Origin of the sequence: Acrocarpospora phusangensis, from assembly GCF_016862995.1 — a bacterium.
GTDB lineage: Bacteria > Actinomycetota > Actinomycetes > Streptosporangiales > Streptosporangiaceae > Acrocarpospora > Acrocarpospora phusangensis.
In genome coordinates, this window is record NZ_BOOA01000007.1 from 56,438 (window position 1) to 114,108 (window position 57,671).

49 protein-coding genes (2 of these 49 running past the window's edge) are annotated in these 57,671 nt (G+C 71.4%); 41 read left to right on the forward strand and 8 right to left on the reverse strand.

Annotated elements, in window-relative coordinates; genetic code table 11:
- The 3 genes from Aph01nite_RS06025 to Aph01nite_RS06035 form a co-directional block, all read left to right on the forward strand.
- On the forward strand, positions 1 to 388 hold the 3' end of the coding sequence (locus tag Aph01nite_RS06025) for an exonuclease SbcCD subunit D (protein ID WP_204039741.1). Its footprint begins 764 nt before the window's first position; only the last 388 of its 1,152 coding nucleotides appear in the window; the start codon falls outside the window, past its left edge; it ends in the stop codon at positions 386 to 388.
- Positions 388 to 3,141 (forward strand): AAA family ATPase, encoded by a 2,754-nt coding sequence (locus Aph01nite_RS06030; RefSeq protein ID WP_204039742.1) that lies wholly within the window; start codon positions 388 to 390, stop codon positions 3,139 to 3,141. The genes Aph01nite_RS06025 and Aph01nite_RS06030 overlap by 1 nt, the downstream gene beginning before the upstream one ends.
- Positions 3,142 to 3,558: 417 nt before the next feature.
- Positions 3,559 to 4,539, forward strand: a complete 981-nt coding sequence (locus Aph01nite_RS06035) for a hypothetical protein (protein WP_204039743.1) — start codon at positions 3,559 to 3,561, stop codon at positions 4,537 to 4,539.
- Here Aph01nite_RS06035 and Aph01nite_RS06040 read toward each other — a convergent pair.
- The 3 genes from Aph01nite_RS06040 to Aph01nite_RS06050 form a co-directional block, all read right to left on the reverse strand.
- Complete coding sequence (locus tag Aph01nite_RS06040) at positions 4,503 to 6,731, reverse strand: hypothetical protein (protein ID WP_204039744.1); 2,229 nt, start codon at positions 6,729 to 6,731, stop codon at positions 4,503 to 4,505. The genes Aph01nite_RS06035 and Aph01nite_RS06040 overlap by 37 nt on opposite strands.
- A gap of 236 nt (positions 6,732 to 6,967) precedes the next feature.
- Entirely contained in the window at positions 6,968 to 8,506 is a 1,539-nt protein-coding gene (locus Aph01nite_RS06045; RefSeq protein WP_239161423.1) for a glycoside hydrolase family 10-like protein, read from the reverse strand.
- Positions 8,507 to 8,683: 177 nt separating this feature from the next.
- Complete coding sequence (locus Aph01nite_RS06050) at positions 8,684 to 10,801, reverse strand: elongation factor G-like protein EF-G2 (protein WP_204039745.1); 2,118 nt, start codon at positions 10,799 to 10,801, stop codon at positions 8,684 to 8,686.
- A 214-nt stretch (positions 10,802 to 11,015) separates the two neighbouring features.
- Between Aph01nite_RS06050 and pgsA the strand changes: the two genes are divergently transcribed.
- The 17 genes from pgsA (at position 11,016) to Aph01nite_RS06135 (ending at position 27,862) form a co-directional block, all read left to right on the forward strand.
- Entirely contained in the window at positions 11,016 to 11,624 is a 609-nt protein-coding gene (pgsA, locus tag Aph01nite_RS06055) for a phosphatidylinositol phosphate synthase (protein ID WP_204039746.1), read from the forward strand.
- Positions 11,611 to 12,537, forward strand: coding sequence for a phosphatidylinositol mannoside acyltransferase (locus tag Aph01nite_RS06060; RefSeq protein WP_204039747.1), 927 nt, complete (start codon positions 11,611 to 11,613; stop codon positions 12,535 to 12,537). The genes pgsA and Aph01nite_RS06060 overlap by 14 nt, the downstream gene beginning before the upstream one ends.
- Positions 12,534 to 13,664, forward strand: a complete 1,131-nt coding sequence (locus Aph01nite_RS06065; RefSeq protein WP_204039748.1) for a glycosyltransferase family 4 protein — start codon at positions 12,534 to 12,536, stop codon at positions 13,662 to 13,664. The genes Aph01nite_RS06060 and Aph01nite_RS06065 overlap by 4 nt, the downstream gene beginning before the upstream one ends.
- Positions 13,661 to 14,188 carry a hypothetical protein gene (locus tag Aph01nite_RS06070; RefSeq protein WP_204039749.1) on the forward strand — a complete coding sequence of 176 codons (528 nt, stop codon included), beginning with the start codon at positions 13,661 to 13,663 and terminating at the stop codon, positions 14,186 to 14,188. Before Aph01nite_RS06065 ends, Aph01nite_RS06070 begins: the two co-directional genes overlap by 4 nt.
- A gap of 90 nt (positions 14,189 to 14,278) precedes the next feature.
- Positions 14,279 to 15,283 (forward strand): DUF3048 domain-containing protein, encoded by a 1,005-nt coding sequence (locus Aph01nite_RS06075; RefSeq protein WP_204039750.1) that lies wholly within the window; start codon positions 14,279 to 14,281, stop codon positions 15,281 to 15,283.
- A gap of 112 nt (positions 15,284 to 15,395) precedes the next feature.
- Complete coding sequence (gene pdxS, locus Aph01nite_RS06080) at positions 15,396 to 16,298, forward strand: pyridoxal 5'-phosphate synthase lyase subunit PdxS (RefSeq protein ID WP_275418625.1); 903 nt, start codon at positions 15,396 to 15,398, stop codon at positions 16,296 to 16,298.
- A 16-nt stretch (positions 16,299 to 16,314) separates the two neighbouring features.
- Positions 16,315 to 16,899, forward strand: coding sequence for a pyridoxal 5'-phosphate synthase glutaminase subunit PdxT (pdxT, locus tag Aph01nite_RS06085; protein WP_204039854.1), 585 nt, complete (start codon positions 16,315 to 16,317; stop codon positions 16,897 to 16,899).
- 3 nt (positions 16,900 to 16,902) lie between these two features.
- Positions 16,903 to 17,682, forward strand: a complete 780-nt coding sequence (locus tag Aph01nite_RS06090) for a YebC/PmpR family DNA-binding transcriptional regulator (protein WP_204039751.1) — start codon at positions 16,903 to 16,905, stop codon at positions 17,680 to 17,682.
- A gap of 156 nt (positions 17,683 to 17,838) precedes the next feature.
- On the forward strand, positions 17,839 to 18,990 hold the full coding sequence (locus Aph01nite_RS06095) for a GNAT family N-acetyltransferase (RefSeq protein WP_204039752.1): 1,152 nt from the start codon (positions 17,839 to 17,841) through the stop codon (positions 18,988 to 18,990).
- 79 nt (positions 18,991 to 19,069) lie between these two features.
- Positions 19,070 to 19,594, forward strand: a complete 525-nt coding sequence (ruvC, locus tag Aph01nite_RS06100) for a crossover junction endodeoxyribonuclease RuvC (RefSeq protein WP_204039753.1) — start codon at positions 19,070 to 19,072, stop codon at positions 19,592 to 19,594.
- Positions 19,591 to 20,208: a Holliday junction branch migration protein RuvA gene (ruvA, locus tag Aph01nite_RS06105; RefSeq protein WP_204039754.1), complete on the forward strand. Its 618-nt coding sequence runs from the start codon at positions 19,591 to 19,593 to the stop codon at positions 20,206 to 20,208. Before ruvC ends, ruvA begins: the two co-directional genes overlap by 4 nt.
- A 34-nt stretch (positions 20,209 to 20,242) precedes the next feature.
- Positions 20,243 to 21,274: a Holliday junction branch migration DNA helicase RuvB gene (gene ruvB / locus Aph01nite_RS06110; RefSeq protein ID WP_204039755.1), complete on the forward strand. Its 1,032-nt coding sequence runs from the start codon at positions 20,243 to 20,245 to the stop codon at positions 21,272 to 21,274.
- A gap of 328 nt (positions 21,275 to 21,602) precedes the next feature.
- Positions 21,603 to 21,968, forward strand: coding sequence for a preprotein translocase subunit YajC (gene yajC / locus Aph01nite_RS06115; RefSeq protein WP_204039756.1), 366 nt, complete (start codon positions 21,603 to 21,605; stop codon positions 21,966 to 21,968).
- A gap of 41 nt (positions 21,969 to 22,009) precedes the next feature.
- Positions 22,010 to 23,731 carry a protein translocase subunit SecD gene (gene secD, locus Aph01nite_RS06120; RefSeq protein WP_307836762.1) on the forward strand — a complete coding sequence of 574 codons (1,722 nt, stop codon included), beginning with the start codon at positions 22,010 to 22,012 and terminating at the stop codon, positions 23,729 to 23,731.
- The gene (gene secF, locus Aph01nite_RS06125) at positions 23,731 to 24,759 is read left to right on the forward strand and encodes a protein translocase subunit SecF (RefSeq protein ID WP_204039757.1); all 1,029 of its coding nucleotides are present in this window, start codon (positions 23,731 to 23,733) and stop codon (positions 24,757 to 24,759) included. Before secD ends, secF begins: the two co-directional genes overlap by 1 nt.
- Before the next feature lie 105 nt (positions 24,760 to 24,864).
- Entirely contained in the window at positions 24,865 to 25,371 is a 507-nt protein-coding gene (locus Aph01nite_RS06130) for an adenine phosphoribosyltransferase (RefSeq protein ID WP_204039758.1), read from the forward strand.
- Positions 25,372 to 25,681: 310 nt separating this feature from the next.
- Positions 25,682 to 27,862: a RelA/SpoT family protein gene (locus Aph01nite_RS06135; protein WP_204039759.1), complete on the forward strand. Its 2,181-nt coding sequence runs from the start codon at positions 25,682 to 25,684 to the stop codon at positions 27,860 to 27,862.
- Positions 27,863 to 27,933: 71 nt separating this feature from the next.
- On the opposite strand, the gene Aph01nite_RS06140 is transcribed toward Aph01nite_RS06135, so the two are convergent.
- Both Aph01nite_RS06140 and Aph01nite_RS06145 read right to left on the reverse strand, forming a co-directional pair.
- Positions 27,934 to 29,172, reverse strand: coding sequence for a DUF349 domain-containing protein (locus Aph01nite_RS06140; protein ID WP_239161424.1), 1,239 nt, complete (start codon positions 29,170 to 29,172; stop codon positions 27,934 to 27,936).
- A 44-nt stretch (positions 29,173 to 29,216) separates the two neighbouring features.
- Entirely contained in the window at positions 29,217 to 30,044 is an 828-nt protein-coding gene (locus tag Aph01nite_RS06145; protein ID WP_204039760.1) for a peptidylprolyl isomerase, read from the reverse strand.
- Between the two features lie 145 nt (positions 30,045 to 30,189).
- Here Aph01nite_RS06145 and Aph01nite_RS06150 point away from each other — a divergent pair, with 145 nt between their 5' ends.
- The 4 genes from Aph01nite_RS06150 to Aph01nite_RS06165 all read left to right on the forward strand — a co-directional run bounded on the left by Aph01nite_RS06150 (position 30,190) and on the right by Aph01nite_RS06165 (position 36,343).
- Positions 30,190 to 30,879: an MBL fold metallo-hydrolase gene (locus Aph01nite_RS06150; RefSeq protein WP_204039761.1), complete on the forward strand. Its 690-nt coding sequence runs from the start codon at positions 30,190 to 30,192 to the stop codon at positions 30,877 to 30,879.
- Positions 30,880 to 32,136 (forward strand): histidine--tRNA ligase, encoded by a 1,257-nt coding sequence (gene hisS, locus Aph01nite_RS06155; protein ID WP_204039762.1) that lies wholly within the window; start codon positions 30,880 to 30,882, stop codon positions 32,134 to 32,136.
- The gene (gene aspS, locus Aph01nite_RS06160; RefSeq protein ID WP_204039763.1) at positions 32,133 to 33,872 is read left to right on the forward strand and encodes an aspartate--tRNA ligase; all 1,740 of its coding nucleotides are present in this window, start codon (positions 32,133 to 32,135) and stop codon (positions 33,870 to 33,872) included. Before hisS ends, aspS begins: the two co-directional genes overlap by 4 nt.
- A 362-nt stretch (positions 33,873 to 34,234) precedes the next feature.
- Complete coding sequence (locus tag Aph01nite_RS06165; RefSeq protein WP_204039764.1) at positions 34,235 to 36,343, forward strand: prolyl oligopeptidase family serine peptidase; 2,109 nt, start codon at positions 34,235 to 34,237, stop codon at positions 36,341 to 36,343.
- Here the strand turns inward: Aph01nite_RS06165 and Aph01nite_RS06170 are convergent.
- Together Aph01nite_RS06170 and Aph01nite_RS06175 are read right to left on the reverse strand one after the other, a co-directional pair.
- Positions 36,331 to 37,140, reverse strand: coding sequence for an SAM-dependent methyltransferase (locus Aph01nite_RS06170; RefSeq protein ID WP_239161425.1), 810 nt, complete (start codon positions 37,138 to 37,140; stop codon positions 36,331 to 36,333). The genes Aph01nite_RS06165 and Aph01nite_RS06170 overlap by 13 nt on opposite strands.
- Before the next feature lie 185 nt (positions 37,141 to 37,325).
- Positions 37,326 to 38,201 (reverse strand): peptidylprolyl isomerase, encoded by an 876-nt coding sequence (locus Aph01nite_RS06175; protein ID WP_239161426.1) that lies wholly within the window; start codon positions 38,199 to 38,201, stop codon positions 37,326 to 37,328.
- A 171-nt stretch (positions 38,202 to 38,372) separates the two neighbouring features.
- Between Aph01nite_RS06175 and Aph01nite_RS06180 the strand changes: the two genes are divergently transcribed.
- Positions 38,373 to 41,591 carry a S41 family peptidase gene (locus Aph01nite_RS06180; RefSeq protein WP_204039765.1) on the forward strand — a complete coding sequence of 1,073 codons (3,219 nt, stop codon included), beginning with the start codon at positions 38,373 to 38,375 and terminating at the stop codon, positions 41,589 to 41,591.
- Here Aph01nite_RS06180 and Aph01nite_RS06185 read toward each other — a convergent pair.
- Positions 41,588 to 43,675 (reverse strand): MMPL family transporter, encoded by a 2,088-nt coding sequence (locus Aph01nite_RS06185; protein ID WP_204039766.1) that lies wholly within the window; start codon positions 43,673 to 43,675, stop codon positions 41,588 to 41,590. The two genes, Aph01nite_RS06180 and Aph01nite_RS06185, sit on opposite strands and share 4 nt — an antisense overlap.
- A gap of 146 nt (positions 43,676 to 43,821) precedes the next feature.
- On the opposite strand from Aph01nite_RS06185, the gene Aph01nite_RS06190 reads away from it, so the two are divergent.
- The 16 genes from Aph01nite_RS06190 to Aph01nite_RS06265 form a co-directional block, all read left to right on the forward strand.
- Positions 43,822 to 44,268 (forward strand): DUF2231 domain-containing protein, encoded by a 447-nt coding sequence (locus Aph01nite_RS06190; RefSeq protein WP_204039767.1) that lies wholly within the window; start codon positions 43,822 to 43,824, stop codon positions 44,266 to 44,268.
- A 74-nt stretch (positions 44,269 to 44,342) separates the two neighbouring features.
- Positions 44,343 to 45,584: a replication-associated recombination protein A gene (locus Aph01nite_RS06195; RefSeq protein WP_204039859.1), complete on the forward strand. Its 1,242-nt coding sequence runs from the start codon at positions 44,343 to 44,345 to the stop codon at positions 45,582 to 45,584.
- 67 nt (positions 45,585 to 45,651) lie between these two features.
- Positions 45,652 to 46,029, forward strand: a complete 378-nt coding sequence (locus Aph01nite_RS06200; RefSeq protein WP_204039768.1) for a DUF948 domain-containing protein — start codon at positions 45,652 to 45,654, stop codon at positions 46,027 to 46,029.
- Positions 46,026 to 46,268: a hypothetical protein gene (locus tag Aph01nite_RS06205; RefSeq protein WP_204039769.1), complete on the forward strand. Its 243-nt coding sequence runs from the start codon at positions 46,026 to 46,028 to the stop codon at positions 46,266 to 46,268. The genes Aph01nite_RS06200 and Aph01nite_RS06205 overlap by 4 nt, the downstream gene beginning before the upstream one ends.
- A gap of 1 nt (position 46,269) precedes the next feature.
- Entirely contained in the window at positions 46,270 to 48,939 is a 2,670-nt protein-coding gene (alaS, locus tag Aph01nite_RS06210) for an alanine--tRNA ligase (protein WP_204039770.1), read from the forward strand.
- Between the two features lie 10 nt (positions 48,940 to 48,949).
- The gene (ruvX, locus tag Aph01nite_RS06215) at positions 48,950 to 49,450 is read left to right on the forward strand and encodes a Holliday junction resolvase RuvX (RefSeq protein WP_239161427.1); all 501 of its coding nucleotides are present in this window, start codon (positions 48,950 to 48,952) and stop codon (positions 49,448 to 49,450) included.
- Positions 49,447 to 50,553: an endolytic transglycosylase MltG gene (gene mltG / locus Aph01nite_RS06220; RefSeq protein WP_204039772.1), complete on the forward strand. Its 1,107-nt coding sequence runs from the start codon at positions 49,447 to 49,449 to the stop codon at positions 50,551 to 50,553. Before ruvX ends, mltG (Aph01nite_RS06220) begins: the two co-directional genes overlap by 4 nt.
- 139 nt (positions 50,554 to 50,692) lie before the next feature.
- Entirely contained in the window at positions 50,693 to 51,847 is a 1,155-nt protein-coding gene (mltG, locus tag Aph01nite_RS06225; protein WP_204039773.1) for an endolytic transglycosylase MltG, read from the forward strand.
- A 21-nt stretch (positions 51,848 to 51,868) separates the two neighbouring features.
- The gene (locus tag Aph01nite_RS06230; RefSeq protein ID WP_204039774.1) at positions 51,869 to 52,672 is read left to right on the forward strand and encodes a shikimate dehydrogenase; all 804 of its coding nucleotides are present in this window, start codon (positions 51,869 to 51,871) and stop codon (positions 52,670 to 52,672) included.
- A gap of 152 nt (positions 52,673 to 52,824) precedes the next feature.
- On the forward strand, positions 52,825 to 53,535 hold the full coding sequence (gene infC, locus Aph01nite_RS06235) for a translation initiation factor IF-3 (RefSeq protein ID WP_204039775.1): 711 nt from the start codon (positions 52,825 to 52,827) through the stop codon (positions 53,533 to 53,535).
- Between the two features lie 116 nt (positions 53,536 to 53,651).
- Positions 53,652 to 53,846: a 50S ribosomal protein L35 gene (gene rpmI / locus Aph01nite_RS06240; RefSeq protein ID WP_204039776.1), complete on the forward strand. Its 195-nt coding sequence runs from the start codon at positions 53,652 to 53,654 to the stop codon at positions 53,844 to 53,846.
- A gap of 21 nt (positions 53,847 to 53,867) precedes the next feature.
- Complete coding sequence (gene rplT / locus Aph01nite_RS06245; protein WP_155346686.1) at positions 53,868 to 54,248, forward strand: 50S ribosomal protein L20; 381 nt, start codon at positions 53,868 to 53,870, stop codon at positions 54,246 to 54,248.
- A gap of 130 nt (positions 54,249 to 54,378) precedes the next feature.
- A complete protein-coding gene (locus tag Aph01nite_RS06250; RefSeq protein ID WP_204039777.1) occupies positions 54,379 to 55,176 on the forward strand; it encodes a TrmH family RNA methyltransferase in 798 nt (265 codons plus the stop codon).
- A 100-nt stretch (positions 55,177 to 55,276) separates the two neighbouring features.
- Positions 55,277 to 56,410, forward strand: coding sequence for a sensor histidine kinase (locus Aph01nite_RS06255; protein WP_204039778.1), 1,134 nt, complete (start codon positions 55,277 to 55,279; stop codon positions 56,408 to 56,410).
- Positions 56,411 to 56,522: 112 nt separating this feature from the next.
- A complete protein-coding gene (pheS, locus tag Aph01nite_RS06260) occupies positions 56,523 to 57,620 on the forward strand; it encodes a phenylalanine--tRNA ligase subunit alpha (protein ID WP_204039779.1) in 1,098 nt (365 codons plus the stop codon).
- Positions 57,620 to 57,671 carry the 5' portion of a phenylalanine--tRNA ligase subunit beta gene (locus Aph01nite_RS06265; RefSeq protein ID WP_204039780.1) on the forward strand. The gene runs 2,498 nt beyond the window's last position, so the window shows 52 of its 2,550 coding nt (coding positions 1-52); the start codon lies at positions 57,620 to 57,622; its stop codon lies beyond the right edge, outside the window. Before pheS ends, Aph01nite_RS06265 begins: the two co-directional genes overlap by 1 nt.

Consider the following 57,671-nt stretch of genomic DNA (forward strand, 5'->3'; position numbering starts at 1 on the left):
CGTGCTGCTGGTCACCGTCGAGCCCGGCAGCCCGGCCGTGGTCCGCGAGGTGGCGATCACGTCGGCCCGGCAGCTGGCCACCGTGACCGGCACGCTCGGCGAGCTGGAGGCGATGGCCGCCGACCTGGCCGGAGCCTGGCTGCGGGTGATCGTGGCCGAGAAGCCCCGGCCCGGGCTGGCCGACATCGTGAGGGAACTGCTGCCCGATGCGCTCCAAGTCGACCTGCACGAGCAGTTCCGGCCCACCCAGGCCAGACGCCGGGACAGTTCCGGCGCGGCCTCACGTGGGCCACGGGACCTGTTCCGCGACTATCTCGGCGCCACCGGACGCGACGATCCCCGGGTCGCGGCCCTCTTCGACCGCCTGCACGACGAGGTGACCAGCTGATGCGCCCGATCCGGCTCTACCTGGAGAACTTCGGCAGCTTCCGCGAACCGGTGGAGGTGGACTTCGCCGACGTCGACTACTTCGCCCTGGTGGGGGCCACCGGCTCCGGCAAGAGCACCGTGATCGACGCCATCTGCTTCGCCCTGTACGGGACCGTCCCCCGCTGGGGCAAGGAGAACGTGGTCGCGTACGCGCTGGCGCCGTCCGCGACGTCGGGCCGGGTGGCTCTGGTCTTCGAGGTGTCCGGGCGTCGGCACGGTGTCGTACGGACCCTGCTGCGGGACGCCAGGAACAGCGTGCGCACGAAGGAGGCCAGGCTCGACGAGCTCGATCCCGCCGTGCCGCCCGCGTCGCCGATGGCCGATCTGCTGGCCGGGGTGCGAAACGCGGTGGCCGAAGGCGAGAACGTCTCGGCCGAGGTGCAGCACATCACCGGGCTCGAATACAAGTTCTTCACCCAGTGCGTGGTGCTCCCGCAGGGCCGCTTCGCCGAGTTCCTCCACGCCCAGCCGCGCGAACGCCAGGACCTCCTGGTCCAGTTGCTGGACGCCGACGTCTACGAGCGCATCCGGCAGCGGGCCGTCCGCGAGGAGGACACGGCACGGCAGCACGCCACCTTCGCCCGCAACGAGCTCGACCGCCTGGCCGGAGCCGACGAAGCGGCCGAACAGGCCGCCGCCGCGCGCTTCGAGGCGCTGAAGGAGCTGGCCGCCCGCCTGGGCGACGACCTGACGGCGCTCACCGCCCACGACGAGACCGTGCGCCGGCTCCAGGAGGAGCAGCAGGCCGCTGCGGGCGCCCTGGCCACGCTGACGCGGCTGTCCATGCCCGCCGACGTCCCCGGCCTGGCCGACGGCCTGCGCGCCGCAGAGGACGCGGTACGCGCGGCGGCGGCCGACGTCGCGGCCCTGGAGGAGCAGGAGCAACAGGCCGAACGCCGCCTCACCGACCTGGGCGACCGGTCGGCGCTGGGCGATCGCGCCAACCTCCTGGAGCACTACCTCCGCGTCGCCGCCCAGGAGGCCCAGGCGCGCGCCGACGCCGACCGCGCCGCGGCGGCCCTCCCCGCGCTCATCGAACGCACCGCGACGGCGGAACGCGCCCTGGCCGACGCCGAGCGGGCCCGCGACCGACTCCGCACCGCGCACGCCGGCGCCGAGGTGGCCCACAGCATCGTCGTCGGCGAGCCCTGCCCGGCTTGCCTGCGCCCCGTGACCGAGCTTCCGCACCACCCCGCCCTCGCGGGCCTGGGGGCCGCCGAGAACGCCGTCAGATCCGCCCGCAAACACGCCGAGGACGCCCGTACCCACCACGGCAAGGCCACCGCCGAAGCCGACCTCCTCACCCGCCACGCCACCACCCTCACCACCGAGGTGTCCGCCCTCCTCCGCCAGGTCGCCGCGGAAGGTACGCGAACGGGAGAATCGGTGCGCGCGGCAGCCGCAAGACCCACGCGTGACGATCACGCGGGGACATCGCCGCAGGACGATTCGTCCCCACCCCAGCGGACCGGCCCGGCGTCAACGACCTCACCTGCGGGGGATACGCGGGCCGGGGAAGCGGCGCGTCCGGCGGTGGAAGGCACCCGAGCCGACCGGACGGAGGGCAGGACCGGAAGGGCGGGGGATACGCGGATCGCGGAAGCGGCGCGCGCGGCGGACGGCGTCCAGATCGACGCGATGGAGGGTGCGCGGATACGGGAGGCGGTGCGGGAGGAACTCGCGGAGATCGGGGGACGGCTACAGGCGTTTGACGTGGCCGGTGGGCAGGTGACGGCCGCGCGGCAGCGGACCCGGCAGGGGAGGGCGGCGCTGGCGGCGGCCGAGCGGACCGCGAGCGGGCTGGGCGGGCGTGCGGACAGGGCGTGGCGGGAGCTGGAGGCGGCCCGGGACACGGTGGCCGTGTTCAGGCCGCCGCCGGTGGAGCGGGCCGATCTGCACCGGGGCTGGTCGGCGCTGCTGGAGTGGCGCGATCAGGCGGCGGGTGCCGAGCGGGAGGCGGGGCGCGCGCGGGAAGAGCGGCTCACCGAGGCGCGGCGGGCCCGGGACGCGGAACGCGAAGGGCTGGTGGCCAGGCTCGCGGAGTACGAGCTGGTGGTGCCGCCGGACTTCACGCCGATGCGGATCGGACAGGCCCTGGCCACCACGGTGGCTCAGGCGGAGAGCCGCCTGGAACGGGTCAGGGAGGCCAGGGAGCGGGCCGAACAGCTCGCCGAACAGGTCGCGGACCGGGAGGAGGAGGCCAGAGTCGCGCACGAGCTGTCCCTGCTGCTGCGGGCCAACCAGTTCGAACGCTGGCTGTGCGCGGAAGCGCTGGAACTCCTCGTCGCCGCCGCCTCCGACACCCTGCGGGCACTCTCCGACGGCCAGTACGAACTCGTCCTGGGCGGCAAAGGCGAGATCGAAGTGGTCGACTACGCCGAAGCCGGCATGCGGCGCAACGCCCGTACCCTCTCCGGCGGCGAGACCTTCCAGGCGGCCCTCGCCCTGGCGCTCGCCCTCTCCGACCAGGTCGCCGGCCTGGCCGCCGCTGCCGCCCGCAGCCTCGACTCCATCTTCCTCGACGAGGGCTTCGGCACCCTCGACCCCGCCACCCTCGACACCGTCGCCGCCACCCTGGAACGCCTAGCCGCCGGCCAGGAACGCATGATCGGCGTCGTCACCCACGTCCCCGCCCTCGCCGACCGCGTCCCGGTACGCTACGAGATCACCCGAGACCAGACCGGCTCCCACGTCCAAAGGACCACCCGATGACCCCCACCCCACCGTCCCCGGCCCGGAAAGCAACCGAATGACCCCCGCCCCGCATCTCTCGGCCCCCTTCCCGAATCCGCCGGGCCCGGCAGTCGCCCAGAGGACCGGAGATGCGAGCGCCACCCTGGATCCGCCTAGCTCGGCCACGTCACGGGGGAGTGCGTCTCTGGGTCCGCTCAGCCGGGCGGTCGTGAGCGCCGCTCTGGATCCGTGTAGGTCGGCCATGTCAGGGGGGAGTGCGTCTCTGGGTCCGCTTAGCCGGGCGGTCGTGAGCGCCGGTCGGGATCTGCGTGGACTGGCTACATTCCGGGGGAGCGCCATCCGGCACCCGCTGAGCCCGGCAGCCGTGCGGAGGGCTGGACGTGCCGGTGATGTCGCGAATATGTGTGGTTCGGCTTTTTTCGCGGGGACTGCTGGATGAGCACAACACTGCGGCGGCCCGGGTTCACTGTCGATCCCTGGGATCCCGGCTACGCGGCGGCGGTCGCGGTCGAGGCGATGGCCGAGCTTGAGGGCAGTTCGGCCGAGCTTGATCTGGAGGTGGAGGTTCCCGCCGATCAGTGGCGGCCGGTCACGCCCGCGCCGGGGACCAGTGTGCCCAAGGTGCTGCTGGTCGCCGACGGGGTGCGCAGGATCGACGCTCGGGTGTGGGTGGACGGCGCGCCGGGGGAGATGCCGGTGGCCGGGATCGCGGCGTCGTACGCTGCGGGGATTGTGCGGTGTGTCCCGGGTGGTGACACGCCCGCGACACTCGCGGCCGTCGAGGTGCGGCGGGCGCTGTTCAGTTCGGCGCCGAGTGCGCCGGAGGCGGTAACCCCGCTGGCTGTCTACGAGGCTGAGCAGAGTGGCGACGGCGGGCTCGACGACCTGTCGCTGGCGTTGCAGCGCCGCCTGACCGAGCTTGAAGTGATCCTCGCGACCAACTACCGCGCCGAATCGGGTGAGGACGATCTGCTGCTCGTGGACGGTCCCCTGCGCGGCCGTACCCACCTGCCCAGAACCGTTGGGTATGTGAAGACGCACCACACCTCGTACCTGCCGAAGCCGCAGGCGGCCGTGGTGCCCGCGCTGACCACCGGCCAGCGCACGCCGGTCTTCCGGATGGGCACCAGCTGGCAGCGCCACGCCTGGTACGTCAAACTCCCCGTCCGGTCCCGGGCGCCCTGGGCGGGTATCGCCCGCTGCGAGGCCGGAGCCGACCTCACCGGCCCCCAGGCCGCCGCCCTCGCCGACGCGATCACCCTCGTCCTGCCCTCCATGGCCGGGGTCGACTACAAAGATCCCCGCGCCCCGCAGAACCTGGTCCCGATCGGCGGCCTGGAGAAACTACTCCGCCACCGCCTCGGCGACCCCGCCCTCCTCTACCGAGCCCTACGCGCGGCAGCCGCCGGATCCTGATCCGCCGGGCCGCCCTCATCGTCAACCGACTCGTGGCCGGGGTCCTGGTCGGAGTCGTGGCTCGAGTCGGGGCCGAGTGGTTGGCCGGGGTCGAGTTGGAGGGCGCGGATGCCGGCGCTGAGGACCAGGGGGACGGCCAGGGCGAGGGCCATGGAGAGGACGGCGGCGCCCGAGTCGTTGACGAGCATGCCCACGACACCGCTGACCAGCGCTCCCAGCAGGCCCGCCTTGAGCATGGGCGCCCGTTCGAAGGCCACCGGCAGGACTCCGGCCGTGGCCGCTCCCGGGCGGAACAGGGCGAAGACGAGGAAGCCGAAGGCGGCCAGGACGACCGGCATCAGGTTGGGGCTGAGCAGGGTGTGGAGCATCGCCTCCAGTTTGCGGGTGATCACCGGGAGGAAGGTGCCGTCGATGACCTGGCCGACGAAGCGGCCGAGATGGGTCTGGGAGGCGGGCGGGCGGCGGTAGTCGAGGTACGCGATGGCCATCACGACGACGCCCCCGGCCACGCAGAAGGCGGCCAGCTTGAGGATCGAGACCCGCCGGCCGGCGACGATCAGGGTGGCCACCGCGATGCCGGGCACGAACGCGATCACGCCGCCGAAGTCGCTGCCGACGCCGGGCCAGCCGTCCAGGACCATGGCGAAGACGCCCAGGCTGGCGACCAGGGCGACGGCGGTGCGGCGGCGCCCGCGCCGTACGAGGGAGTCCGCGGCGGCGGTGGCGACGAGCAGGACAGCGGTGGCGAGCAGGGCGAACGGGATGTTGCCGAGGCCGTAGTAGCGGGCGCCGACCACGCCGGTGTAGCCCATCACGCTGTTGAGCTGCAGGGTGGTGCCGGTGAGCAGGTCCCCGAGGAGGACGGCCGCCGTGACGCCGGACACGACGCCGAGCGGCAGCAGGATGTTCTCGGGCGAGCGGGATCGCAGCCGGGGCGCGCCCAGGGCGAGCGACGCGAGGGCCAGGGCGATGAGGACGATGGCGGCGGCCAGGGTGACGGTCGGAGCGCCGGCGTAGGCCCACGGGGTGAGGTTGGCGAGGTAGGTGGCGGCCGGGATGGAGGCGAGCGCGACCGCCGCCACCCGTACTCCGGCCAGGCCCTTGCGGCGGCGGAGCAGGAAGAAGGCGGAGGCGTAGAACAGCACCTGCAGGACGGCCAGGCAGGTGAAGAACACGCCGCCCATGTCGCGGATGGTCTGCCCGGCCACGTCGGCCGTGCGGAGCCGCTCGGCCGCGTCCGCCAGCGCGATCGGCTCCCCGGGGTTCCAGCCCTGCCCGATGGCCGTCGCCGGGACGTCCGAGGCGGGACGACCGGCGGCCAGGAACAGGCTCGTCGTCAGGTCGGGCAGGATCACCATGTCGTCGCGGTGGGTGGAGGCCGCCCCCAGCAGCCGCGTGCCCGCGACCGAGCCCGGCGCCAGCCCCGAGGTCTCCGGGGTGCGCATCATGGCCACCCGCAGGTGCGGCACCAAGCCATGGTCGGACAGCCCGGCCAGGAGCACCGTCGTCTCCGGGCGCAGCCCGTTCAGCACGGCCCCCACCTGGGCGTCGGCCGCCCGCACCGCCGCCCGCCGATCGTCGGCGGACAGCTTCTCCGCCGTCCTGGTCAGCTTCTCGCCATCCAGGTACGGCCGGACCAGCGTGTCCACATCCACCGCGAGCACGTCGCACCGGTTCCAGTCCGAGACCCGGTCCACCGAGGGCTCGTAGAAGGAGACCGCGCCCGTCTCGTCGGACAGGGCCAGCGCCGCGCCGGCCCCCACCGCGAACGTGCACCCGCCCGAACGGGTGATCTGGCCGACCGTGCCCGCTGTGGGCACGCCCGCGACGGAGGCGAACCAGCCGAACTCGCGCAGCGCGGGCCGCGCCCCGGTGGTCTCCGGTTCGGGGGAGAGCCCGCAGCGGGAGCCCACCGCGGAGCGCACGCCCGCCGAGACGGTCAGCCAGCCGTCGTACGGGCAGGTGGTGGTGCCGACGGCGCGAACCGAGAGGGAGCCGACGGCGCTCTGCCCGGCCAGCCGCCACAGATTGGGCGTGTCGGCGGCGCTGACGTCGCGCCACATCAAGCCGGGCACCCCGATGAGCGCGACCCGCGCCTCCTCGGCGCCCTCCGCTCGGGCCGGTGCCGTGAAGAACAGGCCGGACACGATGCCGAACAACATGACGGCCAGCCCGACCAGCGCGCGCCTCACCGAATGACCTCCCCGGACTCATGAACGGCAAGGGGCACCGTAGGGGCTGGGCACCCCCGCCGTCCAGGCGAAGCGCGAGACCACCGACCGCCCCGAGGCCAACGACAGACAGCCGGGACCCGCCGGGACGCGTGAGACCCGCCGAGAACGGGAGGCCGTCGGCGATCACGGACCCGCCAGGCCCCCGCGAGCCTCGGTGAGGCCCGCCGGGAACATGGAGGCGGGCGAGCGTGGCGTTAAGGGAGCGTGATTCTTGTGCTGGTCGCTGCGCTCTCGTTGTGCAGGCGGTCGAGTGCGGTCACGTGGAATACCCCGCCCGTCTTGAACTGGTACGCCGGGCTGCCGCTCGCCGGGACCACCGCGACCAGGTTGCGCCCGTCGGTCGCGCACTGGTCCGGCTGCGCGGTCCGGTACACGGCGTACGCCCGCGCTCCCGGCTGCGCGGCCCACACCAGCTTGCCGCCGGAGGCCCGCAGGCCCGAGGGCGTGGACGGGGTGCCCTTCGGCATGCTCCTGATCAGCGGCAGCAGTGCCGGACGGGCGTAGTGCTCGGCCGACAGCCGGTCCATCACGTCGAGGGGGTTGCGCTTGACCTCCTTGGCGCTGAAGAAGACATCCCCCTTCACCTCCGGATATTTCTGGTTTAGCGTGAGATGCGCCGGCATCTCGCCCGGCTTGGACCAGGCCCCCCCGGACCCCACCTGGTACAGCGCCTGCCCGATGTACAGATCCACGCCCGAGCCCCGGACCGCCTTCGCCCACCACGGCACCAGCGCCTTGTAGTCGGCGATCGCCAGCCCGCGCGGCCAGTAGATCTGCGGGATCAGATAGTCCACCGTCCGCGCCTTGATCCACGCCTTCGCATCCGCATAAATCTGGTCATATGCAGACATGCCGCGCGTGTTCGACCCGGCCGGGTCCTCGGACTTGTTGCGCCAGATCCCGAACGGGCTGATCCCGAACTTCACGTACGGCTTGGTGCCGCGCACCGCCTTCGACACCTGCGCGACGAGCTTGTTGACGTTGTCCCGCCGCCACGCGCCCAGCTTCCTGCCGTCCCCGTAGCGCCGGAAGGCCGCCGAGTCGGCGAACTCCGACCCGCCCCCCGGGTACGGGTAGAAGTAGTCGTCGAAGTGGATCCCGTCCACGTCGTACCGCCGGACCACGTCCGTGATCACGCGGGTGACGTGGTCGCGCACCTGCGGCAGCCCCGGGTTGTAGTACAGCCGCCCCTCGTGCTTGACCGTCCACTCCGGATGCACCCGCGCCGGATGCCCGGCCGGCAGCTTCCCGACCTTGTCGTCGTACGCGGCCCGGTACGGGTTGAACCAGGCGTGGAACTCCAGCCCCCGGCGGTGCGCCTCCTCGATCAGGAACGGCAGCGGGTCCCACCCGGGGTCGCCTCCCGGCGTGCCGGTCAGGAACTGCGACCACGGCTCCAGATCGGACCGGTAGACGGCGTCGGAGGCGGGCCGCACCTGGAGGAAGATCGCGTTGAAGTTGCGCCGGACGGCCGTGTCCAGCAACTTCACGTACTCGCTGCGCTGGCGCGCCGGGCTGAGCCCGGCCTTGGACGGCCAGTCCAGGTTGTGCACGGTGGCGATCCACATGCCCCGCAGCTGGCGCTTGGAGGTCCCCTCGGGGACCGCGCAGCCCGCCGCTGCGGTGGGAACGTTCCCGGCCGCGCCGGTCTCCGGCGTCAGCGCCCAGGCCACCGAGGCCGCGGACGCGACGACGGTCGCGACGGCGAGCACCTGACCCACTTGACGTTTCACTGAGCTCACGAAGCCTCCCGAGAGAACGGCTCCTCAGTGTCGCATCGGCTTGGGGATGCTTTGGCCGGAAAACAGAAATCGATTCGTGATGCGCATGTGACTGAAGACACGTAACGCGAGATGCCCGAGCGCCGCCCGCGTGAAACGGGCGGCGCCCGGGATCCCCTTTATGGACTGCTATTCCGCAGCGCTCGCCACCTTGTCGGCCAGGTGGGAGGGCAGCGGCTCGTACCGCAGGAAGCCGCGGTGGAACGACCCGGTTCCGTGCGACATCGAACGTAGATCTATCGCGTAGCGGGTGATCTCCAGTTCGGGCACCTCGGCCCGGACCAGGGTGCGCCCGGTGCCGACGGCCTCGGTGCCGAGCACCCGCCCGCGCCGGGAGGACAGGTCCGACATGACGGCGCCCACGTACTCGTCGGCGACGAGCACCGAGACCTCGTCCACCGGCTCCAGCAGCAGCGCCGGGACCTTGGCGGCGGCCTCCCGCAGGGCCAGCTGCCCGGCGATCTGGAAGGCCATGTCGGAGGAGTCGACCGAGTGGGCCTTGCCGTCGTACAGGGTGACGCGGATGTCGACCATCGGGTAGCCGGCGACCACGCCGCGGTCCATCTGGGCCCGCACGCCCTTCTCCACCGACGGGATGAACTGGCGCGGCACCACACCGCCGACGATCTTGTCCACGAACTCGAAGCCGCCGCCGGACGGCAGCGGCTCCACCTCGACGTGGCAGACCGCGTACTGCCCGTGCCCGCCGGTCTGCTTCACGTTGCGGCCCATGCCCTGGGCCCGCCCGCCGAACGTCTCGCGCAGCGGCACCCGCAGCTCGATCTTCTCGACCTCGACGCCGTGCCGCTTGGCCAGCCGGTCCAGCAGCACGTCGGCGTGGGCCTCGCCCATGCACCACAGCACCAGCTGCCGGGTCTCGGCGTTGTTCTCCAGCCGCAGCGTCGGGTCCTCGGCCACCAGCCGGGACAGCGCCTGCGACATCTTGTCCTCGTCGGCCTTGGACTTGGCCCGGATCGCCACCGGCAGCAGCGGCTCCGGCATCTCCCAGGGCGTCATCAGCAGCGGCCGGTCCTTGTCCGACAGCGTGTCGCCGGTCTCGGCGTGGGCGAGCTTGGCGACCACGCAGACGTCCCCGGCCACGCACTTGGGCACGGGCCGCTGGGTCTTGCCGAGCGGCGAGGTGAGCGCGCCGATGCGCTCGTCCAGGTCGTGCTCGCGGTCCGGCACGTGCCCGGAGACGTGCACGGTCATGTCCGGGCGGAGCGTGCCGGAGAAGACCCGGACCAGGCTGATCCGTCCCACGTACGGATCGGAGGTGGTCTTCACCACCTCCGCCACCAGCGGCCCGTCGGGGTCGCAGACCGGTACCCTGACCGCCTTGCCGTCCAGCGTGGTGATCTCGGGCAACCGGTGCTCGGGCGGGCAGGGGAAGCCCTGCGTGACCACTTCCAGCAGCTCCAGCAGTCCCACCCCGGGCGCGGTGGCCAGCACCGGGTAGAAGGTGGCGCGCGCGACCGCCTTCTCCAGGTCGTCGATGAGGACCTTGGTGTCGATCTCCTCCCCGGAGAGGTACCGGTCCATGAGGGACTCGTCCTCGCTCTCCTGGATGATCCCCTCGATCAGCTCGCCGCGGTACTGCTCGACCAGCTCCAGCTGGTCGGCATCGGGCTCCCGTTCGGTACGGCTGCCGCCCGAGTAGTCGAAGAACCGCTGCGAGAGCAGCCCGAGCAGCCCGTTCCCGTCCACCGGGAGGTACAGGGGGGCGACCCCGTCGCCGAAGGCGTCCTGGCAGGAGGCGAGCACCTCGTCGAAGTTGGCCCGCTGATGGTCGATCTTGGTGATGACGACCGCGCGCGGCATGCCCACGCTCGCGCACTCGTCCCAGAGCATGCGGGTCAGCCCGTCGATGCCCTCGGCGGCCGAGACCACGAACAGGGCGGCGTCCGCCGCCCGCAGCCCGGCCCGCAGGTCGCCCACGAAGTCGGCGTAGCCCGGCGTGTCCAGCAGGTTGATCTTGATTCCGTTGTGGACCACGGGAGCCAGGGACAGGTTGACCGAGCGCTGCTGCCGCACTTCGACCTCGTCGAAGTCGCTCACCGTGGTGCCGTCCTCGACCCGGCCCGCGCGCTGGATGGTGCCCGTGGCCGCCAGCAGCGCCTCCACCAGGGTCGTCTTGCCCGCTCCGGAGTGGCCGACCAGCACGACATTGCGCACCATGTCCGGCCGATCGGCCGTGGGTGCCCTGCCCGCGGCCCCTGATGTCCCTCCGCTAACTCTTTCCGCCACATCGCCTCCCGGGTCTGAGAAGGTCGCGAGCGATCGTTCCGGCCGTGCCGTGACGCGTGCGCAGCCGGAGCGGCCGCCCCCGGCCGCAGCTTCGCGCCCTTCCGCACCCCCGGTACTTCAGGCGCGTGTAACCCACCCTTTACCGATGTGCCCCAGATCACAAGACCCTACCTGGGATTGTGGGTCTGCCCTTATGCCCTACGATCGGACCGCGATGCTGAACGTCCTACGCCCCGTGATCGCCCGAGTCATGACCCCGCTGGGCCGGGTGCTGGCCAAGCACGGCGTCTCGCCGAACGCGATCACCGCGATCGGGACCGTGGGGACGGTCGCCGCCGCGCTCTGGTTCTACCCGCGCGGGCAGCTGGTCTTGGGCACGCTGGTCATCACCTTCTTCGTCTTCGCCGACATGCTGGACGGCGTGCTCGCCCGGCTCACCGGCAGCGGCTCCACCTGGGGCGCGTTCCTCGACTCGACCCTCGACAGGCTCGGCGACGCCGGCATCTTCTCCGGGCTGATCATCTATTTTGTCCTGTTTGACCAGTTTATCCTCGCGGCCGCCGGGCTCTTCTGCCTGGTTTCCGGGACGCTGGTGTCGTACGCGCGAGCCCGCGCGGAAGGGCTCGGCCTGACCGCCAACGTGGGCATCGCCGAACGCGGCGAGCGGCTGCTGGTCGTGCTGGTGGCGGCCTTCCTGGACGGGCTCGGCGTGCCGTACGTGCTGGCGGCGGCGCTCTGGGTGCTGGCGGTGGCCAGCGCGGTCACGGTCGGCCAGCGGATGGTCAACGTCTACCGACAGGCGGTCGCGCATGACGCTCGCTGACCGGATCGTCGCGGCCTGCTACACGGCGGGCTGGTCCCTGGTCAAGTTCCTCCCCGAACCCGTCGCGGCCAGGCTGTTCCAGGCCATCGCCGACCTGATGTGGCGCCGCAGGGGCAAGCCGGTGCTCCGGCTGGAGTCCAACCTGGCCCGGGTGACCGGCCGGGAGGCGGGCGATCCGTACCTGCGGCAGCTGGCCAGGCAGGGCCTGCGCTCCTACTTCCGCTACTGGAAGGAGGTGTTCCGCCTGCCCGCCATGGACCCGCGCCACGTGGTGGCGGGACACCACGTCATCGGCGAGGAGAACATCTTCGGCGCCCTCGCGGCCGGGCGCGGCGTGGTGATCGCGCTCCCGCACATGGGCAACTGGGACGCCGCCGGCACCTGGCTGATCGGCAGCGGCCACCCCTTCACGACGGTGGCCGAGCGGCTCAAGCCCGAGACGCTGTTCGAGCGGTTCGTCGCCTTCCGCGAGGGACTCGGCATGGAGGTGCTGCCCCTCACCGCCAAGGGCGGCGGCACCGCGCACGCCTTCGGCACCCTGGCCAAGCGGCTGCGCGAGGGCAAGCCGGTGGCGCTGCCCGCCGAGCGCGACCTGACCGCGACCGGCGTGGAGGTCGACTTCTTCGGCGCGCGGACCCGGATGGTGGCCGGGCCCGCCCTGCTGGCCGTCCAGACGGGCGCGGCGCTGGTGCCGGCCATCCTCTGGTTCGAGGGCGACGGCTGGGGCCTGCGGCTGCACGAGGAGATCCCCGTCCCGGCCGAGGGCACCCGGCAGGAGAAGGCGGCCGTGATGACGCAGAGCCTGGCCGGCGTCTTCGAGAAGGGCATCGCCGAGCACCCGGAGGACTGGCACATGCTCCAGCGCCTCTGGCTCGAAGACCTGGAACCCCGGGAATCACGGGAAACCCCGTGAGGATCGGCATCGTCTGTCCCTATCTGTGGGATGTGCCCGGGGGAGTGCAGGCGCACGTCCGGGACCTGGCGGAGGCGCTGATCGAGGACGGGCACCGGGTCTCGGTGATCGCCCCGGCGAGCGACGACGCGCCGCTGCCCGCGTACGTGGTGTCGGCGGGGCGGGCGGTGCCGGTGCCGTACAACGGGTCGGTGGCCCGGCTGACGTTCGGGTTCCTGTCCGCCAACCGGGTGCGGAAGTGGATCAGGGAGGGCCGGTTCGACGTGCTGCACGTCCACGAGCCGGCCGTGCCGTCTATCGGGGTGCTGGCCTGCTGGGTGGCGCGCGGCCCCATCGTGGCCACCTTCCACGCCTCCTACCAGCGCTCCCGGGCCATGTCGGTGGCCGCGCCGATGCTGCAGAGCGCGCTGGAGAAGATCACCGGCAGGATCGCGGTCTCGGACGCGGCCCGCAAGACGCTGGTCGAGCACCTGGGCGGCGACGCCGTGCTGATCCCCAACGGCGTCACCGTCGGCCGCTACGCCGAGGCCGAGCCGCTGCCCGGCTGGGGCCCGGACGGCGGCGTGATCGGATTCCTGGGGCGCATGGACGAGCCGCGCAAGGGCCTGCCGGTGCTGCTGGAGGCCTTCGCGAAGCTGGCCCCGGAACGCCCGGGGCTGCGGCTGATGGTGGCCGGGCCCGGCGACGCCGACGACGTCTACGCGCGCGTGCCCCGGGACCTGCACGACAGGGTCGGCCTGCTCGGCCTGGTCAGCGAGGCCGACAAGGTCCGCGCCTACCACTCGGTGGACATCTTCTGCGCGCCCAACCTGGGCGGCGAGAGCTTCGGCATCGTGCTCACCGAGGCCATGTCGGCGGGCGCGCCCATCCTGGCCAGCGACATCCCCGCGTTCCGGCGGGTGCTCGGCGACGGCCAGGCGGGCGCGCTGTTCGCCACCGGCGACGCGGCCGCCCTGGCCCGCGAGGCGGCCCGGATGCTCGACGACCAGGCGCTGCGGGCCAAGCTCTCGGCCGAGGCCCGGCTCGCGGTCCGCAAGTACGACTGGTCCACGGTCGCCCGCGACGTGCTCCGCGTGTACGAGACCGTGGTCGGGGCGCCCGTCAGCGTGGAGGACGACCCGCTATGACCACCACGGTCATCCTCGTCGTGGGCACCATCGTGCTGCTCACGGCCGTCTACATCTCCTGGCGGGCCGGGCGCCTGGACCGGCTGCACATCCGCCTGGAGACCGCCCAGGCCGCCCTGGACGCGGCGCTGCTGCGCCGCTCGGCGGTCTGCCTGGAGCTGGCGGGCTCCCGGCTGCTGGACCCGGCCACCTCGCTGGTGCTGGCCGCCGCCGCGCACGAGGCCCGCACCGCCGGGCCGGACGAGCGCGAGCACGCCGAGAGCGACCTCTCGCGGACCCTGCGCGCGGTCGTGGACCAGGAGCGCTTCCGGGAGAAGGTGCACGCGCCCGAGCTCCTGGAGGAGCTGGACAGCGCCGTCGCCAAGGTCGTCTACTCGCGGCGCTTCTACAACACCGCCGTCGGCGTCACCCGCGTCGCGCAGCGGCGCTGGCTGGCCCGCACGCTCCGGCTGGCCGGGCACACCGACTATCCGCTCTTCTTCGAGATCGACGACGCGCCCCCCGCCGCGCTGGCGGCCGAATAGCCACGTCCATAGGTGTTCGCCCACTCTGACCGATTTCCCAGCAGGTCCGGGTAAGCTCTTGCCGTTTCATATCGGGAGGAGACTGGTTCGGTGCGGGCAAAAAGGGTCATTGGTGCCGCGCTGGCGTCGGGATTGGCGCTCCTGGCCGCCGCGTGTTCCTCCGCGGAAGACCCGCCCGGCAGCGCGCCGCAGGCGGCCACCGTCAGCGAGTCGCCGGCTCCGCCGCCCGAGCATCCGTTCACCGGCATGCCCACCGCGGCCCGCCGCCCGGTGCTCGCCGTCAAGATCGAGAACACCTCCTCGGGCAAGCCCCAGATCGGCGTGGACAAGGCCGACATCGTCTACGTGGAACAGGTCGAGGGCGGCCTCACCCGGCTGATGGCGATCTTCTCCTCGCGCCTCCCCAAGGAGGTCGGCCCGGTCCGCTCGGCCCGCATCTCCGACCTGCACATCCTGCCGATGTTCGGCAAGCCCGCCCTGGCCTACTCGGGCGTGCAGACCAAGATGATCCCGTTCGTCCAGGAGGCGTCGCTGTTCGACGTCTCCGACAGCGCCGCGCCCGCCGCCTACTTCCGCTACCCGGGCAGGTACGCGCCGTACAACCTGGTGGGCACGCCGAGCAAGCTGCTGCGCAAGGCGACGAAGGCGACGAAGGCCAAGGACATCGGCTTCGTCTTCTCCGACGAGGCGCCCGCCGGGGGCACGCCGAAGAAGAGCTACAGCGTGCGCTACCCGGCCGCCCGGTTCACCTTCGCCTGGAGTGAGGCCAAGAAGCGCTGGCTGATCTGGCAGGACGGCGAGAAGGACATGGCGGCCGGCGGCGGCCAGCTCGGCGCGGCCACCGTCGTCGTGCAGTACACCAAGACCGAGCGCTCCCAGTTCCACGACGTGAACGGCAGCTACACGCCGCTGGTGCACTCCACCGGCAAGGGCACCGGGATCGTGCTGCGGGACGGCCAGGCGTACAAGGTCAACTGGGAGCGGCCCAGCGAGGAGGAGGGCACCACGTTCACGACGGCCGGCGGCGAGCGGATGACCTTCGCCCGCGGCCCGGTCTGGGTGGTCCTGGCGTCCAGGAAGCCGGTCCAGCCGTAGGACAGGTTGTCTAACTTTCCCGGGCAACCTTGACAATGTGGTACGTCCGGGAAGGCGCCACCGCGCGCCTAGGATGGAATTGTCCCGCTTACCAGCAGTGTGAGGTTTCGCCGTGTCTACCCCTGAAATCACCCCGTCCATCGGAACCGCCCGCGTCAAGCGAGGGATGGCCGAGATGCTCAAGGGTGGCGTCATCATGGACGTCGTCACCCCCGAGCAGGCGAAGATCGCCGAGGACGCGGGCGCGGTCGCGGTCATGGCGCTGGAGCGCGTGCCCGCCGACATCCGCGCGCAGGGCGGCGTGTCCCGGATGAGCGACCCCGACATGATCGACGGAATCATCGCCGCGGTGTCCATCCCGGTCATGGCCAAGGCCAGGATCGGGCACTTCGTGGAAGCCCAGGTGCTGATGTCGCTCGGCGTCGACTACATCGACGAGTCCGAGGTGCTGACCCCCGCCGACTACGCCAACCACATCGACAAGTGGCGTTTCACCGTGCCGTTCGTGTGCGGCGCGACCAACCTGGGCGAGGCGCTGCGCCGGATCACCGAGGGCGCGGCCATGATCCGCTCCAAGGGCGAGGCGGGCACCGGCGACGTCTCCAACGCGGTCACCCACATGCGCACCATCCGGGGCGAGATCAAGCGCCTCACCTCGCTGCCCGAGGACGAGCTGTACGTGGCCGCCAAGGAGCTGCAGGCGCCGTACGAGCTGGTGGCCGAGGTGGCCAAGACCGGCAAGCTGCCGGTGGTGCTGTTCACCGCGGGCGGCATCGCCACCCCCGCCGACGCCGCCATGATGATGCAGCTCGGCGCCGAGGGCGTCTTCGTCGGCTCCGGCATCTTCAAGTCCGGCAACCCGGCCGAGCGCGCCGCCGCCATCGTCAAGGCCACCACCTTCCACGACGACCCCGACGTCATCGCCAAGGTCTCCCGCGGCCTCGGCGAGGCCATGGTCGGCATCAACGTCGAGGAGATCCCGGCTCCGCACCGGCTGGCCGAGCGCGGCTGGTGACCTGCCGGTGACCCAACTGCAGAGCGACGTGAAGATCGGCGTTCTCGCCCTCCAAGGCGACGTGCGGGAACATGTGCGCGCCCTGGCCACCGCCGGCGCGGAGGGCGTTCCGGTCCGGCGGCTGGAGGAGCTCCAGGCCGTGGACGCGCTGGTGATCCCGGGCGGCGAGTCCACCACCATCTGGAAGCTCGCCGCCGCCTTCGACCTGCTCGAACCGCTCCGGGCGCGGATCAAGGAGGGCATGCCCGCGTTCGGGTCCTGCGCCGGCATGATCATGCTGGCGGACCGGATCGAGGGCGGGATCGACGGCCAGCAGACCCTCGGCGGCATCGACATGGTGGTGCGCCGCAACGCCTTCGGCCGCCAGGTGGACTCCTTCGAGGCGGACCTGGACTTCGCGGGGCGCGGGCCGTACCGTGCGGTGTTCATCCGGGCCCCGTGGGTGGAGTCGGTGGGAGCGGATGTCGAAGTGCTGGCCCGCGCTGGCGATAGGATCGTCGCGGTCCGCCACGGGCCGCTGCTCGCGACGTCCTTCCATCCGGAGCTCACCGGCGACGCGCGGGTCCATTCGTATTTCGTTGAGATGGTAAGGGAGCTCTAGGCGATGTCCGGCCACTCCAAATGGGCGACGACGAAGCACAAGAAGGCGGCGCTCGACTCCAAGCGCGGCAAGCTCTTCGCCAAGCTCATCAAGAACATCGAGGTAGCGGCCAGGACCGGCGGTCCCGACCCGGAGGGCAACCCGACCCTCTACGACGCCATCACCAAGGCCAAGAAGAGCTCGGTGCCCAACGACAACATCGAGCGCGCCCGCAAGCGCGGCGGCGGCCTCGAGGCCGGCGGCGCCGACTGGCAGACCATCATGTACGAGGGCTACGGCCCCAACGGCGTCGCCGTCCTGATCGAGTGCCTCACCGACAACCGCAACCGGGCCGCCTCCGAGGTCCGGGTCGCGCTGACCCGCAACGGCGGCTCGCTGGCCGACCCCAACTCGGTGTCGTACATGTTCAACCGCAAGGGCGTCGTCATGGTGCCCAAGCTGGTCTCCGAGACCAAGGCCGGCCGGGTCGAGCTGAGCGAGGACCAGGTGCTCGACGCCGTCCTGGACGCGGGCGCCGAAGAGGTCAACGACCTGGGCGAGTCGTTCGAGATCGTCTCCGAGGCGGCCGACCTGGTGCCGGTGCGCCAGGCGCTGCAGGACGCGGGCATCGACTACGACTCGGCGGAGAGCAGCTTCCTGCCGACCATCAGCGTGCCCGTGGACGAGGAGGGCGCGCGCAAGGTGTTCCGCCTGATCGACGCGCTGGAGGACTCCGACGACGTGCAGAACGTCTGGGCGAACGTGGACGTCTCCGACGAGATCCTGGAGAAGCTGGACGCCTGAGAAGGTAATTCAAAAGGAGCCCGGCGCCGTCGAAGCGAGTCACCTGCCTGGGGCGAAGCGATCGACGGGCGAGCTTTTGAATTACCTTCTGAGTCCGGTGAGTTCGGCCTAAATTCGGTCGCTTTCGGATTGTTCGTCGGAATACGGTGGGCGCTTGTGGAGATTCGTGAGCTGACCGAGGCCGAGTTGGACGCCGTGCTCGACAACCGCCGGCGGGCCTTCGGGCCGCTGTCCGACTCGTCGGTGGCCATCTGGCGCAAGCTGGTCCTGCCGTACGTGGCGGAGGGGCGGTATCTGGGGGCCTTCGACGGGCCCCGGCTGGTCGGGACGGCGCGGATCAATCCGTACCGGCAGTGGTGGCACGGGCGGCAGGTGTCGATGGGCGGCGTCGCCAGCGTCACCGTGCTGCCCGAGGACCGCGGCCGGGGCGTCGGGCGGCAGATCATGCTCGAGGTCGTGGAGCGCTGCGCCGACCTCGGGCACGCGGTCTCCGCGCTCTTCCCGGCCACCACGCACCTGTACCGGCGGCTGGGCTGGGAGCACGCGGGAGCCCAGCTGATCGCGGACGTGCCCGCCGAGGCGCTGCGCACGATCACCCCCGGGGAGCCGGTCAAGCTCCGCCGGATGGGCCCCGACGACGCCGCCGAGGTGATCGCGACCCTCGACCGCGTGCACTCGGCCGGACGCGCCTCCGGGCCGATCTGCTTCGACGAGGACGCCTGGCGGCTGTGGCTGGACGACGAGGACGACTTCTACTACCTCGCCGACGACGGCTTCGTGGTCTACCGCTGGTCCGGCGAGGACATCGAGATCGACAACCTGGTGGCCGGGTCGGCGGCCACCGCCCGCGCGCTGTGGGCCCTGGTCGGCAGCCACGCCACCGTCGCCAAGCGGGTCACCGCGCCGGTCGCGCCGGACGACCCGGTCTTCTGGCTGCTCGCCGACCGCAAGCAGGACGCGGTCAAGCAGATCCGCTGGATGTTCCGCCTGATCGACGTCGAGTCGGCCGTGGCCGCCCGCGGCTACCCGGCCGCCGTCACCGCCGACGCCGTCGTCCAGGTCCAGGACCCGCAGCGGCCCGGGAACTCCGGGGGCTGGCGGCTGGAGGTCGCGGGCGGAACCGGCTCGGCCGGCCGTACCGGCTCCGCCGAGGGGCCCGTTCTGGGCATCGGTGGTCTGTCCGCCCTGTACGCGGGGGTCCCCAGCGCCACGCTGCGGCGGGCCGGGCTGATGACCGGGTCGGCGGCGCAGGACGAGACGCTGGACGCGGTGTTCGCGGCCAGGCCGTACATGCTGGACTACTTCTGATCGTGTCCGGCGTGCTTGCGCGGCCCCGGTGGAGTAAAGTCTGCGCCGAACAGGTGTTCGGTGGACTGGGGGTCGGCGGGTGCTCAGGGTGTTGGGGGTCGATCCCGGGCTGACCCGGTGCGGGCTCGGCGCCGTCGAAGGGCGGCCGGGCACGCCGCTCAGCCTGGTGGCCGTCGGCGTGGTGCGCACGCCCGCCGACGACGACATCGGCGCGCGGCTGGTGGCCGTCGAGGCCGGGATCGAACGCTGGCTCGACGAGGTGCGCCCCGACGCGGTCGCGGTCGAGCGCGTCTTCGCCCAGCACAACGTGCGCACCGTGATGGGCACCGCCCAGGCCGCCGCCGTCGCCATCGTCTGCGCGGCCAGGCGCGGCCTGCCGGTCGCGCTGCACACCCCCTCCGAGGTCAAGGCGGCCATCACCGGCAGCGGCACCGCCGACAAGAAGCAGGTCGGCGCCATGGTGACCCGGCTGCTCCGGCTCGACGCCATGCCCAAGCCCGCCGACGCGGCCGACGCCCTCGCCCTCGCCATCTGCCACGTCTGGCGCGGCGCCGCCCAGAACCGGCTCGCCGACGCCCTCGCCCGAGCGAAGGGGAAGCCGTGATCGCCTCCGTCTCCGGCCGGGTCGCCGCCCTCGCCCCGGACTCCGCCGTGATCGAGGTCGGCGGCGTCGGCGTCCTCGTGCACTGCACCCCCGGCACCCTGGGCACCCTGCGCACCGGCGAACAGGCCCGCCTCTCGACCTCCCTCATCGTCCGCGAGGAGTCCCTGACCCTGTACGGCTTCGCCACCGACGACGAGCGCGCCGTCTTCGAGATGCTCCAGACCGCCAGCGGCGTCGGCCCCCGGATCGCCCTGGCCATGCTGGCCGTGCACACCCCGAACGCGCTCCGCCTGGCCGTGGCCGCCGCCGACCTGAAGGCGCTCACCATGGTCCCCGGCATCGGCCAGAAGGGCGCCCAGCGCATCATCCTGGAGCTGAAGGACAAGCTCGGCACCCCCGAGGAGGCGGTGAACGCCGCGCTCAACGGCGGGCGGCTCGCCCCCTGGCGGGAGCAGGTGCACTCCGGCCTGGTCGGGCTGGGCTACTCCGCCAGGGACGCGGACGAGGCGGTGGCCGCCGTCGCCCCCGAGGCCGACCTGGAGACCGCCGCCGGGCGCGCTCCGCAGGTGGCGGTACTGCTCAAGGCGGCCCTTCGATCCCTGAGCGTGCGATGACCCCCGGTGTGAATCTTTCAGGCGGGAGGCGGTTGTGAACTCCGATCGGGAGCTCGTCTCGCCCGACGCGGAAGGCGACGAACGGCTCATCGAGGCCGCGCTCCGGCCCAGGCGGCTGAGCGAGTTCATCGGCCAGGCCCGGGTCAGGGAGCAGCTGTCGCTGGTGCTGCAGAGCGCCCTGCTGCGCGGCCGCCCGCCGGACCACGTGCTGATGAGCGGGCCCCCCGGCCTCGGCAAGACTACCCTGGCGATGATCATCGCGGCCGAGCTGGGCGCGCCGCTGCGGGTCACCTCCGGCCCGGCGCTGGAGCGCGCCGGGGACCTGGCCGCCATCCTCTCCACGCTGAGCGACGGCGAGGTGCTGTTCATCGACGAGATCCACCGGATGGCCCGGCCCGCCGAGGAGATGCTGTACCTCGCGATGGAGGACTTCCGGGTCGACATCGTCGTCGGCAAGGGCCCGGGCGCGACCGCCATCCCGCTCGACATCGCGCCGTTCACGCTGGTCGGCGCCACCACCAGGGCCGGGCTGCTGCCCGCGCCGCTGCGCGACCGGTTCGGCTTCACCGCGCACATGGACTTCTACGAGCGGGCCGAGCTGGAGCAGGTGCTGAGCCGCTCGGCCCGGCTGCTCTCGATGACGCTGCCCGGCGAGGCCGGCGAGGAGATCGCCGGCCGCTCCCGGGGCACCCCGCGCATCGCCAACCGGCTGCTCCGCCGGGTCCGCGACTTCGCCGACGTGCGCGCCGAGGGCCTGATCACCCGGGACATCGCCTCCGCCGCCCTCAACCTCTACGAGGTGGACGCCGAAGGACTGGACCGGCTCGACCGCGCCGTGCTCACCGCGCTGCTGCGCCGGTTCGGCGGCGGTCCCGTCGGCCTGTCCACGCTGGCGGTGGCGGTGGGGGAGGAGCCGGAGACCGTCGAGGTGGTGGCCGAGCCCTTCCTGGTCCGGCAGGGGCTGCTCGCCCGTACTCCCCGGGGGCGGGTGGCGACGGCCGCCGCGTGGGCGCATTTCGGGCTGCCGGTGCCGCCGGGGGCGTTCGGAGGTCTCGATGAGGTCTAGTTTTTACGTCGATGACCGGGCACGGGGGCTCGCTGTGGGCGAAAGGCGTACATGGATGCCATAGGGTGTGCTACGGATCACAGATCGGTTGCAAGGGCGTGAATCCGGAACTTTCCCGCGTGCCTAAACGTGGGTTCGTTGCCGGGCTTCAGAGCGCTCGCCTACACTGCGTGGCTTGGCTGGCTGTGTAGGCTGACGTGCTGAGCGGCGTTCAGTGGCGTTCGGCGGCGCTGGGCGGTGCTGAGCGGCGCTGGGCGGCCCGGGCAGGCGGCAACCTGTGTGACCTCCGGCGCGCTAGGCCGGTCATCTCGTACCGAAGGAGAGCCCCGTGGAAGGGCTTGCGCAGTTCCTCCCGATCATTCTGTTGATCGTGGTGTTCTACTTTCTGCTCATCCGTCCGCAGCGTAAGCGGCAGCAGGAGCAGGTCGCGATGCAGAACTCCCTGTCGGTGGGCTCGCGCGTCATGACGACGACCGGCCTGTTCGCCACGGTGGTGGGCTTCGCGGACGACGACGTCCTGCTGGAGATCGCGCCCGGAGTCGAGACCCGCTGGGTCAAGGCCGCGATCGGCCGGGTGGTCACGCCGGTCGACGACGCCGATGAGACCGACGAAGGGGAAACCGAGGACGACGCCGTGGACGAAGCGGTGGTTGACGCCCCTGAGAAGGGGGATTCGAGTACCAAGAAGTCCTGAGTACCCATTAGATGACCCCTTGACCGAAAGACTGACCACCAGTGGCCCCACCGACAAGTAGCCAGATCAAGCCGGGACGTACGCTCCTGGTGCTGCTGGCCATCATCATCGCCATGGGCGCGGCGACGATCCTGCAGAACGCGTACATTCCGAAGTTCGGCCTGGACCTGGCCGGCGGCACGACGGTGACCCTGACACCGCAGACGCTGGACCAGCAGGCGCCGCCGGAGGAGAGCCTCAACCGGGCCGTCAACATCATCCGTGACCGCGTCAACGGGACCGGCATCTCCGACGCCCAGGTCGCCAAGTCCGGCAGCAACATCCTGATCCAGATTCCCGGGGCGGGTCAGGAGCAGGCGGAGAAGCTGGTGACCACCGCCGAGCTCCGCTTCCGCCAGGTCCTCGCCATCGCGTCCGCCCAGGAGGCGCCGGCGCCGCTGCCCAGCGACGCCCCCAGCGGCTCCCCGGCCGCCACTCCGGCCGGAACGCCCGCAGCCTCGGCCGAGCCGTCCGCGAGCCCGGCCGGCCGGGCTCTCGCCGAGGCGCTCACCGCGCCGTCGCCGAGCGCGTCCGCCCCGGCGGAGCCCAGCGCCTCGGCCAGCCCGGGCGCGGAGCCGTCGCCGCTGGTGACCACCCAGGCGAGCACGCCGCCCACGGACGACCCGCTGGCCGGGCAGGACCTCAGCGGCATCGACCCCGCCGTCATGCAGGAGTTCAGGGACCTGAAGTGCTCGGCCACCGACTTCGGCCAGGGCAAGCAGGACGACCCGGACAAGCAGTACGCCGCCTGTGACACCAACGGCCAGATCAAGTACATCCTGGACAAGGCTGCGGTGAAGGGCACGGAGCTGGCGGGCGCGTCCGCGGCGACCGACCCGACCACCGGCGAGTGGATCGTCCAGGTCGACTTCAAGAGCGCCGGCGCCACCCAGTTCGCCGACGTCACCCGCCGCATCACCACGCTGCCGCAGCCGCGCAACCAGCTGGCCACGGTCCTGGACGGCGCCGTCATCGTCGCGCCGACCATCAACGAGGCGATCCCCGGCGGGCGGGCCCGCATCTCCGGCGGCTTCACCCAGGTGACCGCCACCGAGCTGGCCGACCAGCTCAAGTACGGCGCGCTGCCGCTCAAGTTCATCACCAGCTCGGTGGTGTCGGTGTCCTCGACGCTCGGCGCCGACCAGCTGCGCGGCGGCCTGATCTCGGGCGCCATCGGCCTCGTGATCGTCATGCTCTACCTGCTGCTGTACTACCGCGGCCTCGGCCTCGTCGGCATCGCCAGCCTCGGCGTGGCCACGGTGGTGACCTACCTGTCGGTCACGGTGCTGAGCGAGAACGCGGGCTTCCGCCTCTCGCTGCCGCACATCATCGGCCTGGTGGTCTCGATCGGCATCACCGCCGACTCCTTCATCGTCTTCTTCGAACGCATGCGGGACGAGATGAAGGAGGGCCGCCGCTCGCTGCGGGCCGCGGTCGAGGTGGCCTGGCGGCGGGCCCGCCGGACCATCCTGGTGGCCGACGCGGTCATGTTCATCGCCGCCGTCGTGCTCTACTTCCTGGCGGTCGGCGACGTGGCCGGCTTCGCCTTCGCGATGGGCCTCACCACGGCGATCGACGTCGTGGTGGTGTTCCTGTTCACCAAGCCGCTGATGTCGCTGGTGGCCCGGACCAAGTTCTTCGCCAAGGGACACAAGCTGTCCGGCCTCGACGCCGAACGCATGGCCCGCTCCGAGTCCAGCACCCAGACCATGCAGGAGGCATGATGCCGGGCGTCATCGGCCGCCTCTACCGCGGCGACATCGACATCGACTTCGTCGGCAAGCGCAAGCTCTGGTACGGCTTGTCGCTCTTCCTGCTGGTGTTCTCGATCGCCGGTCTGATCATCAACGGGCTCAACCTGGGCGTGGAGTTCAAGGGCGGCTCGGTCTTCGACTTCGCCCGCACGCCCAACTCCAGCGTGGAGACCGTCCGCGCCACCATGCTGGACACGGGCGTGATCCACCAGGCCATCGTCCAGGAGGCCGGCCCCAACTGGCGGGTGACCACCGAGAGCCTCACCACGGCCGAGGTGACCCAGGTCCAGAAGGCCGTCTCGGCCGAGTTCGGGGTGGCGGAGAAGCAGGTCAGCTCGCAGGTCATCGGCGCCACCTGGGGTGGCGAGGTCTCCGAGAAGGCCGTACTCGGCCTGATCGTCTTCATGGTCGCGATCATGGCGTACCTGACCTTCGCGTTCGAGTGGCAGATGGCCCTGGCGGCCATCGTCGCGCTCCTGCACGACCTGGTGATCACCGCGGGCGTGTACGCGTGGTCGGGCTTCGAGGTGACCCCGGCGACCATGCTGGGCTTCCTCACCATCCTCGGCTACTCGCTCTACGACGCGGTCGTGGTGTTCGACATGATCAAGGAGGTGACGGCGAAGCTGGGCACGTCCGCGAAGATGACGTACACGCAGGCGGCCAACAACGCGCTGAGCCACACCCTGATCCGGTCGCTGAACACCTCGCTGGTCGCGATCCTGCCCGTGGCGGCGATCCTGTTCATCGGCACCACGCTGCTCGGCGCGGGCACGCTGAAGGACCTGTCGCTGGCGCTGTTCGTCGGCATGCTGGTCGGCACGTACTCCTCGATCTGCGTGGCGACGCCGATCCTGGTGTCGCTCAAGGAGCGCGAGCCGCAGTGGCAGGCGCTGGCCCGCCGGGTGGCCCAGCGGGAGGCCGCGGAGGCCAAGCAGGCCACCGCCAAGGCCAAGAAGGAGCCGGTCGGCGCGGCCAAGGACAAGCCCAAGAAGTAGCCGCGAGGCCGCTCGCGGCGGCGTCGCGGAACCACTCGGACACCCCGTGATCCCGTCAGGGACGCGGGGTGTCCGGCGTCTCGGGGCGTGCCCTAAGGTGGGCGGGTGACCGATTGGATCTCGCTGATCAGGGACGTGCCCGACTACCCCAAGCCGGGCATCCTGTTCAAGGACATCACCCCGCTGCTGGCCGACCACGCCGCCTTCACGCAGGTCGTCGACGGGCTGGCGGCCGGCTACGCGTTCGACAAGGTGGTGGGCATCGAGGCGCGCGGCTTCATCCTGGCCGCGCCGGTCGCCATCCGCTGCGCCGCGGGGTTCGTGCCGATCCGCAAGAAGGGCAAACTGCCTGCCGAGACCATCTCCGCGTCCTACGATCTGGAGTACGGCTCCGCCACCGTCGAGGTGCACGCCGACGCGTTCGCCCCCGGCGAGCGGGTGCTGGTGGTGGACGACGTGCTGGCCACCGGCGGCACGGCGGCGGCGGCCGTGGACCTGGTCAGGCGGGCGGGAGCGCAGGTGGTGGCGGTCTCGTTCCTGATGGAGCTGTCCTTCCTGGCCGGCCGGGAGAAGCTGGCCGGCCTCGACGTCCGGTCCCTGGTGACCGTCTGATCCAGAGCCCCTGGGACCACCGATAGACTTGGGGCCTGGACTCGACGCCTAAGGAGTCTGTGTGCCCCGTGATGTGGTCGCCCCCGGCAGCGTGTCCTCCGCCGCGCCCGCGGAGCCCGCGCCCGAGGAGCAGCGCGCCGGGGCCCCGCGCGTCGAGGCTCCACGCGCCGGTTCGCCCGGCGCGGAGGCGCCGCCCGGAAGTGAACCCCGGTCCCGTGACGTTGGAGTAGACGAAGGGGAGAAGTCTGGGGAGAAGCCTGCGCCGGCCGTCCGACGCAGGCTCGCTCGGTTCGGGGGACAGTGGGGGGCGATGAATCCGGTTCTGGAGCCGTTGTTCAAGACGGTGCGGGCCAGCCATCCGAAGGCGGACCTGCGCCTGATCGAGCGCGCCTACGACATGGCCGCCTTCCACCACCGGGACCAGAAGCGCAAGAGCGGCGACCCGTACATCACCCATCCGCTGGCCGTGGCCACCATCCTGGCCGAGCTGGGCACCGACGACGAGACCCTGTGCGCCGCCCTGCTGCACGACACGGTGGAGGACACCGCGTACAGCCTGGACGAGCTGCGCGCCGACTTCGGTGAGAACATCGGGCTGCTGGTCGACGGCGTGACCAAGCTGGACAAGGTCAAGTTCGGGGACGCGGCGCAGGCCGAGACCGTGCGCAAGATGGTCGTGGCGATGTCCCGCGACATCCGGGTGCTGGTGATCAAGCTCGCCGACCGGCTGCACAACATGCGCACGATGCGCTACATGCCCGAGCACAAGCGGCAGCAGAAGTCCCGGGAGACCCTGGAGATCTTCGCGCCGCTGGCGCACCGGCTGGGCATGAACACCATCAAGTGGGAGCTGGAGGACCTCGCGTTCGCCATGCTCTACCCGAAGCGCTACGACGAGATCGCCCGGATGGTGTCGGAGCGGGCCCCCCGCCGCGACCTGTTCCTCCAGGAAGTGATCGAGAACGTCTCCGGCGACCTGCGCGAGTCCAAGATCAAGGCGGCCGTGAAGGGCCGCCCCAAGCACTACTACTCGATCTACCAGAAGATGATCGCCAGGGGCGTGGCCTTCGACGACATCTACGACCTGGTGGGCATCCGCGTCCTGGTGGACACGGTCCGCGACTGCTACGCCGCGCTCGGAACGATCCACGCGCGGTGGAACCCGGTGCCCGGCCGGTTCAAGGACTACATCGCGATGCCCAAGTTCAACATGTACCAGTCGCTGCACACCACGGTGATCGGCCCGGAGGGCAAGCCGGTCGAGCTCCAGATCCGCACCCGCGCCATGCACAACCGCGCGGAGTACGGCGTGGCCGCCCACTGGAAGTACAAGGAGGAGATGACCACCTCCGGCCCGGCCAAGGTCAAAGAGGTCAACGACATGGCCTGGCTGCGCCAGCTCCTGGACTGGCAGAAGGAGACCTCCGACCCGGGCGAGTTCCTGGAGTCGCTCCGCTTCGACCTGTCGGTCTCCGAGGTGTTCGTCTTCACCCCGCGCGGCCAGGTGGTCGCCCTCCCCGACGGCGCCACCCCCGTCGACTTCGCGTACGCGGTGCACACCGAGGTCGGGCACCGCTGCATCGGAGCCAGGGTGAACGGCCGGCTGGTGCCGCTGGAGTCCCGGCTGGGCAACGGCGACACCGTGGAGATCTTCACCTCCAAGTCGCCGGACGCGGGTCCCTCCCGGGACTGGCTGAAGTTCGTCAAGAGCGGCCGGGCCCGCAACAAGATCCGCCAGTGGTTCTCCAAGGAGCGCAGGGAGACCGCGATCGAGGCGGGCAAGGAGGCCATCGGCCGGGCCATGCGCAAGCAGGGCCTGCCGCTCCAGCGGCTGATGTCGGGGGAGGCGCTGCTGGCCCTGGCCAGGGATCTGCGCTACCCGGACGTGTCCGCGCTCTACGCGGCGGTCGGCGAGGGTCACATCGCGGCCCAGAGCGTCGTCCAGAAGCTCGTACAGGCGCTGGGAGGCGTCGAGGGGGCGGAGGAGGACATCGCGGAGGCGGCGGTCGTCACGCGCCTCAAGGGCCGTCCCAGGGCCAACTCCAACGCGGGCGTCATCGTGGCCGGCGACCCGGACGTCTGGGTGCGGCTCTCCCGCTGCTGCACGCCGGTGCCGGGCGACGACATCATCGGCTTCGTCACCCGCGGCCACGGGGTCTCCGTGCACCGGATCGACTGCGCCAACGTGGGCCAGCTCCGCGAGCAGCCGGACCGGCTGGTGGAGGTCTCCTGGTCGCCCGGCGACGACTCGGTCTTCCTGGTGGCCATCCAGGTGGAGGCGCTGGACCGGCCCCGGCTGCTGTCCGACGTCACCAGGACGCTCTCCGACCAGCACGTGAACATCCTGTCCGCGTCGGTCACCACGTCCAGGGACCGGGTCGCGGTGAGCAAGTTCACCTTCGAGATGGGCGACCCCAAGCACCTGGGCCACGTCCTGAAGGCCGTCAGGACCATCCAGGGCGTCTACGACGTCTACCGGGTCACCTCATAGGAAAACCCCCGCCCGGGACGGGCGGGGGCCTTCTCAGCGCCTTTCAGCGGTATTCGCCGGTCAGGAGTAGGTCAGGAGAACTCCGCCAGGGTGCGCTCGGCCTCCTGGAGCCAGGACCTGCGGGCCGCGATGGACTCCTCGGCCTCCTTGGCCGCCTTGCTGCCCGGCTGCGCCTTGGCCAGGCGGTTCTCCAGCTGCTCGATGGACTTCCTGAGCTGGTTCACCGTGTCCTGGGCGCGCGCCCGGGCCTCCGGGTTGGAGCGCTTCCACTGCTCCTCCTCGGCGCGGCGGACGGCCTCGTCCACCTTGCGCAGGCCGCCCTCCAGCCGGTCGCGCTGCTCGCGCGGCACGGGGCCGACGGCCTCCCAGCGCTCCACCAGCACCCGCAGCGCGCTGCGCGCCGCCCGCACGTCGGTGACGGGGAGGATCTTCTCCGCGTCCGCCAGCAGGGCCTCCTTGGCCTCCGCGTTGGCCGCGAAGGACGCGTCACGCTCGGCGAACACCGCGGACCTGGCCTGGAAGAACAGGTCCTGCGCGCCCTTGAACCTGTTCCACAGGTCGTCCTCGGCCTCGCGGGAGGCCCGCCCGGCCGACTTCCACTGCCGCATCAGCTCGCGGTAGGCCGCCGCGGTGGCGTTCCAGTCGGTGGAGGTGGCCAGCGCCTCGGCCTCGGTGACGATGCGCTCCTTCAGCCCGCGCACCTGGTCGCGCTGCTCGTCCAGCGAGGAGAAGTACGCCTTCCGCCGCTTCGCGAACGCCGTCCTGGCCGCCGACAGCCGCTTCCACAGCCCGGCCTCGGTGGCGCGGTCGATGCGCTCGGCCGCCTTCCACTCCTCCACCAGCTGCCGCAGCCGCTCGCCGCCGGACTTCCAGTGGGTGGCGTCCTCGGCGATGCGCTCCGCCTCGGCGACGATCCGCTCCTTGATCTCCTTGGCCTGCGATCTGGCCTGGTCGCGGGCGGCCCTGACCTCCTCGCGGCGCTTGCCGACCAGTTCGGACAGCGCCCCGAGGCGGTCGTTGAGCGAGCCGAGATCGCCGACCGCGTGCGCCTCCGCGACCGCCTCGCGCAGCTTCAGGATGCTCGCCTCGGCCTGCGCGGGCGGCAGATCGGTGCCCCGCACCCGCTGCTCGAGGAGCTGGACCTGCCCGGCCAGCTCGTCGAACTTGCGGTGGAAGTAGGCCAGCGCCTCTTCCGGTTCACCGGCCTGCCAGGACCCGACGGCCCGTTCTCCCTCAGCCGTACGCACGTAGACGGTGCCGTCGTCGTCTACCCGGCCCCACGGGTCGGTGGTCACCGTGTCCTCCCGCACTCGAATCAGCCTCCAGGGCGCAAACGGCCCTTGGTTGTATTACGTCAGCTCTTGCCGGTAATTGTCACGTCTTTGATTTCGACGGCCGTCTTCGGCGGGCCGTCGCCGCCACCGCCCTCGACCCCGTCCTTGGCCACCTTGTCCACCACGTCGAGACCCTTGGTGATGGTCCCGAAGGGGGTGTAGGAGTCGGGCAGGGAGTCGGTCTCGTCGCCGTACACGATGAAGAACTGGCTGCCGTTGGTGCCGGGGCCGCTGTTGGCCATGGCCAGCACGCCGCGCTTGTAGCTGGCGCCTTCCAGGTTCTCGTCGGCGAAGCGGTAGCCGGGGCCGCCGCTGCCGGACGCCGTCGGGTCGCCGCACTGGAGCACCTTGATGCCCTCGGTGGTCAGGCGGTGACACTTGGTGCCGTCGAAGTACTTCTTCGAGGCCAGGAATTCGAACGAGCCCACCGTGCAGGGCGCCTTCGCCCCGTCCAGGGTGGCCTCGATCGTGCCCAGGCTGGTGTTGATGGTCATGGTGGCGGGCTGCGCGGACACCTTCGCGGGCGGCTGGCCGACGTCCTTGGCCGCCTGGCCGTCCGCCAGGTACTCGCAGCTGCCGGAGGCGGGGTCGTACGCCTTCGGGCCCGCCGGCGGCGCGCTGGCCGAGGGCACCGCGGTGTCCGTGGGGCTCGCCGTCGTGGGGTCCTCGCCCCCGCCGCCCAGCAGGGTCGCCGCGGCCACGATGCCGCCGATCACGACGAGGACGCCGACGGTGGTCCCGATGGCGGCGGTCCGCTTGGCGGCGCGCTCTCGCTGGATGCGCGCGGCCTGCTGGCGCTCGTAATGCTCGCGCGCGAGTTGCTTCTGGCGGTCCTTACCGCTGACCACTTCGTCCTCCCGACTGTCCAAGAATGACTATTGAGGTGGGCGAATCGTATCGGCACACAGGTATTAGTTCGCAGCCCGCCGACCCGCACCGGTACCCTTCGGTTACATTCGCTCGCGCAATCCTTGAGACATCGAGGCCGTTCCGTTGCTGATCGCCGCGTTCCCCGCTGGGTCATTTCAGGCAAATTGTTATGTGATCGCGCCCGAGGCCGGCGCCGAGTGCGTCGTCGTCGACCCAGGTCAGGACGCTGTCGGTGAGCTGGACGCGGTGCTGCGCGAACACCGCCTCAAGCCCGTCGCGGTCGTGCTGACGCACGGTCACCTCGACCACGTCTGGTCGGTCGCGCCGGTCTGCGGAGCCCGCGACATCCCTGCATGGATTCATCCGGAGGACCGGGAACTGCTCAGCGACCCGGCCAAGGGTATCTCGGCGCAGGCGAGCCAGCTGTTCGGCGGCCTGGAGCTGACCGAGCCCGGCGACGTGCGCGAGCTGACCGACGGCGCCACCCTGAAACTCGCCGGCCTGGAGCTGACCGTCGACCACCGCCCTGGCCATACCCGGGGTTCGGTGACGTTCCGGTTGCCTCCGGCCGAGGAGATCCCCCCGGTCCTGTTCTCCGGCGACCTGCTGTTCGCCGGTTCCATCGGCCGCACCGACCTGCCGGGCGGCGACCACGCGGTCATGATGCGCAGCCTCGCCGCGACGATGACGCTGCCGGACGAGACCGCCGTGCTGCCCGGCCACGGACCACAGACGACTATCGGCCGCGAGCGGGCCGTCAACCCCTACCTCCAGGAGTTGCCGCCCGCGCGTGGCCCGCACAGGGGAATTTAGATGAGCTTTCAGGCGCCCAAAGGCACCTTCGACTGGATGCCGCCACGTTCCGAGCGGGTCCTCGCCGTCCGCGACGCGCTCGCCGCGCCCGCCCGCAGGGCCGGGTACGGCTACATCGAGACGCCCGCCTTCGAGGACACCGGCCTGTTCTCCCGCGGCGTCGGCGAGTCCACCGACATCGTGACCAAGGAGATGTACACCTTCCTCGACAAGGGCGGGCGCTCCATCACGCTCCGCCCCGAGGGCACCGCCTCGGTGATGCGGGCCGTGATCGAGCACGGCCTGCCCGGCGGGCCGCTGCCCGTCAAACTCTGGTACTCGGGCAGCTACTACCGCTACGAGAAGGCCCAGAAGGGCCGCTACCGGCACTTCTCGCAGGTGGGTGCGGAGGCCATCGGCATCGAGGACCCGGCCGTGGACGCCGAGCTGATCACGCTCGCGGTGGACGGCTACGCCTCGCTCGGCCTGACCGGGGTGCGGCTGCTGCTCAACTCGCTGGGCTGCGCGGAGTGCCGGCCGGCCTACCGGGCCGCGCTGCAGGACTTCCTGCGCGGGCTGGACCTGGACGAGCCGACCCGGCAGCGGATCGAGATCAACCCGCTCCGGGTGCTGGACGACAAGCGGCCCGAGGTGCAGGCGCAGCTGAGCGGCGCGCCGCTGGTCACCGACCACCTGTGCGGGGCCTGCAAGGCCTACCACGAGGAGGTGCGCACGCTGCTGACCGCGGCCGGGGTGGTCTACACCGACGACCCGCGGCTGGTGCGCGGCCTCGACTACTACACCAGGACCACCTTCGAGTTCCTGCACGACGGGCTCGGGTCCCAGTCCGCGGTGGGCGGCGGGGGCCGCTACGACGGGCTGAGCGAGATGATCGGCGGGCCGCCGCTGCCCAGTGTGGGGTGGGCGCTCGGAGTGGACCGCACCGTGCTCGCGATGGAGGCCGAGGGGCTGTTCGAGGCCGAGCCCTCGACCGTGGACGTGTTCGCGGTGCCGCTCGGCGAGGAGGCCAGGCGGGTGGCGTTCGGCCTGGTCGTGGCGTTGCGGCGGGCCGGGCTCTCGGTCGACATGGCGTTCGGGGGGCGCGGGGTGAAGGGCGGGATGAAGGCCGCGGACCGCAGCGGTGCCCGGTTCGCCCTTATCCTCGGGGATCGGGATCTGGCGGCGGGAGCCGTACAGGTCAAAGATCTGACCACTGCTGAGCAGACCGCGGTGCCGCTTGCCGAGGTCGCCGACACCCTGAAAGGGAAACTCTCGTGATCCGCACCCACGAAGCAGGGACGCTTCGTCCGGAGCATGCCGGCCGGCAGGTGACGCTGGCGGGCTGGGTAGCGCGCCGCCGTGACCACGGTGGCGTGGTGTTCATCGACCTGCGCGACGCCTCGGGGTCCGCGCAGGTCGTCTTCCGCGAGGAGGACGACGCCCACGGGCTGCGCTCCGAATACTGCGTGAAGGTCGTCGGCGAGGTGCGGGTCAGGCCGGAGGGCAACGAGAACCCCGACCTTCCGACCGGCGCCATCGAGGTCGTCGCCTCGAAGGTGGAGGTGCTGAGCGAGGCCGCGCCGCTGCCGTTCCCGATCGAGGGCAACTCCGGCGTCTCCGAGGAGGCCCGGCTGCGCTACCGCTACCTGGACATCCGCCGCCAGCAGGTCGGCGACGCGCTGCGCACCCGCTCCAAGGCCACCTACCTGGTGCACGAGGTCATGCGGGAGCGCGACTTCGTCTACGTGGAGACCCCCAACCTGACCCGCTCCACGCCGGAGGGCGCCCGCGACTTCCTGGTCCCGGTGCGGCTCCAGCCCGGCAGCTGGTACGCGCTGCCCCAGTCGCCCCAGCTGTTCAAGCAGCTGCTCATGGTCGGCGGCCTGGAGCGCTACTACCAGCTCACCAAGTGCTTCAGGGACGAGGACCTGCGCGCCGACCGGCAGCCGGAGTTCACCCAGATCGACATCGAGATGTCGTTCGTGGACCAGGACGACGTGATGGAGCTGGGCGAGGCCATCATGTCCCGGGTCTGGCAGGAGACCGTCGGCTACACGATGCCGCGCCCGCTGCCCCGCATGACCTACGCCGAGGCCATGGCGCGGTACGGCTCAGACAAGCCCGACCTGCGTTTCGGCTGCGAGCTGACCGACCTCACCGAGTACTTCGCCAAGACCACGTTCCGGGTCTTCCAGGCCGAGCACGTGGGCGCGGTCGTGATGCCCGGCGGGGCCTCCCAGACCCGCAAGGAGCTGGACGGCTGGCAGGAGTGGGCCAAGTCGCGCGGCGCGCGGGGCCTGGCGTACGTGCTGGTCCAGGAGGACGGGTTCGGCGGCCCGGTGGCCAAGAACCTGTCGGAGGAGGAGATCTCCGGCCTGTCCGCGGCCACCGGCGCCAAGGTCGGCGACGCGATCTTCTTCGCGGCCGGGACCGCCCGCGCCGCCCGCGACCTGCTGGGCGCGGCCCGCCTGGAGATCGGCCGCCGCTGCGGGCTGATCGACGAGTCCCAGTGGTCCTTCCTCTGGGTGGTGGACGCGCCCATGTTCGAGGAGGACGGCGAGGGCGGCTGGACGGCCGTGCACCACCCGTTCACCGGCCCCAAGCCGGAGTGGGCCGACGACTTCCAGGACCACCCAGGCGAGGCGCTCGCCTACGCGTACGACATGGTCTGCAACGGCATGGAGATCGGCGGCGGCTCGATCCGTATCCACCGGGCCGAGATGCAGGAGCGCGTCTTCGGCGTGCTGGGCATCTCCAAGGAGGAGGCCGAGAACAAGTTCGGCTTCCTGCTGGAGGCGTTCAAGTACGGCCCGCCCCCGCACGGCGGCATCGCCTACGGCTGGGACCGGATCTGCATGCTGCTCTCGGGCGGCGACTCGATCCGCGACGTCATCGCCTTCCCGAAGACGGCCTCCGGCTTCGACCCGCTGACCGGGGCGCCCACCCCGATCACGACCGAGCAGCGCAAGGAGGCGGGCGTGGACGCCAAGCCGCGCGCGCAGGAACTCGTCTGACGCACGTTTCCTGGCCCCGGCGACCTCGCACGGTCGCCGGGGCCTTCTTTTGTAAAAAAAGCCTTTGACGTCATTACCCATGCGCGTTCCGGGTCGCCGCGCCTTTCGTTTATCAATCACCGGCACGGGAATCCTGCTGTGGTAATCGCCCATTCCGGGCGAATCGACGGATCCGGGAGGCTGGCATGAATGGACACCTACCGTATCGAGAGACCGGTCCGGCCGCGCGCGTCGGCGGCGTACGTGGCTGGATGGCCGACATTCTTCGTGGCGAGTCATAACTGAATGATCCGGGTGCCGCGGCGCGTACCGGCCGCGGCACCCCGGCTTCCCGCAGGCGGCACGACGTTTCGGGGGCGTTTATGGCGCAATTGTTCTACCCGCCCGCCCGGCGCGGCGACATGGTGGAGAATCTATTCGGATTTCTCGTTTCCGATCCCTACCGGTGGCTGGAAGAGAGCGGCGACGCGTGCGTGCGGGCATGGGCGGAGGCCCAGGATCGTCTCTACCGCGCGCACCGCGCGGGATGGCGGGAGAGGCACGGGTGGGGGTCCCTGGTGGAGCAGGTGGCGTCCTTCGGCGTGTCGGAGCCGCCGATGGCGCGCGGTTCCGTCCTGTTCCTCGCCGAGCAGCTCCGGGGGGACGAGCAGCGGCGCCTGCTCGTCGTGGACGCCGGCGGGAACCGGCGAGTGCTGGTGGATCCGGTGGAGATCGACCCGTCCGGCCGTACCGGGCTGTACGCGTGGTGGCCGTCGCGCGAGGGCGGACGGGTGGCCGTCCAGCTGGAGGTCGCCGAGCAGCCCGGCAGCGACGTCCTGGTGCTGGACGCGCGTACCGGTGAGACGGTGGACGGGCCGTTGCCGCGGGCCCGCAACACGTCGCTGGCCTGGCTGCCCGGCGGGGACGCGTTCTACTACGTCAGCCGCGTGCCCGACGAGGAACTGGACCCCGGCGACACGCGCCTGCACCGGCGGGTGCGGCTGCACCGGGTCGGTACGCCCTGGCAGGCCGACACGGTGGTGTTCGGCGGCGACGACGCCCCGGACCACTACTACGGGCTGACGATCAGCCCCGACGGCCGCCGGCTGGCGATCACCGCGACGGTCGGTCCCGCCTCCCACAACGACGTCCACGTGGCCGATCTCGCCGACCCGGAGACCCCGCGGTTCACGAAGATCGTGGACGGCGGCGCCCTGCGCGCCCATGTCCTCCCGCGCTTCCTCGCGGACGGCGATCTCCTGCTGGTCACCGACCACCAGGCCCCCTGCGGCCGCATCTGTACGGCCCACCCGGACGAAACCGACCCGGCCGCCTGGCGCACCCTGGTACCCGAGGACCCCCAGGCCCCCCTGGACGAGTGCGTGGTCCTGGACGACCCGGCGCTGCCGCGGCCACTCCTGCTGGTGGCACGCACCCGCCACGGCACCTCCGCCCTGACCCTGCACGACCTGGCCGGCGGCCGGCCGCTCGCCGAACTGCCCCTGCCCGGCGCGGGCGTCGTGTCCTCCCTGCGGACGAACCTCCCGTCGGGAACGCACGCCAGGTTCAGCTACTGCGACGCGACCACACCCCCCACGATCTACCGCTACGACGCCACCAGCGGGAACACGGAACAGGAGGCCCGCGCCACCACATCCGGGCACACGCCGGAGATCCGCAGCCACAGCGTCCGCTGCCCCACCCGCGACGGAACCGAGATCACGCTGTTCCTGTTCACCCCCGCCGACGACCGTCAAGAACCCCGCCCCACCCTCATGTACGGCTACGGCAGCTTCGGCATGCCCATGCGCCCGTGGTTCCTCCCCCTGGCGGCCGCCTGGGTCGGCGCCGGCGGCACGTACGCGCTCGCCTGCGTACGCGGCGGCGGCGAAGAGGGCCAGGACTGGCACGACGCCGGTCGGGGACCGCACAAACACCGCGCGGTCGGCGACTTCAACGACGCCGCGGCCTGGCTCGTCGACACCGGCCGGACCACCCCCGGCCAGCTGGCGATCTTCGGCCAGTCCGCCGGCGGGCTCCTGGTCACCGCCGCCGCCACCCAGCGACCGGACCTGTACGCGGCCGTCATCGCCGAAGGCCCGCTGTGCGACATGGTGCGCTACGAGAAATTCGGCCTGGGATGCACATGGACGGATGAATTCGGGACCGCGTCCCATCCCGAGCAACTCCCATGGCTGCTCAAATACTCGCCATATCACAACATCGTGCCCGGAGCCGATTATCCCGCATTCCTTCTCGCCGGCGCGGTGACCGATCTGCAGACCGGAGAGGCGCACGTGACCAAAATGTGCGCGGCCCTTCAACATGCCACCGGAAGCGACCGGCCGGTCCTCATGCGCCGGGAACCCGACAGCGCCCACGCCGCCTTTTCCGCGAGCAGAGAACACGCCCTGACGGCGGACATCCTGGCTTTCGCCGGAAAACACACCGGCCTGTCACCGGCGAAAAGAAACGGTGGTCAGGGCAGGTAGCCGACCGCGCCGAGGAATCCGGCCCTGTCCCAGTCGGGCTCGAGGTCGTACTCGGGACGCCAGGCCTCCACCGGCACCAGGCCGGGCTCCAGAAGCTCCAGGCCGTCGAAGTAGGCGCTGATCTGGCCGGGAGTCCGGGGGGTTAAGTTGCCCGCCTTGGTGGCCTTGTAGGTGCTCGTCACCGAGATCTCGTCGGCCTTGCTGACCCGCCCGGCGTGCCCGTGCGAGATCACCAGGTAGCTGCCGGGCGCCAGTCGCTCCCGCAGCCGGGCCACGATCGAGGCGGCCTCCGCGTCGTCGGCCACGAAGTGCAGCACGGCCAGCAGGAGCAGCGCGACCGGCCGGCCGAAGTCGATCCTGGAGGCCACCTCGGGGTGGTCCAGGATGCCCTCGGGGTCGCGCAGGTCGGCCTGGACGACCGTGGTGAGCGGGTTCTCGGCGAGCAGGGCGCGGCCGTGGGCCAGCACGATCGGGTCGTTGTCCACGTAGACGACGCGGGCGTCGGGGGCGGTCTGCTGGGCGACCTGGTGCACGTTCTCCCGGGTGGGCAGCCCCGAGCCGATGTCGAGGAACTGGCGCACGCCCGCGTCGGCGATGAGCCGTACCGAGCGGGACAGGAAGGCGCGGTTGTCGCGGGTGAAGTCCCGCACGTACGGCATGACCGCCAGCACCTGCTCGGCGGCCTCACGGTCGGCCGCGAAGTTGTCCTTGCCACCCAGGTAGTAGTCGTACATGCGGGCCACGCTGGGCACGTGCGGGTTGATCACCCATGACGGGGCCTCTTCGCGATCGGTCACGTCCTCGCCTTCCGGCGTCGCTCCGCCTCCGGCCGCGGGGGAGGCGGGGGGAAGTCCAGGGGGGCTCGTGACACGCGTGAGGGCCGCGTTTCACGACATTTCGGTGCATGGTACGGCTCGCGGATCATTGGTGCGAACCGTACCAGACACCGGATGTCAGGAAAGGGCCGTAAGGACGGTCAGGGCTAGCGGACGACGATCGTCTTGATCTTCACCGGGATCTTCGGCGCGTTCGAGCCGCCCTCGTCGCTGGTGATGTCGATGCCGTCGGGCGCGGTGTTGACGCCGCCCGCGACGATCTTGTCGACGATGTCCATGCCCTTCACGACCACGCCGAACGGCGTGTACGCCGCGGGCAGCTGGGCGTTCTCGTTGCTGAAGGAGATCGCGAACTGGCTGCCGTTGGAGTTGGCGGCGTCGCCGCCCTGCGCCATGAAGACCACGCCGCGCACGTACTGCGGGCCGAGGTTCTCGTCGGGGAACAGGTAGCCGGGACCGCCGGTGCCGTCCGTCAGGCTCTCGCCGTCACCCTTGGCCTGCGGGTCGCCGCACTGGAGCAGGTCCACGCCGTTGGTCTCGGCCGTGACCAGCCGGTGGCAGACCGTGTTGTCGAAGTACTTCTTGCCCGCCAGGAAGGCGAAGGAGTTCACCGTGCACGGCGTGTACGGCGTCAGCTCGATCACGATGTCGCCGTGGTTGGTGCGCATCGTCATGGTCTTGGCGCGCAGGGAGGCCGCGGTGGGCTTCTTGGGCGGGAAGCCGACGAACTTGGCCGGGCTGCCGGTGTCGTCCTTGCGGTAGTCGCAGGTGACCTTCTTCGGGTCGACCGTGGGGGCGGCGCTCGGCTGGGGGATCTCGGACGGGATCGCCGACGGGACCTCTGACGGCGGCAGCGACGAGGGAGCGCCGGACTCGGCCACCGGCGGCGGCGTCTCGGCGGCGGATCCGCTGCAGGCGGTCAGGGCCGCGAGCGCGATGACCAGCCCGGCGCCGAGGATGGTGCCGCGCTTGGCCTTGCTGTGACGCGCGGCCAGGGGCTTCTGCCGAATGGGGTCGGACACCGCTATACCTTCCGTTTTTCGATAAATGACCAGTTCGATGGGCAACTCTAGCCGCGATTTCGTTCGCTCCGCGTAAGCAGAAGTCCCACCGGCACCACCGGCCACAGGAGTAAGGGCGCCCCATCCGGCACGATCTATGCCATCGCCGGGGGCCCGGTTAGCATTGTGTGGGTGTCGAGTGGGTCATATCTCCGCTTTCCCCACATTCACCGCGACCTTCTGGCCTTCGTCGCCGAAGACGACGTCTGGATCGCTCCGCTGGACGGGGGACGAGCCTGGCGGCTGACCATCGACCGCGTCCGGGCCAGCCACCCGCGGATCTCGCCGGACGGCAGGCACGTGGCCTGGACGAGCTGGCGCGACTCCGATCCCGAGGTGCACGCCGCGCCCGTCGAGGGCGGCCCGGCGTCCCGGCTCACCCACTGGGCCAACTACCGCACCCGGATGCGCGGCTGGGCCGACGAGCGGACCGTGGTCGCCACGGCCGCGCACGACCAGCCGTTCCACTTCTGGACCATGGCGTACACGGTTCCGCTGGCGGGCGGGCCCGGGACGCGGCTGCCGTACGGGCCGGTCTCGGACCTGCACCTGGACGGGGGTCGCGCGCTGCTGCTCACCGGTTCGGCCAGCCACGATCCGGCGCACTGGAAGCGCTACCGGGGTGGCGGGACCGGGCGGCTCTGGCTGGACGGCAAGCGGGTGCCGCTGGCCGCCGAGGGGCAGCTGGCCGCGCCGATGCTGGTCGGGGACCGGCTCGTGTTCCTGTCCGACCACGACGGCACGGGCAACCTCTACTCGTGCGCGCCGGACGGCTCCGACCTGGTCAGGCACACCGAGCACGACGACTTCTACGCCCGCCAGGCCGCCACCGACGGCGAGCGCGTCGTGTACGCCAGGGCCGGCGAGCTGTGGCTGCTGCCGAGCCTGGAGGAGGCGCCCAGGCGGCTGGAGGTGACGCTGGGCGGCGCGGGGCGGGGGCGGCAGCCGTACCCGGCGCACGTGCACGTCCGGGGGCTGGCGTGCGACACGACCGGCAGGGCCAGCGCGGTCGAGGTGGCCGGCACGGTGCACTGGCTGACCCACGAGGACGGGCCGGCCCGCGCGCTGGCGGTCCGGCCGGGCGTGCGCGCCCGCCTGCCGATCGTGCTCGGCGGCCACGAGGCCCCGGAGCCGGCGAAGAGCGAGCCCTCCCAGAACGGTCCCTCCCAGAACGGTAAAGCCGAGCCCGCCCCGGAGACCGAAGAGGACGAGGAGAGCGAGGAGAAGAAGAAGCCGGGCAAGCGGATCAACGGTCCCGCCGCCTGGGTGAGCGACGCCGGGGGAGAGGACGCCATCGAGCTGGCCGAGCCGGGCGGCACGGTCCGGACCATCGCGGGCGGCGCGATCGGCCGGGTGGTGGACATGGAGGGCTCCCCGGACGGCGCCACCATCGCGGTCGCCGACCACGAGGGCCGCCTCCTGCTGGTCCGGGTGGAGACGGGCGAGGTCACCGAGCTCACCCGCACCGCCAACGGCAGCATCAGCGGCATGGGCTTCGACCCGCGCTCGGAGTGGCTGGTCTGGTGCCACCCGGTGGACGGAGACTTCAGCGCGATCCGCATGGCCCGCCTCCCCGAGCCGGGCCAGGAGGCCGCCGAGACCGTCATCGTCGAGGTCACCGACGGCCGCTTCACCGACACCTGGCCCGCGTTCACCGCCGACGGGCGCCACCTGGCCTTCCTGTCCCGGCGCGGCTTCGGCGCCATCTACGACGCGCACAGCTTCGACCTGGCGTTCCCGCTCGGCTCCCGCCCCTACCTGCTGCCCCTCTCGGCGGGCGCGCCGTCCCCGTTCGCCCCCTCCGTGGCCGGGCGGCCGGTGGAGAGCCCCAACGGCGACTCACCGGTCGAGGTGGACACCGACGGGCTGGCGGGCCGGATCGTCGCCCTGCCGGTGCCGGAGGCGCGCTACTACGGCCTGCGGGCGGTCAAGGGCGGCCTCGTCTGGCTGCGCTTCCAGCCGGGCGAAGGGCTCAGCCTGGAGCGTTTCGACCTGGACAAGCGCAAGTGCGAGGAGCTCTCCGACGGCGTCGGCGGGTTCTCGGTCAGCGGCGACGGCGCGAAGATCGTGGTGGTGGACGGGCACGACGTCCGGGTCATCTCGGCCACCGGCAAGAACGGCGACAGCGTCAGCGTGGACCTGTCCAGGATCCGGGTCGAGGTGGATCCGGTGCGGCGGTGGCGGCAGTCGTACGCGGAGGCCGGCCGGATCGTGCGCGACCACTTCTGGGTCGAGGACATGGCCGGCGTGGACTGGCCGGGCGTGCTGGAGCGGTACCGGCCGTGGCTGGACCGGATCGCGGGCGGCGACGACTTCGCCGACCTGCTGGCCGAGGCCGTCGGTGAGCTGGGCGCCTCGCACGCGTACGTGTTCGGCCGGTCCCGGGGCTCGGGCCGCTACGTCGGCATGCTCGGCGCCGACCTGGCCCCCGACACCGACGGCCTGTGGCGGGTCCGCCGGATCTACCCGGCCGAGCTCTCCGACCCGCACGCCCGCTCACCCCTCCAGGGCACCGGTGTACGGCCCGGAGACGCCCTGCTGGCCGTCGACGGCCGCCCGGTGGACCCCCGCAAGGGCCCGGCCGAACTCCTGGTGGACACCGCGGACCGCGCCGTGGAACTGACCGTCGAGTCCGGCGCCGAGACCAAGAGGATCGCCGTGGTCCCGGTCCTGGACGACGTCTACCTGCGCTACCACGCCTGGGTGGGCGAGCGCAGGACCCGGGTCCGCGAGCTCTCCGAGGGCCGCCTCGGCTACCTGCACGTGCCCGACATGGGCCCGTCCGGCTGGGCCCAGCTCCACCGCGACCTGTCCCGCGAGCTGACCATGGCCGCCCTGATCGTGGACGTGCGCGGCAACCGGGGCGGCCACACCTCCCAGCTGGTCGTGGAGAAGCTGTCCCGGCGGATCGTCGGCTGGAACATCTCCCGCCGCTACGAGCCGGAGAGCTACCCCAGGGACGCGCCGCGCGGCCCGGTGGTCGTGCTCTGCGACGAGGAGACCTGCTCCGACGGCGACGTGGTCACCGCCGCCGTGCAGTCGCTCGGCCTTGGCCCGGTGGTCGGCGCCCGCACCTGGGGCGGGGTCATCGGCATCGACCGCTGGCACGTGCTCGGCGACGGCACCGCGATGACCGTGCCCGGGTACGCGTACTGGATCGAGCGCTACGGCTGGGAGCTGGAGAACCGCGGCGCCACCCCCGACGTGGAGGTCCTCATCACCCCCGGCGACTGGGCCCGCGGCTCCGACCCCCAGCTCGACACCGCGGTACGGCTGGCCCTGGAGGCCCTGGCGGCGCGCCCCGCGGGCGGACCGCCGGACCCGGCGACCCGCCCGTTCCGGGGCCGCTAGCCGACGGGCACGCGACCGGGTTCGGGCCGTCCCTCGCGCAGTCCGAACCGGTCGTGCAGGCGGCGCAGCGGCCCGGGCGCCCACCAGTTCCAGCGGCCCAGCAGCGTCATCGTGGCTGGTACGAGCAGGCAGCGGACCAGTGTGGCGTCCACCGCGATGGCGACGGCCAGGGCCAGGCCCATCTCCTTGATGCCCAGCATGCGCCCGGCCGCGAAGCCGCCGAACACCACGACCATGACCAGCGCCGCCGAGGTGATGATCTTGCCGGAGCGCTGCAGGCCGACGGCCACCGCCCGGTCGTTGGGCAGCCCGGCGTCGTGGAACTCCTTGATCCGGGCCAGCAGGAAGACCTCGTAGTCCATGGAGAGCCCGAAGGCGAACATGAACACCAGCACCGGGACCCAGGTCTCCAGCGTCCCCGTGGGCGTGAAGCCCAGCACGTCCGCCAGGTACCCGTCCTGAAATATCAGGACTATGGCGCCGAAGGCCGCGCCGAGCGACAGCGTATTCATGATCAACGCCTTGATCGGCACCAGCACGGAACCGGTCAGCAGGAACAGCATCACGAACGTGCCCAGCGCCACCACCAGGATCGCCCACGGCAGCCGGTCCGCCATCTCCCCGCGGAAGTCCATCACGCCGGCCGCGCTCCCCGCCACGTACAGCGGGAACGCCGGGCGATGCGCCCGCAGCCAGGTGACCGCCTCCTCGGCCCGCTCGTCGCGCCCGTCCCCGGCCGTGTACACCTCCGCCACGGCCACCTGGGGCGCCAGCTGCCGCGCCTCCCCGACGCGCGCGAACCCCCGCAGCGTGTCCAGATAGCCCTGCAGCTCGGCCTGGGACGAGCGGGCCACCAGCTGGATCGGCGGCGCGCCCCCGCCCGGGAAGCGGTCCCGGGTGAGGTCCGCCACCTGGCGGCTCTCGAAGCTCGTCGGCAGCAGGTCCACGCCGCCGTTGTTGAACCGTACGCCCAGGAACGGCAGCGCCGAGACCACCAGCACCAGCCCGGTCACGGCCACGGTCGTCGCCGGCCGCCGCTGCACGGCCCTGGCCAGCCGGGCGAAGCGACCCTCGTCGGCCGAGGCCCGCTGCGGTTTGATCCGGTTCCCGAGCACGCCGAGCAGCGCCGGGGTCAGCGTCAGGGAGGCCAGCGCGGCCACCGCGACCACGCTCACCCCGGCCGCGCCGATCGCGTGGTAGAAGGGCGACTGGAACACGAAGAGCCCGGCCAGCGACACCCCGACGACGACCGCCGAATAGCCGATCGCCCGCCCGGCGGTGGCCGCCGCGTGCTCGATCGCGTCCGCCACGCCGTGCCGGGCGCGTTCCTCCTTGAAGCGGCTGACGTACAGCAGGGCGTAGTCCAGGGACAGGCCCAGGCTGAGGACCGTGGTGACCGGGACGATGTTGGGGTCGAGGTCGCCGAGGGCGGAGAAGCCGTACAGGGTGAGCAGGGCGCCCGCGACCGAGCAGAGCGCGCCCAGCACGGGCACGCCCGCGGCCAGGAAGCCGCCGAAGACCAGCACCATGACCAGCAGCGCGGCCGGGATGGCGATCATCTCGCCGCGCGCGGTGTCCTCCGCGACCTGCCGGTTCACCTCGCGGTTCACCAGCGCGCCGCCGCCCGCCAGCACCCGCAGGCCGGGCGCGGAGATCGCGTGCAGCCGGTCGGCCACCCGGTCCACCGTCTCCGTCGTGCGCTCCGGGGTCAGGTCGTCGGCCAGGTCGACGACGATCATCCCGGCCTTCCCGTCGGTCGCGGTCAGCCCCGGCGAGTCCCACGCCGAGGAGACCCGGTACACGCCGGGGACGCGCTTGAGGTCGGCCACGGCGGCGGAGGCCGGCCCGCGTACGGACTCCACCGGAGGGCCGTCCAGCATGCCGACCACCCGGCTGCCGACGGGGGAGTGCTCGTTCATCAGGGTGGCGCCCCGCACGGATTCGAAGACCGGGGAGGCTCGCTGGGGTTCCAGCCGGTCGAAGACCTGGCTGCCGAAGCCGAAACCCGCGACGAGCAGGCCGGTCCACAAGAGCAGCACCAGGTGGCGGCGGCGGTGGCAGAGGCGACCGAGGGCGGCGAACATACCCTGAGTCTGGGGGCCCGCGAAGGGGCGCCGCATCCGCCGACAGGAGGACAACGCTCCTTCCCTTATCCGATCTTTCCGACTTCTCTGGGAACCTGTTCCGGATCACATCCGTATCAAGGGGAGACATCCAAGGAGCGGCCCCCATGTTCGACGAATTCCTCGGTCTGCCGGCGCACCCCCTGATCGTGCACGCGGCGGTCGTCTTCGCGCCGCTGCTGGCGGCCCTTTCCATCGCGTACGCGCTGGTCCCCCGGCTGCGGCCGCGGCTGGACTGGGCCGTCGCGCTGCTGGCCGTGGTCACCCCGATCACGGTCTTCGCGGCCAAGCAGAGCGGCGAATCCTTCAAGACCCGCCTTTTCCAGGACCAGACCCCCGACCCGGTGGCCGCCCACGAGTCCTTCGCGCTGCCGCTGCTGATCTCCGCCATCGCGCTGGGCGTGCTGTCCCTGCTGCTGGTGTACGCGGCCAACCGGTCCACCCGCCAGTCCACGATCATCCTCGGCGCGCTGACCGTGGTGGCGGCCGCCGTGGTCGGCTACTACGTGGCGCGGTCCGGGCACTCCGGCGCGACCGCCGTGTGGGGCGGCTGAGCTAGGCTCCCCATGTGGAGAGTCTGTTCGATTCGGCGGCGAGGGAGGCCACGCCGGAGCCGCTCGCTGTCCGGATGCGCCCGCGCACCCTCGACGAGGTGATCGGCCAGCGGCACCTGCTGGGCCCCGGCACGCCGCTGCGCCGCCTGGTCGAGAGCGAGGCGCCGATGTCCCTGTTCCTGTGGGGACCGCCCGGCACCGGCAAGACCACCCTGGCGTATGTCGTGTCGAACGTGACCAAACGCAGGTTTGTGGAGATCTCCGCGGTCTCCGCCGGGGTCAAGGACGTCCGGGCCGCCATCGACGCGGCCCGGACCGAGCTCGGCATGACCGGCCGCCAGACCGTGCTGTTCGTGGACGAGGTGCACCGCTTCAACAAGGCCCAGCAGGACGCGCTGCTCCCGGCCGTGGAGAACCGCTGGGTCACCTTCATCGGCGCCACCACCGAGAACCCCTTCTTCTCGGTCATCTCGCCGCTGCTGTCCCGCTCGCTCCTGCTCACCCTGGAGTCCCTCGCCGACGACGACATCGGCGACGTGGTGGACCGCGCCCTGGCCGACCCGCGCGGGCTCGGCGGCGGCGCCGTCCTGCACTCCGACGCCCGCGCCCAGCTGGTCCGGCTGGCCGGCGGCGACGCCCGCCGCTCCCTGACCTACCTGGAGGCCGCCGCGCTGCTGTCCGGCGACATCACCGTCGAGGTGGTGGAGCGGGCCGCCGACAAGGCCGCCGTCCGCTACGACCGGCAGGGCGACCAGCACTACGACGTGGTCAGCGCGTTCATCAAGAGCATGCGCGGCTCCGACGCCGACGCCGCCCTGCACTACCTGGCCCGCATGGTCGAGGCGGGGGAGGACCCGCGCTTCATCGCCCGCCGTATCGTCATCTTCGCCTCCGAGGACGTCGGCATGGCCGACCCCGCCTGCCTGCAGGTCGCGGTCGCCGCCGCCCAGGCCGTGGAGTTCATCGGCCTGCCCGAGGGCCGCATCAACCTGGCCCAGGCCGTCATCCACTGCGCCCTGGCCCCCAAGTCCAACGCCGTCGTCAAGGCCATCGGCGCGGCCTCCGACGACGTACGGCGCGGCGCCATCGGCCAGGTGCCCGGCCACCTGCGCGACGCCCACTACGCCGGCGCGAAGAAACTCGGCCACGGCAGCGGCTACAAGTACCCGCACGACTTCGACCACGGCCTGGTCAAGCAGGAGTACGCGCCGGAGGAACTGCGCGACCGCCGCTACTACGAACCCACCACGCACGGCGCGGAGGCCCCCGTCGCGGAACGCTGGGCCAAAATCCGCGCCTTCCTGCGGGGGGCGTGACAACGCGGCCGGAGGGCAGAGCGCGATAGGGTCTTGCCATTCCAGCCAGGATCATCTAGGAGGCCGCATGCTCACCGCGGGAGAGGTCGCGGGCCTGATCGTCGCCGTGTTCTGGGCCATCCTCGTCGCTTTCCTGGCCTTCGTGCTGGTCAGGCTGGCCCGCCTGCTCACGGAGACCACCAAGATGGTCTCCGAGCTGGGCGAGAAGGTCGGCCCCCTGCTCGAGGACGTCAGCTTCACGATCAACGAGACCAACCGGCAGCTGGTGGCCGTCGAGGCGATCGCCGAGAACATGAAGCACGCCAGTGGCGACATGGCCAAGCTCACCGGCGTGGCCTCCAGCATCGTGGCCACGCCGCTGGTCAAGATCTCCTCGATCGCGCACGGCGTCAAGGCGGCCCTGACGCGCCGCCGCCCGCGCATGATCGGCGGGAGGAAATCGTGATACGCCGGTTGTTCTACATGGCGCTGGGCGCGTACCTGGCCACCTGGGCCCAGCGCAGGCTGCGCGCGCTCAAGCCCGACCACCTCGCGCGGCGCGCCGCCGACCAGGTCAGAGGCTTCGCCGACGACGTGCGCGACCAGGCGTCCCACCGGGAAACCGAGTTGCGCGCCCGGTTTGGGCTGGACACTGTAAGCAGTACACAGACACACCTACCTCCGAACGTAAGGGATGGCCGCTGATATGGAGTCGGCAGAGATCGCCCGCCGCTTCCTGCGCTTCTTCGAAGAGCGCGGGCACACCATCGTGCCCTCGGCCAGCCTCATCGCAGAGGATCCCACTCTGCTGCTGGTCCCCGCGGGCATGGTGCCGTTCAAGCCGTACTTCCTGGGGCAGCGCACGCCGCCGGCCAAGCGCCTGGCCAGCGCCCAGAAGTGCGTGCGCACCCCGGACATCGACGAGGTCGGCAAGACCACCAGGCACGCGACCTTCTTCCAGATGCTCGGCAACTTCTCCTTCGGCGACTACTTCAAGGACGACGCGATCCCGTTCGCCTGGGAGCTGCTCACCAAGCCGGAGTCCGAGGGCGGCTTCGGCTTCGCCGAGGACAAGCTCTGGGTGACCGTCTACCTGGACGACGACGAGGCCGCCGACATCTGGCACAAGAAGGTCGGGGTGCCCCGGGAGCGCATCCAGCGCCGCGGCATCATCGACAACTTCTGGTCCATGGGCGTGCCGGGCCCGTGCGGCCCCTGCTCCGAGATCTACTACGACCGCGGCCCCGAGTACGGGGTGGACGGCGGCCCCATCGCGGACGAGAACCGCTACCTCGAGGTGTGGAACAACGTCTTCATGCAGTTCGAGCGCGGCGCGGGCGGGGCGAAGGAGGACTTCCCGATCCTCGGCGAGCTGCCCAGCAAGAACATCGACACCGGAATGGGCCTGGAGCGCATGGCCGCGATCCTGCAGGGCGTCGACAACATCTACGAGATCGACACCACGTACAAGATCCTCGACCGGGCGGCCGAGCTGACCAAGTCGCGCTACGGCCGCGACCCGCGCGCCGACATCAGCCTGCGGGTCGTCGCCGACCACGTGCGCACCGGCACCATGCTGGTGGCCGACGGCGTGCTGCCCAGCAACGAGGGCCGCGGCTACGTGCTCCGCCGCATCCTGCGCCGCTCGATCCGCAACCTGCGCCTGCTCGGCTCCGGCGAGGACCGCTACATGCACGAGCTGACCGCGGTCGCGATCAACGTGATGGGCGAGCAGTATCCCGAGCTGAAGGCGGACGCGCCGCAGATCCACGGCGTCATCGACGCGGAGGAGGCGTCCTTCCTGGGCACCCTGCGCACCGGCACCGCGATCTTCGACGTGGCGGTGGAGGAGACCAAGCGCAAGGGCGCGGGCACCCTCGCGGGCGAGCAGGCGTTCCAGCTGCACGACACCTACGGCTTCCCGATCGACCTCACCCTGGAGATGGCCGCCGAGCAGGGCCTGAAGGTGGACGAGGAGGGCTTCCGGCGGCTGATGAAGGAGCAGCGCGACCGCGCCAAGGCGGACGCGAAGGCCAAGAAGACCGGCAACGCCGACATCTCCGTCTTCGGGCAGCTGCTGGAGAAGACCGGCAAGGTCGACTTCCTCGGGTACGACCACGTCACCGCCGAGTCCGAGATCGCGGGCATCCTGCTGGACGGCGTCTCCGTGCCGGCCGCGGGCGCGGGCAGCACCGTGGAGATCGTGCTCTCCCGGACCCCGTTCTACGCGGAGGGCGGCGGCCAACTCGCCGACCAGGGCGTGATCAGGACCGACGGCGCCGAGTTCGAGGTGGTGGACGTGCAGACGCCGCTGGCGGGCGTCATCGTGCACCGCGGCAAGGTCAGGACCGGTGAGATCCGGGTCGGCGACCAGGCCCACGCGGAGATCGACGTGGACCGCCGCCGGGCCATCTCGCGCAGCCACACGGCCACCCACCTGGTGCACCGCGGCTTCCGCAACGCGCTCGGCGAGACCGCCGCGCAGGCCGGCTCGGAGAACTCGCCCGGCCGTTTCCGCTTCGACTTCACCGCGGCGGGGGCGGTCCCCGCCAGCGTGCTCCGCGACGTGGAGGACGAGGTCAACGCGATCCTGATCAACGACCTCAAGGTCAACGCCTTCCACACCTCCCAGGCCGAGGCCCGCGCCATGGGCGCGCTCGCCCTGTTCGGCGAGAAGTACGGCGACACCGTGCGCATCGTCGAGGTGGGCGACTACAGCCGCGAGCTCTGCGGCGGCACCCACGTGGCCAGCTCGGGCCAGCTCGGCCTGGTCAAGGTCCTCGGCGAGGCGTCCATCGGCGCGGGCGTGCGCCGGGTGGAGGCCCTGGTCGGGCTGGACGCGTTCCGCTTCCTGGCCCGGGAGAGCGTGCTGGTGGCCCAGCTCAGCGAGCAGCTGAAGGCGCGCAGGGAGGAGCTGCCCGAGCGGGTCGAGGGCATCGTCACCCGGCTGCGCACCGCGGAGAAGGAACTGGAGCGGCTGCGCTCCGCGCAGGTCCTCGCGGTCGCGGGCGACCTGGCCTCCGGCGCGGCGGACGTGTCCGGCGTGGCCGTCGTGACGCACCGCGCGCCTGCTGGAACCACCCCCGATGACCTGCGTAAACTCGCCTTGGACGTGCGCGGCCGGTTCCCGGCTGAACGCGCCGCGGTGGTAGTCGTGGCCGGAGTTCCCTCCGATCGGCCGGTCGTCGTCGCCGCTGTCAACGACGCGGGGCGCGGACGAGGGCTCAGGGCGGGCCAGTTGGTCGGCGTCGCCGCCAAGGCGCTTGGGGGTGGCGGTGGCGGCAAGGACGATGTCGCGCAGGGCGGCGGGGCCCGGCCAGAGGCGATCGGTGACGCGCTGCGCGCCGTCGAGACGGCGATCTCCGCGGCACTCTGATGAAGGTGACATGAGACGAGGCGTCCGGCTCGGGGTGGACGTCGGCTCGGTCCGGATCGGGGTCGCCCGCAGCGACCCCTCCGGCCTGCTGGCCACCCCGGTCGAGACGGTGCGGCGGGGCAAGGGCGACCTGGACAGGCTCGCCGCCCTCGCCGCCGAGCACGAGGTCATGGAGGTCGTGGTGGGCCTGCCCACCACGCTCTCCGGCCGCGAGTCGCACGCCGCCTCGGCCGCGCGCGAGTTCGCGGCCCGCCTGGCCGTCCGGCTCGCGCCGATCGGCATCCGGCTGTACGACGAGCGGCTGACCACGGTCACCGCCACCCAGGGCCTGCGCTCCAGCGGCGTCAAGGCCAGGAACCAGCGCGACGTCATCGACCAGGCCGCCGCCGTGGTCCTGCTCCAGGCCGCCCTGGACAGCGAGCGCGCCACCGGGAGACCGCCGGGCCGTCCCCAGGAACCACCACCCCCCAGCCCTTCTGACGGAGAGACGCGCGGCGGGACAGCCCGGTGACCCCGGCGGAGGGGGACGACAGCCCGTTCCTGCTCACCCGCGACGACCAACGGCCGCCGGAGCGGCGCGACCGCCGGACCAAGGTGATCGTGATCACCGGCGCGGCCGTGGTCGCCGTGGCCGGCATCCTCGGGGCGAGCTCCGTGCTCGTGCCGCTGCTGGCCCCCGACGACTTCGAGGGCTCCGGGACCGGCGCGGTGACCGTGGAGATCAAGCCGGGCCAGAGCGCCTCGCAGATCGCGGAGACCCTCTCCGAGGCGGGGGTGGTCGCCACGGCGCGCTCGTTCGTCCGGGTGGTCCGGCAGCGGGAGAAGGAGAACAGCCTGCGGCCGGGGCGGTACCGGCTCAACCGGGGCATGGCCGCGGGGGCCGCCCTGGACGAGCTGATCAGCGGCAAGGCCCGGCTGGTCAAGAAGGTGGCCGTGCCAGAGGGGCTGCGCGCGGGGGAGGCGCTGTCCAAGCTGGCCACCGGGTCGGGCATCCCGCTGGCGGAGCTGCAGAAGGTCGCCGCCCAGCCGCTGGGCCTGGGCCTGCCGCAGTACGCCAAGGGCCAGGTGGAGGGCTTCCTGTTCCCGGCGACGTACGAGATCGAGCCGGGCACCACGGCGCGGAGCCTGCTCACCGCGATGGTGGCCCGGTACCGGCAGATGGCCGAGCACATGAAGTTCGAGGAGAAGGCGGCCGAGCGCAAGCTGACGCCGCTGGAGGCGCTCACGGTCGCGAGCATCATCCAGGCGGAGGGCGGCCGGGACGAGGACTATCCGAAGATCGCTAGAGTGATCTACAACCGGATGGCCAAGGGCGCCAAGCTGGAGATGGACTCCACCGTGCTCTACGCCCAGGGCCGCCATTCGCTCAAGGTCTCGGAGAGGGACATCCAGGTGGACTCCCCGTACAACACCTACAAGCACACGGGGTTGCCGCCGGGGCCGATCGGGAGTTCGGGGGAGAAGGCGCTCCACGCCGCCCTGAACCCAGCGAAGGGCGATTGGTACTGGTTTGTCACCACCGATCCAGGACGTAGAATCACGAAATTCACTGACAACGAAGGTGAGTTCGTGAAATATCGGGAAGAGCTGAACAGATACCTCGGGGCCGACTAGGCCGACAGGTTCACCGCCCATGACCTCCCGATGTCCTGGGCGGATGAGCCGGCGACCAATCCGACGCCTGCATCCCCCCTCGGTTTCGCTCTCCCGCTTGACGCGGAGCGGGTCGGACCGGGAGATTGGCCTGCGCACTATGAACGATCTCGACATGGACTCACTGCTGGGTGACGCCGAGGACGAGGGACCGCGGCGGCGGTCCCGGGGTCCTTCCCGTCGCCAGCAGACGCGCGGCCGCAAACGCCGCCGCCGCACCCGCCGCAAGGGCGCGGCCGCCTCGCTGATCGCGGTCGTCGTGATCGTCGCCATCCTGGGCGGCGGCGGATACCTGGCCTACAACTGGGTCCGCGGCGTCATGATCCCCAAGGACTACACCGGCCAGGGCAGCGGCGAGGTCACCATCGAGATCGCGCAGGGCGCCTCCGCGGGCGAGGTCGCGCAGACGCTGGAGGAGGAGGGCGTCGTCGCCAGCGCGCGCGCCTTCATCAACGCCGTGGACGCGGCGGGCAAGGGCGCCTCGCTCCAGCCCGGCTCGTACGTGATGCGCAGGCAGATGTCCGCCGCCGCGGCCGTGACCCTGCTCGACCCCGAGCACCGCCTGCGCTCCACCCTCACCATCCCCGAGGGCCACCGGCTGAGCAAGATCTTCACCACCCTGGCCACGGCCACCGGCAAGTCCGTGGACGAGTTCAAGGAGGCCGCCCGCGGCGACCTCGGCCTGCCCGGCTACGCCAAGGGCCGCCTGGAGGGGTACGCGTTCCCGGCCACCTACGAGCTCACCCCGAACATGTCGGCCAGCGCCATCCTCACCCGCATGGTCGACCGCTTCAACGAGACCGCCGCCAAGGACGACCTGGAGGCGGAGGCCAGGAAGCGCGGCTTCACCCCGCACGACATCGTGACCATCGCGAGCATCGTGCAGGCCGAGTCCGGCAGCCAGGAGGACATGCCGAAGGTGGCCCGGGTCATCTACAACCGCCTGGCCATGAACCCGCCGATGAAGCTCCAGATGGACAGCACGCTCATGTACGGCCTCAACAAGTACGGCATCGCCGCCACCGACGAGGAAACCCGGAGCGACTCCAAGTACAACACCTACAAGTTCCCCGGCCTCCCGCCCGGCCCGATCGCCAACCCGGGCGACCACGCCATCCAGGCGGCCCTGCACCCGGCCAAGGGCGACTGGATCTACTTCGTGACGACCGACCCGGCGAAGGGCATCACCAAGTTCACGGCGAGCGAGGACGAGTTCTGGGACCTCCGCGACGAGTTCAACCGGAACAACCAGTAACCGATCAGTGAAGGTGACCCGATGACGCGCGCCGCCGTGCTCGGCCTGCCGGTCAGGCACTCGCTCTCGCCGGTGCTGCACCGGACCGCGTACGAGGCGCTCGGCCTGACCGGCTGGCGGTACGACGCGATCGAGTGCGCCGAGGACGGCCTGGCCGCCTTCATGGCCGGGCTCGGCCCGGAGTGGGCCGGGCTTTCGCTGACCATGCCGCTCAAGCGGGTGGTGTTCCCGCTCCTGGACACGGTCTCTGAGCTGGCCGTGGAGGTGGGCGCGGCGAACACCGTGGTGCTGCGGGACGGCGCCAGGCACGGCGAGAACACCGACGTCTACGGCATCGTCCGGGCACTGGCCGAGGCCGGGGTGACCCGGCCGCGCAGCGCCACCGTGCTGGGCGGCGGGGCGACGGCGGCCTCCGCGCTGGCCGCGCTGCGCTCGCTCGGGCTGGACGAGGCCGCCCTGGTGGTGCGCGACCCGGCCAGGGCGGGGGACACGCTGGCGGTGGCCGAGCGGCTCGGCGTACGGGTGGCGGTGCAGACCTTCGACAAGTTCGACGCCGAGGTGGACCTGCTGATCTCGACGCTGCCCTCGGGGGCGGCGGACGGGTTCGCGGGGGCGGCCATGCGGGCGGGCGCGGTGTTCGACGTGGTGTACTCGCCGTGGCCGACGCATCTGGTCGCGCGGGCGCGTACAGTCATCGGGGGGTTCTCCATGCTGCTGCACCAGGCGGCGCGCCAGGTGGAGCTGATGACGGGCAGCACGATCGCCCCCGTCGAGGAGATGCGCCGGGCCGGCGAGGCCGAGCTGGCCGCGCGCGCCGGGGAATGAACCGTTCCCGGCCGCGGTTATGGTAGTGTTGTAGCTCGATCGGTCTGGCATGCCAGCTGGACGCGCAAGCGGAGGTCCTCCTCCCACCTGATCGGCCGAGAGGCCGACGGGTCAAGGATCACATTGAGAGTTCTCGGACTCAGTGGCCCCGCATGCGTGACGTGTGGGGTCTTTTGTCGTTTCTCCCACACGGTCGAGCACTTAAGCGGAAGTCCCTTGGAGGTCCCATCAGCACCGAGCCCCGCATCAATGATCGTATTCGCGTGCCCGAGGTCCGCCTCGTCGGCCCGAACGGCGAGCAGGTCGGCATCGTGTCCATCCACGACGCGCTCAAGCTGGCCCAGGAAGCCGATCTCGACCTGGTCGAGGTCGCCGCGACCGCTCGTCCGCCCGTGTGCAAGCTCATGGACTACGGCAAGTTCAAGTACGAGTCGGCCATGAAGGCGCGCGAGGCGCGCCGCAACCAGGCACACACGATCATCAAGGAGATCAAGCTCCGGCCGAAGATCGACCCGCACGACTACGAGACCAAGAAGGGTCACGTCGTGCGCTTCCTCAAGGCGGGGGACAAGGTCAAGGTCACGATCATGTTCCGCGGGCGTGAGCAGTCCCGCCCGGAACTGGGCTTCAGACTCCTGCAGCGGCTCGCCGAGGACGTCACGGAGCTGGGCTTCGTGGAGTCCCAGGCCAAGCAGGACGGCCGGAACATGATCATGGTGATCGGGCCGCACAAGAAGAAGGCCGAGGCCAAAGCCGAGAAGGCGGCGGCCAGGGCACAGCGCGGCGATGAGCCCGCGGGTGACAACCCCCCCGCGGAGACCGCCGCGGGCGTCGCGACGCGCGAGTCGCAGCCGCAGCAGTAACACGCTGTGCAGTCGGGGCCGAACGCTGGTCTCGAACGAGTCAGGCATGCCGGTGACTCGGGCCCCTGGCAGGGCCCGGGAAACCGGCACGGGAACAACGAGGGAGAGACGGCTACATGCCGAAGATGAAGACGCACAGTGGTGCGAAAAAGCGGTTCCGGCTCACCGGGTCCGGCAAGATCGTTCGTCGGCGTGCCAACCGGAAGCACCTTTTCGAGCACAAGCCGTCCACTCGTACGCGCCGGCTGGAGAATGACATCGTCATCTCCGAGGCCGACCGCAAGAAGATCAAGAAGCTGCTCGCTAAGTAACCCCCGGGGAGATAGATACACATGGCACGCGTGAAGCGGGCGCTCAACGCCAAGAAGAAGCGCCGCGTCGTCCTCGAGCGGGCGAGCGGCTACCGGGGTCAGCGGTCGAGGCTGTACCGCAAGGCCAAGGAGCAGATGCTCCACTCGATGACGTACGCCTACCGGGACCGCAAGGACAAGAAGGGCACCTTCCGGCGCCTCTGGATCCAGCGCGTCAACGCGGCGGCCCGGGCCAACGGCATGACCTACAACCGGTTCATCCAGGGTCTGCGGCTGGCCGGCATCGAGGTGGACCGCAAGATCCTCGCGGACCTGGCCGTCAACGACAGCCAGACCTTCGCCACCCTGGTCGAGGCGGCCAAGAAGGCGCTGCCGGCCGATGTGAACGCGCCGGTCGCCTGACGGTCCCACCGGCGAGGGACCCGGCCGCCCGGCCGGGGATCTCCCCTCGAACCGTCGCGGAGGGGCTCACCGATCGAGGTGGGCCCCTCTTCGCGTTCCGGCTAAAGTCGTCCCCGAACCAAGGGGGATCATGTCCGAGCTGACCAACATCAAGTCGCCCAGGGTCAAGGCCGCCCGGCGGCTGACCAAGCGCGCCTTCCGGGACCGGGACCGCGCCTTCCTGGCCGAGGGCCCGCAGGCCGTGCGGGAGGCGCTGGCGCTGGACGGGGTCACGGTCGAGCTGTTCGCCACCGCCGAGGCCGAGCTGCGCCACCCCGAGATCGTCACGGCCGCCAAGCTGGCCGGGGTGCCGGTCTTCCGGGCCAGCGGCGAGGTCATGGCCGAGCTGGCCCAGACGGTCACCCCGCAGGGGCTGCTGGCGGTGTGCCGGTTCGTGCACGTGCCGCTGGAGCAGGCGGTCGCCGCCGACGCGCGGCTGGTCGCGGTCCTCGCCCACGTGCGCGACCCGGGCAACGCCGGGACGGTGCTGCGCACCGCCGACGCGGCCGGCGCGGACGCGGTGGTGTTCACCGACGCGTCGGTGGATCCGTACAACGGCAAGTGCGTGCGGGCCAGCGCGGGGAGCATCTTCCACCTGCCGGTGGTGACCGGGCTGCCGGTGGGCAAGGCCGTACAGGAGCTGAAGGGGCGCGGATTCCGGGTGCTGGCCGCCGACGGGACCGGCACGCGGACCCTCGACGAGGTGGCCCTGGACGCGCCGGTGGCCTGGCTGTTCGGCAACGAGGCGTGGGGGCTGCCGGCCGAACTGCTGGCGCTCGCCGACGAGGTGGTGCGGGTCCCGATCTACGGCCGGGCCGAGAGCCTCAACCTGGCCACGGCGGCGGCCGTCTGCCTGTACGCGTCCGCGCGGGTTCACCGGCAGAAGTGAACACTGGTGGAAGACCCGCGTATCGAGGCTGACAGAGTGCTCGGGAAAACCGCTATTGTCGGGCCTGACGGCTCATATTTATGAGAAATGCGCGGCCCGGATGACCATCCTCCGTGGTCGCTGGCCTCGGCGACCCACCGATGGAGGACCCCCTTTGCGTGGCGAAAACACCCATGACCGGGTTTACGACCCGGCGAGTGTGATCGCTGTAGATGATCTCCCGGACGGCCTGGTGGCCGTGGACGGCTCCGGCCGGGTGCTGGCCGTCAACCGGGCCGCCGAGCGGCTCACCGGGGTGCGCAGAGCCGCCGCCGTGGGCGCCCACGTGACCGACGTGCTGCCGTTCCGGGACGCCGAGGGCCGCGACTGGTGGAAGTGGCTGGACCCGCACGGCGGCCTGTCCACCCGCAGCCGCCAGGTGGAGCGCCCGGTGGTGCTGGACCGCCGCGAGCTGCTGGTGGCCGCCCGGTTCGTCCGGGTGCCCGAGCGCGGCGGCCGGGTCGCCCGGGTGGTGATCACGCTCAGGGACACCGCCGCCCGCAGCCGGCTGGAGCGCAGCCGCGCCGACCTGGTCTCCACCGTCGCCCACGAGCTGCGCTCCCCGCTGACCAGCGTGAAGGGCTTCACCGCCACCCTGCTGGCCAAGTGGGAGCGGTTCACCGACGCGCAGAAGCTGGTCATGCTCCAGACCGTCAACGCCGACGCGGACCGGGTCACCCGGCTCATCACCGAGCTGCTCGACGTGTCCAGGATCGAGTCCGGCCGGCTGGAGATCCGCCGCCAGGTGGTGGACATCCCCGCCAGGGCGCGCCGGATCATCGCGGGCCGGGTGGCGGCCGGGGAGCCGGAGGAGCGGTTCGTGCTCGTCGTCGACGGCGAGCTGCCGGAGACGTGGCTGGATCAGGACAAGATCGACCAGATTCTTGGCAATCTGCTCGAAAACGCGGTGCGGCACGGGCGCGGTAAAGTGACAATCGTCGTGGAACCCGTGGAATGGGGAGTGGCCGTGTCCGTGCGCGACGAGGGCGAGGGTGTCGCACCCGAGCAGGTCTCGCGCGTCTTCCGCCAGTTCTGGCGCGGCAACGGCCGCCGCCGCGGCGGGACCGGCCTCGGCCTGTTCATCGTGAAGGGCCTGGTCGAGGCGCACGGTGGCGCGATCAGCGTGCAGCGCGCCCCCGGCGGCGGCGCCGAGTTCCGATTTACCGTGCCCACCGGGGCCCCCGACTTCGCCTAGGGTCCCGCGTGGGCTTCCAGGACGCGCAGGGGTCAGCATTTCCGGCCGATCGGCCGGTCCCGGTGAACGCACTAGACTTTGCACGCTCAAGCCCTGGATACGGAGCTCTCTCTTGTCTGATTACGACCCGGTCGAGGTGACGCCGCTGCACGCCGACGAACTGGCGCGCGCGGAGGCCGACGCCCTCGCCGCCATCTCGTCGGCCGCGGATCTCGACGCCTTGAAGCAGGTGCGGCTCGCCCACGCGGGCGACCGTTCCCCCATCGCGCTGGCCAACCGGGAGATCGGCGCGCTGCCGCCGGCCGCCCGGGCCGAGGCCGGCAAGCGCATCGGCGGCGCCAGGAAGGCCGTCGCCGACGCCCTCGCCGTACGGCAGGCGGAACTGGAGGCGGAACGCGACGCCAAGGTCCTCATCGAGGAGACCGTGGACGTCACGCTGCCCTGGGACCGCGCCCCCCGCGGCGCGCGCCACCCGCTGACCACGCTCCAGGAGCGCGTCGCCGACTGCTTCGTGGCGATGGGCTACGAGGTCGCGGAGGGCCCCGAGCTGGAAGCCGAGTGGTACAACTTCGACGCGCTCAACATCGCGCCCGACCACCCGGCCCGCTCCGACCACGACACGTTCTTCGTCGAGTCGGTCGAGTCCGGGAAGGTCCTGCGGACGCAGACGTCGCCGGTGCAGATCCGGGCGCTGCTCGCCCGGACCCCGCCGGTCTACGTGATCTCGCCCGGCAAGGTGTTCCGCACCGACGAGCTGGACGCCACGCACACGCCGGTCTTCCACCAGGTGGAGGGCCTCGCCGTGGACAAGGGCCTGACCATGGCCCACCTGAAGGGCACGCTGGACCGGTTCGCCGAGGTCATGTTCGGCGAGGGCATCACCACCCGGTTCCGGCCGAACTACTTCCCGTTCACCGAGCCGTCCGCCGAGATGGACCTGCGCTGCTTCGTCTGCCGGGGGTCCTCGGCCGTGCCGGGCAGCCCGCCGTGCCGCACCTGCAAGTCCGAGGGCTGGATCGAGTGGGGCGGGTGCGGCATGGTCAACCCGCGGGTGCTGGTCGCCTGCGGCGTGGACCCGTCCGTCTACTCCGGCTTCGCCTTCGGCATGGGCATCGAGCGCACGCTGATGTTCCGGCACAACGCCGAGGACATGCGCGACATGATCGAGGGCGACATCCGGTTCACCCTGCCGTTCGGACTGGAGGTCTGATGAAGGTCCCGCTCTCCTGGCTGCGGGAGTACGTCGATCTCCCCGCCGTCA

What these genes read in the sequence shown, in the direction of transcription:
- Aph01nite_RS06190 (WP_204039767.1), top strand. Translation starts at nt 43,822, where the DNA reads ATGTTCGACGAATTCCTCGGTCTGCCGGCGCACCCCCTGATCGTGCAC.
- Aph01nite_RS06195 (WP_204039859.1), top strand. Translation starts at nt 44,343, where the DNA reads ATGCGCCCGCGCACCCTCGACGAGGTGATCGGCCAGCGGCACCTGCTG.
- Aph01nite_RS06165 (WP_204039764.1), top strand. Translation starts at nt 34,235, where the DNA reads ATGGCGCAATTGTTCTACCCGCCCGCCCGGCGCGGCGACATGGTGGAG.
- Aph01nite_RS06200 (WP_204039768.1), top strand. Translation starts at nt 45,652, where the DNA reads ATGCTCACCGCGGGAGAGGTCGCGGGCCTGATCGTCGCCGTGTTCTGG.
- alaS (WP_204039770.1), top strand. Translation starts at nt 46,270, where the DNA reads ATGGAGTCGGCAGAGATCGCCCGCCGCTTCCTGCGCTTCTTCGAAGAG.
- hisS (WP_204039762.1), top strand. Translation starts at nt 30,880, where the DNA reads ATGAGCTTTCAGGCGCCCAAAGGCACCTTCGACTGGATGCCGCCACGT.
- Aph01nite_RS06035 (WP_204039743.1), top strand. Translation starts at nt 3,559, where the DNA reads ATGAGCACAACACTGCGGCGGCCCGGGTTCACTGTCGATCCCTGGGAT.
- Aph01nite_RS06070 (WP_204039749.1), top strand. Translation starts at nt 13,661, where the DNA reads ATGACCACCACGGTCATCCTCGTCGTGGGCACCATCGTGCTGCTCACG.
- rplT (WP_155346686.1), top strand. Translation starts at nt 53,868, where the DNA reads ATGGCACGCGTGAAGCGGGCGCTCAACGCCAAGAAGAAGCGCCGCGTC.
- rpmI (WP_204039776.1), top strand. Translation starts at nt 53,652, where the DNA reads ATGCCGAAGATGAAGACGCACAGTGGTGCGAAAAAGCGGTTCCGGCTC.
- Aph01nite_RS06030 (WP_204039742.1), top strand. Translation starts at nt 388, where the DNA reads ATGCGCCCGATCCGGCTCTACCTGGAGAACTTCGGCAGCTTCCGCGAA.
- Aph01nite_RS06090 (WP_204039751.1), top strand. Translation starts at nt 16,903, where the DNA reads ATGTCCGGCCACTCCAAATGGGCGACGACGAAGCACAAGAAGGCGGCG.
- ruvX (WP_239161427.1), top strand. Translation starts at nt 48,950, where the DNA reads ATGAGACGAGGCGTCCGGCTCGGGGTGGACGTCGGCTCGGTCCGGATC.
- mltG (WP_204039773.1), top strand. Translation starts at nt 50,693, where the DNA reads ATGAACGATCTCGACATGGACTCACTGCTGGGTGACGCCGAGGACGAG.
- infC (WP_204039775.1), top strand. Translation starts at nt 52,825, where the DNA reads ATGCGTGACGTGTGGGGTCTTTTGTCGTTTCTCCCACACGGTCGAGCA.
- Aph01nite_RS06230 (WP_204039774.1), top strand. Translation starts at nt 51,869, where the DNA reads ATGACGCGCGCCGCCGTGCTCGGCCTGCCGGTCAGGCACTCGCTCTCG.
- secF (WP_204039757.1), top strand. Translation starts at nt 23,731, where the DNA reads ATGCCGGGCGTCATCGGCCGCCTCTACCGCGGCGACATCGACATCGAC.
- pgsA (WP_204039746.1), top strand. Translation starts at nt 11,016, where the DNA reads ATGCTGAACGTCCTACGCCCCGTGATCGCCCGAGTCATGACCCCGCTG.
- Aph01nite_RS06185 (WP_204039766.1), bottom strand. Translation starts at nt 43,675, where the DNA reads ATGTTCGCCGCCCTCGGTCGCCTCTGCCACCGCCGCCGCCACCTGGTG.
- Aph01nite_RS06250 (WP_204039777.1), top strand. Translation starts at nt 54,379, where the DNA reads ATGTCCGAGCTGACCAACATCAAGTCGCCCAGGGTCAAGGCCGCCCGG.
- Aph01nite_RS06135 (WP_204039759.1), top strand. Translation starts at nt 25,682, where the DNA reads ATGAATCCGGTTCTGGAGCCGTTGTTCAAGACGGTGCGGGCCAGCCAT.
- Aph01nite_RS06060 (WP_204039747.1), top strand. Translation starts at nt 11,611, where the DNA reads ATGACGCTCGCTGACCGGATCGTCGCGGCCTGCTACACGGCGGGCTGG.
- Aph01nite_RS06255 (WP_204039778.1), top strand. Translation starts at nt 55,277, where the DNA reads ATGACCATCCTCCGTGGTCGCTGGCCTCGGCGACCCACCGATGGAGGA.